Source organism: Actinoplanes sandaracinus (genome assembly GCF_030009775.1).
Taxonomy (GTDB): Bacteria; Actinomycetota; Actinomycetes; order Mycobacteriales; family Micromonosporaceae; genus Actinoplanes; species Actinoplanes sandaracinus.
This window is the reverse complement of sequence record NZ_JASCTH010000033.1, coordinates 70,723-115,417: the sequence shown is the minus strand read 5'-3', so window position 1 is coordinate 115,417 and position 44,695 is coordinate 70,723. Positions and strand designations below refer to the sequence as shown.

Below are 44,695 nucleotides of genomic sequence, written 5' to 3'. Positions count from 1 at the left end.
GGGGTCGGCCCTCGACTGCGTTTATGGGCAGATCCCCTAGTAACTTTGTGTATCGAGAACAGCGTGTGTCGGAGCAAGGCCACCCGGGCCGAAGTAGCCCGCCGCCGTACTGGAAGGAATGATCCGTGACTACAGGACCGCAAGACGGCGGCTCCAGCAACCGCGACGGCGAGAGCCGTTCCGGAGGCGGTCGCGACGGAGGTGGCGACGCGCGTCGGACCGATCGTGGCAGTGACCGCGGCGGCTTCCGTGGCGGAAACCGCGACAGCGGCGGCGACCGTGGTGGCTTCCGTGGCGGCGACCGTGACCGTGGTGGCTCCCAGGGCGGCGGCGCCCGTGGTGGGTTCCGTGGCGGCGACCGTCCGGGTTACCAGGGTGGTGGCGACCGTCGGCCCAGTGGCGACCGTCCGGGCTACCAGGGTGGCGGGGATCGTGGCGGCTTCCGCGGCGACGACCGTGGCCGGGCCGGCGGCGATCGTGGGGGCTACCAGGGCGGCGGCGACCGCGGTGGCTTCCGTGGCGGCGACCGTCCGGGTTACCAGGGCGGTGGCGACCGTCGTCCCAGTGGCGACCGTCCGGGCTACCAGGGTGGCGGCGACCGCGGCGGGTTCCGTGGCGGAGACCGCGACCGTGGTGGCTATCAGGGTGGCGGCGACCGTGACCGTGGCGGTTACCAGGGTGGCGGCGACCGTCGGCCCAGTGGCGACCGTCCGGGCTATCAGGGTGGCGGGGACCGTCGGCCGAGCGGTGACCGTCCGGGCTACCAGGGTGGCGGCGACCGCGGCGGGTTCCGTGGTGGAGACCGTCCCGGTTACCAAGGTGGCGGGGACCGTCGTCCGAGCGGTGACCGTCCGGGCTACCAGGGTGGCGGCGACCGCGGCGGGTTCCGTGGTGGAGACCGTCCCGGTTACCAAGGTGGCGGGGACCGTCGGCCCAGTGGCGACCGTCCGGGCTACCAGGGTGGCGGCGACCGCGGTGGTGCTCGTGAGGGCTACCAGGGTGGCTCTGGCGGCTTCCGTGGTGGAGACCGTGACCGCGGTGGCTATCAGGGTGGCGGGGACCGTCGTCCGAGTGGCGACCGTCCGGGTTACCAGGGTGGCGGGGACCGTCGTCCGAGTGGCGACCGTCCGGGTTACCAGGGTGGCGGGGACCGTCGTCCGAGTGGCGACCGTCCGGGTTACCAGGGCGGCGGGGACCGTCGTCCGAGTGGCGACCGTCCGGGCTACCAGGGTGGCGGCGACCGCGGTGGGTTCCGTGGGGGAGACCGCGACCGTGGTGGCTACCAGGGTGGCGGCGACCGTGACCGCGGCGGCTTCCGGGGCGACCAGGACCGGCGTCCGCAGGATGAGCAGGAGATGGTCGGTCAGCCCGGGTTCGAGGCTCCGGAGATCCCCGAGGACATCGCCGCGACCGACCTCGACGAGGAGGTGCGCGCCGAGCTGGTGAGCCTGGCCCGGGACGTCGCCGACAAGGTCGCCCGGCACCTGGTGGCGGCCGGCCAGATCATCGACGAGGACTCCGAGCTGGCGCTGCGGCACGCGATCGCGGCACGGCGGCTGGCCTCGCGCATCGCTGTGGTGCGGGAAGCGGTCGGCCTGGCGGGCTACGCGGCCGGCGACTGGACGACGGCGATCGCCGAACTGCGGACCTACCACCGGATGACCGGGCGGCAGACGCACCTGGCCGAACTGGCCGACTGTGAGCGGGCGCTGGGCCGGCCGGAGCGGGCGATCGACCTGTTCCGTGGCGCGGACATCGCCAAGCTGGAGAAGGCCGGCGCGATCGAGCTGCTGATCGTGGCGGCCGGCGCCCGGGGCGATCTGGGCCAGCACGACGCGGCGGTGGCGATGCTGCAGGTACGCGAGCTGACCGGCGACGAGGACGCCGAGTGGGCCGCGCGACTGCGGTACGCGTACGCCGATGCGCTGTTGGCGGCGGGCCGCCGCGATGAGGCGCGGGAGTGGTTCGCCCGGGCTGCCGCGGCTGACGAGGAGCAGGTCACCGACGCGGCCGAGCGGCTGCTCGAGCTCGACGGCGTCACCATCGAGGGTGACGACGCCGACGAGGACGAGGACGAGCCGACCGAGGCGACCGCCTCTGACCTCGACCGCCCGGCAGGCGACGACGCCGAGGCCGACCTCGATGACGACGAAGACGACGAAGACGACGACCTCGAAGACGAGGACGAGGACGACGACCTCGATGAGGACGACGACCTCGAAGACGAGGACGACGTTGAGGACGACGAGGACGAGTCGGTCGACGTCGCGGAGACCGACGTGAACACGGACGGGCTCGACGGCGGCGTGGACGAGGAGAAGGGCGCGCCGGTGGTCACCGGTGCGGCCACCGACTCGGTGGAGAAGCCGGCCGCGAAGACGGAGACGGACGAGTCCGCCGGCCAGGCTGACGACGAGGAGAAGCCGAAGGCATGAGTGATCACCTCGCCAGCTCGTACGACCTGGTCATCTTTGACCTTGACGGGGTCGTCTTCCTGATCGACAAGCCGATCACGGGCGCTGCCGAGGCGGTCGAACGGCTGCGTGCGGACGCGACGCCGATCGCGTACGCGACGAACAACGCGTCACGGCGGGCCGCCGACGTGGCCGCGCTGTTGAATGGCATGGGTGTCAGCGCGGAACCGGCCGAGGTCCTCACCTCGGCCGGGGCCTCCGCGGCGCTGCTCGCCGAACGGCTGCCGGCCGGTGCGCCGGTGCTGGTGGTGGGCGCGGAGGCGCTACGCGCCGAGGTCCGCGACGCGGGCCTCACGCCGGTCGACTCCCTGGAGGACGAGCCGGTCGCGGTGGTCCAGGGGTACGGCCCGGAGGTCGGCTGGAAGATCCTGGCCGAGGCAGCGCTGGCGGTGCGGGCCGGGGCGACCTGGTTCGCGACCAACACCGACCGGACCCTGCCCAGCCCGCGCGGCCCGCTGCCGGGCAACGGCTCGCTGGTCGCGGTGTTGCGGACGGCCCTCGACCGGGAACCGGACGTGGTGGTCGGCAAGCCACAGCCCGGCCTGTTCCGGACGGCGGCGACGCTGTTCAAGTCGCAGCGCCCGCTGTCGATCGGTGACCGGCTGGACACCGACATCCAGGGTGCGGTCACCGCGGAGATGGACAGCCTGCTCGTGCTGACCGGAGTCAGCGGGCCCGCCGATCTGCTGGCGGCGCCGGAGGACCGGCGGCCCACCTACGTGGCCGCCGACCTGTCGGGGCTGTTCCGCCCGGCCGACGACGCCCGGCTGCCCGGACCCGGCGGTGAGTCCGGCGGCTGGCGGGTCACCCGTGACGGCGACCGCGCGGCTCTCGACGGTTCCGGTGACCCGGTCGTCGCGCTGCGCCTGCTCTGTGCGGTCACCTGGGACGGCGTGCCGGTGTCGGCGATCACCGCCACCTCGCCCGAGGCGGAGGAACTGCTGCGCTCCTGGGGAGTGCTGGACAGTTAGCGGTTCGGCTTAGCCCTCGTACCACCGGCTGGCCCTGGTTGTTGTCTCCCCCTGGGAAGACATCAACCAGGGTCAGCCGCATTTCCACACCACCGCCCCACCGGCCGTAGCCGTGTCATCCGCACGCTACGCGGTGCTCGCGCTACGGCCGGGCGCTGAAGCCCGCGCCCAGCTGTAGTCCAGGCGTGTCTCGGGGTGCGCGGAGCGTCTGGGCTACGGCTGGGCGGGGGCGTCGGTCGGCTGGCACGGGACTGGTGGTGCGGTTGGAGGGCGGCTTACGGCGTACCGGAGAAGGGGTTGTGGAAACGCGGGCCTGGGGGTCAGCGATGGATTCGGGTTATGTCGGCCATGAGGTGGGTTGCGCTCTGTGCGGCCTCGTCGACGGATGCGGGAGCGGCAGGGCGTAGGACGGGCCGATAGCGGCGGCGGGGCGGCGGGGGCGCGTCCGGGTCGATGTGCAGGAAGGCGTCGACGACGGCTACCACCGGGGTGCTCATCCAGTCGAAGTTGGGCACGGCCACCTGTTCGGCGCGCTCGTGCACGTTCGCGGTGGTCACCGTGTCGTCGAAGCGTGGGAGGCCGGGACGGCTGGGGTTCATGGTCCCTCCCTGATCGGGGGGCCGGCACGGCCGCCGGCCGATGAGTTCCCACCCTCATCGTGGCACCGTTCGTAGTGGAAAAGGTAAGCCTTCCTCCTTTTGCCCATGAGGGTCAAAGGGGTCTTCTCGCGGTCGATCATGAGTGAGTTCTCTGGCTCTGCCGCGTGGGGCCTGGCACGCCGAGACTTCGTCAGGCCCGGCATCGGATCTTGGGCCGGCTGTCCGGCGGCAAGGACGCGGCGGTGTCAGCTGGGGCGAAGATCGGCCAGATGGTCAGCCTGGTGCGGGTCGGCCAGGTGCGGCGGCTGAAGACGTCGGTGAGCGAGATCGTCAACGTGATCATCGCGTCGCTGGCCGAGCAGGCCAACCCGCTCGCTCTCGGCGCCACGATCGAGGCGGTCTCAACATCACGATCGAGGCGCCTCAACGCCATCACCTAAGCGGCTTCAGCGCCACGATAGGCGGCCCCGGCCGGTGAACCGGGCAGGGTGTTCGCGGTCGTGAGCGGCGAGGTGAAAGAACTCGCCCGGGAGACGGCGACGTCAGTGGAACGGGTGAATCAGGTGATCACCGCGAGCATGGCGGAGACCGGCGACGTGGCGCACTCCCGGGCCTCCACCATCCGGGGTGGTCGGCGACGTCCACGAATGGCAGCACCGCAGTGCGTCCTCAATGGAGGAACAAGCGGCCGTGCCGGCTGGGGTGACACCCAGCTGTCGGCGGCGACCGTGTCGGCCGACCAAGTACGGGCCGGGCTGCGAACGCGGTCGGTGGATGCCAGAGGCTGATCTTCTCGGCGGAAGCCGACTCGTTGAACCGGACGGCCGGTGAAGCCCGTATCCCCGGGCATAGACGGGTGCGGTGGGTTTCTAGAGGAGTTTGCGGAGCTTGAGCAGGTCGAACGGGTTCGCCTTGATGGAGATCTGCCGGGCGGTGATCGCGCGCGTCACATCGAGCTCGCCGGCCACCAGAGCCAGCAGATGTTCGCTCGTGGTGACCAGGGCGATCTTTGCTTTCGGGTCGTCGCCGTCGGTGATGTCGACCAGTCGGCCGCCGGTGATCCGGCCGTGGAAGGCGGCGCCGAGGTCGGTCACCCGGCAGGCGAGAGTGCGGTCGAGGTCGAGCCGGCCCCGTGCGTCGGCGTCGGCGTCGAGCCGCGCGGCCAGGTCGTACAGCGCCTGGCGGCAGTCGTCCACGGTGGCCATGTCGGCATCCTCCCTCACGACACCAGCACGGTACCTCAGGAGATTCCCGGAGGTGCCCGGTAGCGTGGCACCCGACGCGGCGAGAGGAGGCTCGACATGCCGGACGCATGGCGTGCATATCTGGACCTGGCACTCGGCTTGACGGAGGCCCCCCGGAAAAAGGCTCAGCAGGTCGCGGGGGAACTGCTCCACCGAGGCGGGGCCACGGCGGTGCAGGTGCAGGGCCTCGTGGAGGACCTGCTGTCGGCGGGCATCGCGAACCGCGAGGCGCTGACGAACATCGTCCGGTACGAGGTCGATCGAGCCCTCGGGCGGGTCGGCCTGGCCACCGCCGACGAGGTGTCGGACCTGACCTCGCGAGTGCACGATCTTGAACGGCGGCTGCGGGAGGCGCAAGCCCGGGCCGGTGCGGCCGGCGCCGTGGGCGGGGCACGACTGGAGAAGCCGGCGCCGGTTCCGGGGGCGGTGACGCGCGGTCGCTCGGGTCGCTCGACTCCGTCAGCTTCCTCTGGGTCGCCGGTCTCGCCGGTTTCGCCGCCTGCGCCGGTCTCGCCGGCCAAGAAGGCGGTGGCGAAGAAAGCGATCGCGAAGAAGGCGGTCAAGGCCAAGCCGAACGCGATGCCGGCGGCGGGGATCGAACCGGCCGGGGTGCCGGGGAACGCCGCGGCTGCTTCGGCTCCCGCGATCGAACCGGAGGCTTCGGTGGCGCCGGTGAAGCAGGCCCCGGCGAAGCGGTCACCGGTGAAGCGAGCGCCGGCCAGGAGCGCGTCGGCTAAACGTGCGCCGGTAGAGGACGTCACAACCGAGAGCGCAGCGGCTGACAGCGCGGTGGCCAAGAGCGCGCCGGCTAAACGGGCGCCGGCGAAGAGCGCGCCGGCCAAGCGCGCGCCGCGGAAGGCTGCGGCCGGGCCGGCGGCCGAGGTCGCCGAGTTGCCAGGAGCTGTCGCCCCGGTGTTCGTCGAACCGGCGGCGGCCGACCCGGTGGCTGCTGAACCAGTGGTGATCAGCGCTGGTGGTACCCCGGCGACGGCCACATCCCCGGAAGGCGCGCCCGCGTCTGATCCGGCCGTGGCCGGCGCGGCTGCGGGTGGCGCTGCTAGCAGCGGCGCGGCTGCGGGTGACGCGCCTGGCGGCGCTGAGGCAGCGGGCGACGCGGCTGCGGCTGGCGGCGGTGCGGCCGCGGGTGGCGAAGCGGGTGGCGGCGAGGCTGCGGGTGGGCCGGTCAATGCGGCCGGGGCCAAGCGGACAGCCGGTAAGCGGGCCCCGTCGAAACAGGCTTCCAGCAGGCGGACGCCGGTGAAACAGGCTCTCGCCGAGCAGGCTTCCGCTGGGCGGACCGTGGCGAAGCAGGCTACGCCCCAGCGGAGCAAACCGGCCACGAGCGGGGATCCGCAGACCGGGACGCGGAAGAGCACGGCCCGCAAGGCCGCGCCGCGGAAGGCGGCCGGTACCGGGGCGCCGGCGGCCAAGGCAACGAAGGCCACGAAGGTGGCACAGGTGCCCGCGCAGCCGAACCCGGCGGCGGAGACCGTCACCCGGACCGAGAGCTCGGAGGCGTGAGGCCGTGACCTATCCCAACTCCGCGCAGGCGGATGCCCCGCGTCCGGGCCCGCCGCCTGGCGGGTTCCGGCCGACGCCGCCGCCCGCTGGGCCACGTCCGCAGCCGGGCGCGCTGTCCGGACCCGGGACTCCGGGGTACGGGTTCGGAGTGAGGCCGGGAGGTTCGCCGGCGACTCCAGGTGGGCATGGTTCGCAGCCCGGTTCCTCAGGTACTCCCGGCTCCCCGGACGCAGCCGATCCCTCCGAGGGCGCTCGGCGTTCGGAGTCCGCCGGTTCGGCGGAGTCGGCTGGCTCAGGGGAGTCGGCCGGTTCGGCGGAGGGGCACGGTTCCGGGGAGTCCGCTGGTTCGGTGGGGGCTGCTGGGTTCCCGCGGGCGACCGGGCCATCGGGTGTGGCCGGCACCGCGGGAGCGGACCGTCACCCGGGCGCCGGTGGAAATGGGGAGGACACCGGGCACCCCGCAGTCGACGCGGTGTTACGGTCGCTCGCCAACGCCGCGCGGCTGGCCCCGGCCGAGCAGATCGCCGAGTTCGAGGCCGCGCACCAGGTGCTCCAGGAAACCCTGGCCAGCATCGACCGCTGAGCGGTCAGCCGCCCCGGGTGATGGTGTACAGCATCACCCGTACCGATAAAGGATCTTGATGGCCCGCCGTGCGCGTCTCGACGCCGAGCTCGTCCGTCGTAAACTTGCCCGCTCCCGGCCACAGGCCGCCGCGCTCGTCGCGGCCGGCCGGGTGCGGGTGCGCGGCACCGTCGCGCAGAAGGTGGCGGCCATGGTCGACCCGGCCGACCCGATCGTGGTCAGCGGGGAGGATCCGCAGATCGAGTACGTGTCGCGGGGTGGCCACAAGCTGGCCGGCGCCCTGGCGGCGTTCGGGGCGGGCGGCCTGACCGTGACCGGCCGTCGCTGCCTGGACGCGGGCGCCTCCACCGGCGGGTTCACCGATGTGCTGCTGCGCGCCGGGGCCCGGCAGGTGGTGGCGGTGGACGTCGGGTACGGGCAGTTGGCCTGGCCGATCCGCACCGACGAGCGGGTGGTGGTGCAGGAGCGCACCAACGTGCGGTCGATCACCGCCGAGTCGATCGGTGGCGTCGTCGACCTGACCGTGGCGGATCTGTCGTTCATCTCGCTGCGGCTGGTGCTGCCCGCGCTGGCCGGGTGCACCGCGCCGGACGGCGATCTGGCGCTGATGGTGAAGCCGCAGTTCGAGGTCGGCAAGGAGCGGGTCGGCGCGGGCGGCGTGGTGCGGGACTGGCGGCTGCGCGCCGAGGCGGTTCTGGACGTGGCGGCGGTGGCCGCCGAGCTCGGTCTGGGGGTGGCGGATGTGACGGCCAGCCCGCTGCCGGGCCCGAGTGGCAATGTGGAGTTCTTCGTGTGGTTCCGGCGGGACGCGCCACCGGCGGACCCGGCGCGGGTCGAGGCCGTGGTGGAGGCCGGCCCGGCCGGCGAGATGGCCGATCCGGGCGGCGAGACGGCCGGCGTGAGCGGTGTGATGGCGGGTGAGCCGGCGCCGGCCGGCGCCGAAGAAGCTCTCTTGGAGGAGAAATGACGCGCTCGGCCCTGCTGGTGACGCACACCGGGCGCCGGCAGAGTACGCAGCACGCCCGAGCGGTGGCGCTGGACCTGATCGCCGCGGGCTTCGAGGTGCGGGTGATCGCCGAGGAGGTCGCCGACCTGGAACTGCCGGACGAGGTGAAGCCGGTCGACGGCCCGGAGGCGGCCGAGGGTGTCGAGATCGTGATGGCGCTCGGCGGTGACGGCACGTTCCTGCGGGCGGCGGAGCTGGCCCGCCCGTCGAAGACGCCGCTGCTCGGCATCAACCTGGGCAAGGTGGGCTTCCTCGCCGAGGCCGAGATCGATCACATCGACGAGGCGGTCGCCGAGGTGGTGGCCGGTGACTACTCGGTGGACGAGCGGCTCACCCTGGACGTGCGAGCCGAGTACGAGGGCCGCCTGATCGCCGAGTCCTGGGCGCTCAACGAGGTGACCGTGGAGAAGGGGCAGCGGGCGCAGATGCTCGAACTGCTCGTGGACGTGGACGGGCGGCCGTTGTCCCGGTACGGCTGCGACGGTGTGGTGTGCGCCACCCCGACCGGGTCGACGGCGTACGCGTTCTCGGCCGGCGGGCCGGTGGTCTGGCCCGAGGTGGAGGCGCTGGTGCTGGTTCCGATCAGCGCGCACGCGCTGTTCAGCAGGCCGATCGTGACGGCGCCGACGTCGACGTTCGTGCTGACCGTCGACCCGTACACGTCATTTGCGGTGTTGTGCTGTGACGGACGACGCACTTGGGACCTGCCGCCGGGCTCGAAGGTGACGGTCGAAAGGGGTCAGTTGCCGGTGCGGCTGGTGCGCCTGGCGCCGCGGCCGTTCACTGACACGCTGGTCGCGAAGTTCGAACTGCCGGTCGTCGGCTGGCGAGGGAATCGACGCTGATCAGGCCATCACAGTTGGGCAATTGTCGGTGGGTCCCGATACTGTCTGGCTGTGCTGGAGGAACTGCGCATCACCGGGCTCGGCGTCATCGACGACACCACGCTGCGCCTCACGTCGGGAATGAATGTGATCACCGGCGAGACCGGCGCTGGTAAGACCATGGTGGTGACCGGCCTGGGGTTGCTGTTCGGCGGCCGGGCCGACGCCGGGCGGGTTCGGGCCGACCCGGGCCGGGCCGTGGTCGAGGGCCGGCTGAAACTGCGCGGCACCCTGGGCGACGCGGTGCGGACCCGGATCACCGACGCCGGCGGTGAGGCCGATGACGACGGGTCGATCCTGCTCAGCCGCACGGTGACGGCCGAGGGCCGCTCGCGGGCGCACGTCGGCGGCCGGAGCATGCCGGTGTCGACGCTGAGCGAGTTGGGTGAGCAGATCCTGGCGGTGCACGGCCAGTCCGATCAGCTGCGTCTGCTACGCCCGTCGGAGCAGCGGTCCGCGCTCGACCGGTTCGCCGGCCCGGGGCACGAGAAACTGATCGACTCCTATCGTGAGGCGTTCGGCAGGTGGCGTGCGGTGGTCGACGACCTGGCCGACCGCCGGCGCAACGCACGGCAGCGCTCGCAGGAGGCCGACCTGCTCAAGCTCGGCCTCGACGAGATCACCCGGGTCGATCCGCAGCCCGGCGAGGACGATGATCTGCGCAACGAGGTGCAGCGGCTGGAGCACGCCGAGGGTCTGCGTGTCGCGGCGGCTCTCGCGGCGCAGGCGCTGGCCGGTGGGGTGGAGCTCGCCGACGACACTCCCGACGCGACACAGCTGCTCGGGCTGGCCCGGCGGACCCTGGAGGGCCAGGCCGGGGTGGACCCCTCGCTGGGCGACCTGGCCGCGCGGATCGAGGAGGCGGCCACCCTGGTCGGCGACGTCTCCTCGGAGCTGTCGGCCTATCTGGGGTCGCTCGACGCGGACCCGGCCCGGCTGGAGGCGATCTATGAGCGGCGGGCCGCGCTGCGGGCACTGACCCGGAAGTACGCGGACGACGTCGACGGTGTGATCCTCTGGGCGGAGAACGCCCGCACCAAGCTGAACCTGCTGGACAGCTCCGACGAGCTGCTGGACGAGCTCGACAAGGAGCGGCAGCGGCTGGAGGCGACGGTCGCCGAGCTGGCCGGGCGGCTGACCGCGGCCCGGCGGGAGGCGGCCGGCCGGTTCTCCGAGGCGGTCAGCGTGGAGCTGGCGGGACTGGCGATGCCACACGCGCGGGTCGAGGTGGCGGTGCTGACCCGGGCGCCGTCGCGGGACGAGCCGGCCGTGACGGTCGACGGCGAGACTCTCGCCGCCGGGCCGGACGGGGCCGACGAGGTGGAGCTGCGGCTGCACGCGCACCCGGGCGCGCCGTCGCTGCCGCTGCAGAAAGGCGCCTCCGGCGGTGAGCTGTCCCGGGTGATGCTGGCCATCGAGGTGGTGTTCGCCGGTGCGGGTGGCCCGCCGACCCTGGTGTTCGACGAGGTCGACTCGGGTGTGGGCGGCACTGCCGCGGTGGAGATCGGGCGGCGGCTGGCGCGGCTGGCGCGTACCCATCAGGTGTTGGTCGTGACGCACCTGCCGCAGGTCGCGGCGTTCGCCGATCGCCATCTGGTCGTCGCGAAGGACACCGGTGGGGCGATCACCACGAGTGGTGTCCGAATCGTCGAGGAGACCGAGCGGGCTCGGGAATTGTCCCGGATGCTCGCGGGTCTGCCCGATTCCGACTTGGGGATCGCGCATGCCGAGGAGCTACTCTCCGTGGCGGCGCGGGAGAAACGCGCCTGAGAAAGGTGAGCTGGCGCATGTCGCGGGGGACTCGGGTGCGGGGGCGTGTCAGGATGGCCAGGATGCGACTTCCCATTCCCACCCTCCGCCGGAGCAGGGCCACCGAGCCCGGCCCGGTCTCCGGCGTGGCCCGGTTGGACCGGCGGACCAAGCGCCTGACCGGCCGGCTGCGGCCCGGTGAGATCGCGGTGATCGATCACGTCGACCTGGACCGGGTCGCCGCCGACTCGCTGGTCGCGTCCGGCGTCATGGCCGTGCTCAACGCCAAGCCGTCGATCTCCGGCCGCTATCCGAACCTCGGTCCCGAGGTGCTGATCCAGGGTGGCGTGATCCTCGTCGACGACCTCGGCGAGGATGTGTTCGCGGGCCTGAGCGAGGGCAAGGTCGTCAGCATCGAGGGCGACACCGTGCTGCTCGACGGCAAGGCGGTCGCCACCGGGGTCCGGCAGGACGCGGAGACCGTCGCCAAGTCGATGGCCGACGCCCGCGAGGGCCTGTCGGTGCAGCTCGAGGCGTTCGCGGCGAACACCATGGATTATCTGAAGCAGGAGCGCGATCTGCTGCTCGACGGTGTCGGCGTGCCTGACGTGGAGACCCGCATCGCCGGCCGGCACGTGCTGATCGTGGTGCGCGGTTACGACTACAAGGAGGACCTGGAGGTTCTCCGGCCATACATCCGTGAGTACAAGCCGGTGCTGATCGGGGTGGACGGCGGCGCCGACGCGCTGGTCGAGAACGGCTACAGCCCCGACCTGATCATCGGGGACATGGACTCGGTCACCGACGACGTGCTGCGCTGCGGCGCCGAGATCGTCGTCCACGCGTACCCGGACGGTCGCGCCCCCGGCCTGAAGCGGGTCGAGAACCTGGGCGTCGACGCGCTGACCTTCCCGGCCGCGGCGACCAGTGAGGACCTGGCCATGCTTCTCGCCGACGAGCGGGGCGCGTCGCTGATCGTGGCCGTCGGCACCCACGCCAACCTGGTCGAGTTCCTCGACAAGGGCCGGGGCGGCATGGCGTCGACGTTCCTCACCAGGCTCAAGGTCGGCGGCAAGCTGGTCGACGCGAAAGGTGTGAGCCGGCTCTACCGGCAGAGCATCTCCGGCTCGGCGGTGCTGCTGCTGGTGCTGTCCGCGGTGGCCGCGATGGCCTCGGCGGTGGCGGTCTCCACCGTGGGGAAGGCATACCTCACCGTCGTGTCCGAGTGGTGGGACAATCTTCTCTTCCAGCTCGGCAATCTTTTCTGAGGGCGTCGTGATCAACTTCCGGTACCACGTGGTGTCGCTCACCGCGGTCTTCCTCGCGCTGGCGATCGGCCTGGTGGCCGGCACCGCCGCGCTCAACGGCCCGGTCTCCGAGAACCTCCAGAACAAGCTGGAGGAGCTCAACAAGGACAACAACGTCCGCCGCGAGCAGGTCACCCAGCTCAACGAGGCGGTCAACCGCAACCAGGACTTCGCCACCCAGATCGCGCCGATGCTGCTCAGTGGCAAGCTGGCGGGCCGCAAACTGGCCGTGGTGGTGCTGCCCGGCAACGAGGAGCCGGCCGAGGCCGTGGCGAAGATGCTGACCGTGGCCGGCGCGACGATCACCGCACGGGTGGAGGTCGAGGAGAAGTTCTTCGACGCCAGCTTCGTCAACGAGCTGCTCTATCTGGCCGACGAGTCGGTGCAGGACAGCATTCCGGCGGCCGGCCTGCCCCGCAACAGCGACGGCATCGAGACGGCCAGCGCGTTGCTCGCGCTGACCCTGCTGCAGGGGCCGACCACGCCTACCCCCGGCGATGTGACCGCGGTGCTGGCCGCTTTCGCCCAGCCCGGTTACGTCACCGTTCAGGAGGGCGCGACCGGTGGCGCCGAGGCGATCGTGCTGGTGGCCGGCACTCCGGCGACCGACAAGACGGCCGAGCGCAAGAGCGCGGCCGCCGTCACGGTGGCCACCGAGTTCCGCAGGAACCAGCCACTGATCGTGGTCGGCGATGTCGCGGGTGACGGAAACCTGGTCGCCAGCATCCGCAACGACCCGAGCCTGGCCAAGGACATCTCCACGGTGGACAACCTGAGCACCGTGCAGGGCCAGGTCGTGACCGCGCTGGTCACGGCCGACCGGCTGGTGACGAACCGGGTCGGGCAGTACGGCACGTCCGCGGGCGCCACCGCCATCGTGCCGTCGGCCGCGCCCTGACCTCGCCCGTCTAGACTCTGCGGCCATGTCCTACCTCCGTTCGTCCGTCGTCGGCGCGCTGGCCGCCCGGGCCGCGCTCGCCTGGGTGCGGCGCGACCCGAAGGCCGTTCACCTGCAGCGGACCAACTTCCACGGGCGCACCGTGACGCTCGCCGGCGGCCCGGCTCTCGCCGCCGGCGCCACGTTCGGCGCTGCCTCCGGAGCGCCGAACGGCCGTCTGGCCGCCGCCGCGGTGGCCGCCGGTGCGGTCAGCGGCGCGGTCGGCTTCTATGACGACGTGGTCGGCAACCGGCCGGAGCAGAAAGCGGCCAAGGGTTTCGCCGGTCATCTGGGCGCGCTGCGCGAGGGCCGGGTCACCAGCGGCCTCGTCAAGATCGCCGGGGTGGGCGCGGCCGGTCTGGTGGCGTCCGCGCTGATCGGCAGCGGGCGGCGGTCCCGCTTCGGCCGAGGCGCCGACGTGCTGCTCGGCGCCGGCGTGATCGCCGGCGCCGCGAACCTGCTCAACCTGCTCGATCTGCGGCCGGGGCGGGCGCTCAAGGCGGGCGCGGTCCTCGGCGCGCCGCTCGCGGTGGGGCGGAACGCCTCGATGGCCGCGGGGACGCTCGGCGCCGGGGCGGCGCTGCTGCCCGACGACCTGAACGAGGAGATCATGCTCGGCGACGCCGGGGCGAACGCGCTCGGGGCGCTGCTCGGGGTGGCGTTCGTGGCCCGCGCCGGGACGGCCGGGCGGGCGTCCGCGCTGGCGGCGTTGGCCGCGCTGACGGCGGCCAGTGAGAAGGTCAGCTTCACCAAGGTCATCCAGGACACCCCGTGGTTGCGGCGCCTCGACGAACTCGGCCGCCGGCCACCTCAGGCGTGACGATCCCCGGCGAGAACGGCGCGCCGCCCTCTTCCGGTCATCCCTCCAAAAGCCGAGGCCAAGGCCTGCGTGGTACGGCCGGCCGGCTCGCCGGCGCCGCCGCCCTGATCTCGATCCTGACGGTCGTGGCCCGGCTCGCCGGGTTCGGCCGCACGACGGTGTTCTTCTACATGGTTGGCGACGACGGCCTGGCCAGCCTCTATCTGGCCGCCAACCTGGTCCCGAACATCGTGTTCGAACTGGTCGCCGGCGGCGCCCTGGCCAGCCTGGTGGTGCCGCTGCTGGCCGGTGCGGTGGCCGCGGGCGACGCCGAGCGCGTCGGCCGGGTCACCTCGGCGCTGCTGACCTGGGTGCTGGCGCTGATGATTCCGCTCGCCGTGGTGGTGTTCCTCGCGGCCGGCCCGATCACCGGGCTGCTCAGCGACGTGCCGCCGGAGCATCAGGAGGTCGCCGCCCGGATGCTGCGGGTCTTCGCGCCGCAACTGCCGCTCTACGGCGTCGGGATCGTGCTGACCGGCGTGCTCCAGGCCCATCACCGGTTCGCCTGGCCGGTGGTCGCGCCGCTGCTGTCCAGCGTGACCGTGATGACGGCATACCTGGCCTACGCGGCGGTCGACGGGGCCCGGACCGGGTTCGCCGGCTTGAGCCGTGCCGGGGAGCTGACGCTGTCGGGCGGCACCACCCTCGGCGTGGTGGTGCTCAGCCTGTGCCTGCTGATCCCGGTCGCGCGTCTGCGCCTGCGGATCCGGCCGACGTGGAGATTCCCCGGGGACGAGGGCCGGCTGGCGGTCCGCCTGGGCTGGGCGGGCGCGGTGACGGTGGGCGCGCAGCAGGTGGTGGCCGCCCTGATCGTCATTCTCGCGGCCCGGCAGATGGCTGCCTACACCGGCGCCCAGACCGTCTTCCTGCTGCCGTGGGCGGTGCTCGCGGTGCCGCTGGCGACCGCCGTCTACCCGCGGCTCGCGGCCTCGGCTTCGGCCGGTGACGAGACGGGGTACGCCTCCGCGCTCGCCGGCACGGCCCGGTCGGTCGTGCTGCTCGCCGGGCTCGGCACCGCCGCACTGGCCGGGCTGGCGATCCCGCTGACCCTCCTGATGAACGTGCGTGGCGCGGCCGCCGGTGTCGTCGGGTTCGCGCCCGGGCTGATCGGCTACGCGTTGTTCGCGCTGTTGTCGCGGGCGCTGTACGCGCGAGGCGCCACGGCGGCGGCCGCGGCCGCCTCGGCCGTGGGATGGCTCACCGCCGGTGTCGCCGTGACGGTCGTCACGACCGTCGCCGGGGACGGCCGGGTGGTGTTCGGGCTCGGCCTGGCCAACGCGATCGGCATGTCGGTGACCGGCCTGCTGCTGGTCCTGGCGGTGCGCCGGCACGCGGGCCCGGTGGCCCTCGCCGGCCTGGGCCGGGCGCTGCTGGCCGCGGTGGCGGCGGCGGTCGTGGCCGGGGCGGCCGGGTGGGGTGTGGTGGCGGGTGTGGGGTCGGCGTTCTGGCCCACCCCGGGCGTGCTCGGCAGCCTCGTTGCGGGCATGCTGGGCGGTGTCGTGGTCGCCGTGGTGTTCATCGGGGTGGCCTTCGTGCTGGACCGGCGGGACCTCGGCCCGCTGGTCGCCACGCTGCGGAGACGACTCGGCAGGTGAGCGCCCGTCGGGTGCCCGGCCGGAACCCCGGCCCGGATGCGAGATCCCGGCCGGGCCGGAAGCGAGAACATGCCAGAGAGGGGTAGTCGGGTCGTGAGCAGCGACGGAGGGTGGCGCGGCTCGGTCGTGCTGGTGGTGGCGTCCAGTACCGGCGGGATCGGCCAGCACGTCGCCTCACTGGCCCGGGGCCTGGTCGCCGGGGGCTGCCGGGTGCTGGTGTGCGGGCCGTCCGCGGTCGACCAGCACTTCGGATTCTCGGCGAGCGGCCTCGAGTTCGCGGTGGTGGAGATCCCGGCCGACCCGGGGCCGCAGGACTCCGGCGCGATCCGCCAGCTACGCAAGGCGATCGCCGGGCGCGACGCCGAGGTGATCCACGCGCACGGGTTGCGGGCCGCTTTCGTGGCCGCGGTCGCGCGGACCGGCGTACCCCTGGTGGTGACCTGGCACAACGCCGTCCTCGCGCGTGGTCTGCGCGGTCAGGCCGGCGCCCTGCTGGAGCGGATCGTGGCGCGCAACGCCGCGCTGACCCTGGGCGCCTCGGACGATCTGGTGCAGCGGGCGGTGGCGCTCGGCGCCCGTAACGCGCGGCTGGGGCCGGTGGCCACGCCGCAGCTGGCGCCGCCGAAGCGGACCCGGTCGGCGGTCCGTGCCGAGTTCCGGCTGCGCGGCGAGACCCCGCTGATCCTCTCGGTCGGCCGCCTGCACCCGCAGAAACACCACGATCTGCTGATCGACGCCGCCGCCCGGTGGCGCGACCTGAACCCGGCTCCGGTGGTGGTGATCGCGGGCTCCGGGCCCAGCTACATGCCGCTGGCGCAGCGCGCGTCCCGGCTGCACGCCCCGGTCCACCTGCTCGGGCACCGCACCGACGTGCCCGAGCTGCTGCTCGGCGCCGACGTGGCGGTGATCACCAGCGACTGGGAGGCGAGGCAGTTGTTCGCGCAGGAGGCGCTGCACGCCGGGGTGCCGTTGGTCACGACGGCGGTCGGCGGGCTGCCGGCCCTGGTCGGCGACGCGGCCGTCCAGATTCCGCCGAACGACCTGGACGCGCTCGACGAGGCGGTCCGGCGGCTGCTGGCCGATCCGGGGCTGCGCGCGGACTACGCGGCCCGGGGGCCGCGGCAGGCCGCCACCTGGCCCGGTGAGGCCGATGTGGTCGCCGATGTGCGGTCGGGCTACGCGGAAGTCGCGGCGGTTCGCCGGTGACCGCCAAACCGGGTCAGCTCGACCGTCTGCGACGGGTCCGCCCGCCCGGCACCCCGCGGGGGCCGCTGGCCGCCGTCTGGGTGCCCTATCTGCTGCTCATGCTGGTCGCCGCGGCGACGCTGGCCGGGCTGGCGATCCGCCCGGCCGAGCAGCCGCGCGGCGGTGACGCCGACTACGTGGTGGTGGCCGCGGCCGCCGGGCTGCGCTGGGAGGACCTCGACCCGCAGCGCACTCCCGCGCTGTGGCAGGAGGCGGCCCGCGGGTCGGTGGGCTGGCTGTCGGTGCGTTCGGCGCATGCGGTGACCTGCCCGTCGGACGGCTGGCTGACGCTGGGCGCCGGGAACTACGCGGCCTGGGACACCCGAGCGGTGCCGGGTCGCTGCCCGGCGGCCGAACCCCGGCTGACCCAGCCGGACGGGATCGGCGCCAACCTCGCCGAGCAGCCCGCGGTGGTCCGCAACAATCAGGACCGGCTGCCGTACGGGACGACGCCGGGCGCCCTGGCCGAGTCGGTGCGGTGCACGGTCGCGGTGGGTCCGGGCGCCGCGATCGCCGCGGCCCGTCCGTTCGGCCGTGTCGACCGTTACGTGCCCGAGCTTCCCGAGGACCCGGCCGCGCTGCTCGGTGACTGTGTGCTGAGCATCGTCGACCTGGGCACGGTCGCGGGCGAGGGCGCGGAGCGCCGGGCCGCGGTGGAGGCCGCCGACCGTGTCCTGGCGAAGGTGCTGGCCGCCCGGCCGCAGCGTTCGCTGATGCTGATCGCCGGCCTCGCCGACACCGACCCCACGTCGCGTCTGCACGTGGCCATCGCTGAGGGCCCCGGCTGGGGGACCGGCTGGCTCACTTCGGCCGGCACCGGCCGGGAGGGCTATCTGCAACTGGTCGACCTGGCGCCGACCGTGCTGTCGGCGCTCGACAGGCCGATCCCGGAGAAGCTGTTCACCGGTTACGCCGCGACGGTCATGCCGGGCCGCCCGGAGGACCCGGCGGCGGCCATGCAGGGCCCGCGGGACGCCGACCGCCGGGCGATCGCCCAGCGCGGGGTGGGCGAGATCTTCTTCGCGGTGCTGGCGGGCCTGCAGTTCGTGCTCTTCGTGGCGGTGATCCCGGTGCTGGTCCGGGCCCGCCGGCACGCCGGCCCGCTGGGCCCGCCGCTGCCGCCGCGCCGCCTGGTCGAGCTGGCCGAGCTGGCGCTGATCGCGGCCGGCCTGGCGATCCCGGCGGCCCTGCTGGCCGACGTGGTGCCGTGGTGGAGCAGCGCCCATCCGGCGTGGATATTCGGGTCGGCGACGGCGGCGCTGATGGCCGCCGGAACCCTGCTGATCCGGCTGGCGCCGCGGTACCAGCGGACGCTGTGGCCGATGGCGGCGACGTCCGCGGTCGGCGTGCTGGTGGTGACATTGGACCTGGCGACCGGGGCGCGGCTGCAGCTCAACGGCGTGGCCGGTTATTCGGCGGTCCACGGGATCCGGTACGCCGGACTGGGCAGCGTCGGCCTGGGCGTCTTCGTGGCCGGGTTGTTCCTGCTGGCCGGTTCGCTGGCCCAGTGGGTGACCCGGCGCTGGCGGGCGCTGGTCGTGGTGACGTTCGGCGGGCTGGGCGTGGTCATGATCGGCAGCCCTTACCTGGGCGCGGACCCGGTCGGTGCGATCGCGCTGACGGCCGGCGTCTGTGTGGCGGCGGCGATCAGCACCGGTGGCTGGCTGACCTTCCCCCGGGTCGCCTGGGCGGCGGTGGCCGGCGTCGTGGTGACTATCACGTTCGCGGTGCTGGACCTGCGGCGGCTGCCCCTGGAACAGGGCACGCTGGGCCGGTTCCTGACCGCTCTCGGCGACGGGACGGCCGGACCGGCGATGCAGCGGGCCGCGGCCGGCAACGGGCAGGCCCTGCTGGACAGCCCGCTCACGCTGCTCGCCCTGTGCGGCGCGGCGATGCTGGCGTTCTGCCAGTTCTCCCCATGGGGTGGTCTGAACCGGCTGTACGGCCTGAATCCGGCGGTCCGGGCCGGGGTGGCCGGGACCGCGGTGGCGACGCTGATCGCGGGCGTGCTGGGCGGCACGGCGCTGGGCACGGCCGGCGCCGCGGCCGCCGCGGCGGTGCCGATCGCGGTGCTCACGGCCCTGCGGGTGCTGCTGCACGCGGCCGACCGCACCCCGCCTCCGGGCGAGACCGACGGCCCGGGCGGCCCGCTTCTCCGTAAATCCGACGAAGATCCATTAACTGTGCCATGACACGCACGTCACCAGCCCGAACGTGGAGGTGGCGGCAATCAGTGTTACGGTGAACTCCCGTGGATGGGGCTTGCCCCCGGCCGCAAGAACCGGAAATTCGGCGACCACGGGAGCGGGCCTTGGCCACTACAGTGCGCGATTCATCAGGGCGCGATTCATCGAAGCGCGACACGCGGCACATCTTCGTCACCGGGGGCGTCGCCTCCTCGCTGGGCAAAGGCCTCACCGCCTCGAGCCTCGGCAATCTGCTCACCGCCCGCGGCCTTCGCGTCGTGATGCAGAAGCTCGACCCCTACCTGAACGTCGACCCGGGAACGATGAACCCGTTCCAGCACGGTGAGGTGTTCGTCACTGAGGACGGGGCGGAGACCGACCTCGACGTCGGCCACTACGAGCGCTTCCTCGACCGGGACCTCTCCGGCAAGGCGAACGTGACGACCGGCCAGGTCTATTCGGCGGTCATCGCGCGGGAGCGGCGCGGCGAGTACCTGGGCGACACCGTGCAGGTCATCCCGCACATCACGAACGAGATCAAGAGCCGGATCTTCGCCATGGCGGACCCGGACGAGAACGGCAACGTCCCGGACGTGGTGATCACGGAGGTCGGCGGCACGGTCGGCGACATGGAGTCGCTGCCGTTCCTGGAGGCGATCCGCCAGGTCCGCCACGAGGTCGGCCGTGATCACGTCTTCTACCTGCACGTGTCGCTGGTCCCCTACCTCGCCCCCTCGGGTGAGTTGAAGACCAAGCCGACGCAGCACTCGGTGGCGGCGCTGCGCAACATCGGCATCCAGCCGGACGCGCTGATCTGCCGCAGCGACCGGGAGATCCCGGAGAAGATGAAGCACAAGCTCGCGCTCTACTGCGACGTCGACGCCGAAGCCGTCATCGCCTGCCCGGACGCGCCGAGCATCTACGACATCCCGAAGGTGCTGCACGACGAGGGCCTCGACGCGTACGTGGTGCGCCGTCTCGGCCTGTCGTTCCGGGACGTCAACTGGAAGACCTGGAACGATCTGCTGGAGCGGGTCCACCACCCGAAGCGGACGATCACCATCGGCCTGGTCGGCAAGTACGTCGACCTGCCGGACGCGTACCTGTCGGTCAGCGAGGCGATCCGCGCGGCCGGGTTCGGCAACACCGTGAAGATCCAGATCCGGTGGGTGCCGAGCGACGACTGCGTGACTCCGGCCGGCGCGGCCGCCGCCCTGAAGGGCGTCGACGGCATCGTCATCCCCGGCGGGTTCGGCGTCCGCGGCATCGAGGGCAAGGTCAACACTTCGCGGTACGCGCGGGAGAACGGGATCCCGATCCTCGGCCTCTGCCTCGGACTGCAGTGCATGACCATCGACGCGGCCCGCAACCTGGCCGGCCTGGCCGGGGCCAACTCGGTCGAGTTCGACGAGAAGGCGACCTACCCGGTCATCTCGACGATGGCCGACCAGGAGGAGATCGTCGCGGGCAAGGGCGACCTGGGTGGCACCATGCGGCTCGGCGCGTACCCGGCGAAGCTCAAGGACGGCTCGATCGTCGCCGAGGTCTACGGTGCCACGGAGATCTCCGAGCGGCACCGCCACCGCTACGAGGTGAACAACGACTTCCGCGACAAGCTGTCGCAGTCCGGCCTGATCTTCTCCGGCACGTCGCCGGACGGCCGGCTGGTCGAGTTCATCGAGCTGGACCGTGCGGTGCACCCGTACTTCGTGGCCACCCAGGCGCACCCGGAGCTGAAGAGCCGGCCGACACGGCCGCACCCGCTCTTCGACGGCCTCGTCAAGGCCGCCATCACGTACGCCGCCGCCGACGAGCTGCCGGTCGAGATCGACCCGGTCGAGGGCGCCTGACATGGGGTTCGCCCACGAGACGGTGTCCCGGGCCGAGCGCTATCACGGCGCGATCTTCTCGGTCTACACCGACCAGGTGACCATGTCCGACGGCAGCACCGCCGCCCGGGACGTGGTCGAGAACCGGGGCGCCGTCGTGGTGGTCGCGCTCGACGAGCAGGACCGGGTCGTGCTGATCAAGCAGTACCGCCACCCGGTCGGCGAGCACCTGTGGGAGCTGCCGGCCGGGTTGCGGGACGTGGCCGGCGAGGACGAGGCGCTCACCGCGGCCCGGGAACTGGCCGAGGAGACCGACCTGACGGCCGGCCGCATCGAGCCGCTGATCGACCTGCACACCTCGCCCGGCTTCGCCGACGAGCGGGTGCGGGTGTTCCTGGCCCGTGATCTGGCGCCGGTGCCCGAGGTGGACCGGCACGTGCGGACCGCCGAGGAGGCCGATCTGGAGGTGCGCCGCGTCGACCTGGACGAGGCCGTCGCCATGGTGTTCCGCGGTGAGATCACCAATGCGGCCGCGGTCGGTGGCGTCCTGGCCGCCGCCCGGGCCCGCGACACCGGCTGGACGGTGCTGCGGGCCTCCTGACGTCATCCGCGGCGCTCATCGGGGCAGTTCGGCTTCGATGAGCGCCGCGGCGTATCCGGCGCCGCTCTGCTCCTGCAGTTCCCGGCTGATGCGGGCGCTCGTACGGCGGACCTCCGGGTCGTTGATCAGGCCGAGGAGAGCGGCCCGCAGCTCCGCGGCGGTGATCTCGGTGTCGATCCGGCGGGCCACGCCGAGCTCGGTCAGCCGGTCGGCGTTGCCGAACTGGTCGGCCGCCTGCGGGGCGACCAGCATCGGGGTGCCGCAGTACAGGCCCTCCACCGAACCGCCCATGCCGCCGTGGGTGAGGAACGCGTCGGCCTGGCGCAGGATCCGCAGTTGCGGGACCCACTGGTGCGCCTCCACGCCGGGCGGCAGGTCGCCGAGCACGGCCGGGTCCACGTGCCGGCCGATCTGCAGCACGGTGTGCCATCCGGGGAGGCCGCCGAACGCCTCCGCGCAGCGCCGGTAGAACTCCGGATGCTCGGTGAACGTGGAGCCCAGCGACACCAGGAGCACGTTCTCGGCGTCCGCCGGCCGGGTCCAGTCGCCCTGGTCGTGGCGGTCGCCCAGGATCGGGCCCACGAACCGGAAGACACCGTCGTCGACACGGTCGGCGTTCGGCTGCATGTGCCGGGGGATCAGAACCAGTCCCCGGTCGGGGCGGCCCTGGAACGCCATGCTGTCGGTGGTCGAGGACTTGTTGCCGGCGAGCCACCGCTCGAACCGGCGGTAGTAGTCGGCGCCGCGCGGATCGGCGCGCATCTGCTCGATCATCGGGGCCATCTCCCGCTCGAAGCCCTCCCAAGCCACGAAGGTGGGGGAGAGCTGCATCGACGGGATGCCCCATTCCTCGGCGAGCAGCCGGGCCGGGGCGCCGGCGATGTCGTACAGGAACAGGTCGGGGCGGTCCTGGTCGTACGCCTCGCGCAGTTGCGGGAGCATCGCGACCGCGTCGTCGAGGAAGACCGTGAGGTGGTCGATCGTGTCGCCGGCCCAGTCGTCGTCGCCGGACGGCAGCGACGACCGGTAGGGCTTGAGCTCGGCGCCGATGGCCTCGACGGCCTCGGCCCAGGACGGGTCGTTGGCGTAGGTCACCCGATGCCCGCGAGCGGCCAGTTCCCGGATGACCTCGATGCTCGGGTTGACGTGGCCGGGGAACGGGATGCTGACCATGGCGATGTGTGCACGAGGCATGGTGGCTCTTCCGATCGGTTCAACAAGACGAGACGTAGCGTCTCGCTTCTGCCCGGAGTTGTCAAGGCGAGACGTCTCGTCTCGTTTCCGGTAGTGTTCCGATCATGCCCAACGCCGCCCGCCGCAGTGAACGCTCCCGCACGGCGATCCTCGACGCCGTGCTGGCCCTGCTGCGCGAGTCCGGATACGCCGACCTCACCATCGAGGCGATCGCGAGCCGGGCCGGTGTCGGCAAACAGACCATCTACCGCTGGTGGCCCGGGCGGGGCGCGGTCGTCCTCGACGCGCTCGTCGAGCAGGCCGCCGCAGCCGGTCCGCAGGCCCTGCCCGACACCGGCGACCTGGAAGCCGACCTGCGCGTCGTCGTCCGCGCGATCGTCGCCGAACTCGCCGACCCCCGGCTCTCCGCGACCACCCGCGCCCTCACCATCGAGACCCTGTCCAGTGAGGCGTTCGCCGACCAGATGCGCGACCGGATGCTCCGGCCCCAGCTCGACACCGTCAAGGACCGGCTGCGGTCCGCCCGCGAGGCGGGAGACCTGCGCCCCGAGGTGGATCTCGACCAGGCCGTCGAGCTGCTCATCGGGCCGATGTACCACCGCTGGATGATGCGCACCGGCCCGCTCACCGAGGAGTACGCGGACGGCATCGTCGACCTCGCGATGGCGGCGCTGCGACCCGGAACGGCTGGAAAGCCGCGACCCGGAACGGCTTGAAATCAGATCTCGGACATGTCCGGAAACGGTCTGATCGCGGGCGGTGCCGGGCGCCCCGACAGTCCATGATGGCCGGATGCGCACGTGGATGCCCACCGCCGCCGGACTGACGGTCCTTGCCGGGGCCCCGATCCTGTTGCTGGCCACCGGGCACACCAGGATCATCACGTCGGCGGACGAGGAAGCGGCTGCGGTGCCGCTGGCGGCGGTCGTCGTCCCGTGCCTCGTGGGTCTGATTCTGATCCGTCTCGTCCCACCCTCGCTGCCGGTGATGGCGATCGCCGGCGACGACGTGACGCGCCGGCAGGCGCGCGGGCTCGCCGGGGTGGCGCTGCTGTTCACGGCGCTGGCGATCGCGGTGCGGGCGCTGCCCGGCGGCAGTGACCTCTATCCGCTGGTCAAGGTGCTGGTGCTGCTCGGCGGCGGATGGCTGGTGCTGAGGTCGGCCCGGGGGCGATCGCCGGCGCGCGCCCACCGCGAGCGAGTGCCCCGGCTGTGGTACCGGCTGGGGCCTGTGCCGGCCGTCCTCGCCTGGGGCTACCTGTACTTCTACAGTCCTCTCGCGGGCGGCGGCGAGGACGTCTCGGGGTACGCGGACTGGGACCGTGTCGAGCTGGCCCTGACGATGCTGTTCGTGTTCTTCACCGCCAGTGTGCTGGAGGAGTGGTTCTACCGGGTGGCGTTGCAGACCCGGCTGGAAGCGTTGTGGGGCCGGTGGCCGGCGATCACCGCCGCGGCACTGCTCTTCGTGCTGATGCACGCCTACCGGCTGGTCGACGAGCCGAGCGTCGTGGTGGCGCTGGGGACGATCACGTCGACCGGCGCGCTCGCTCTGATGGCCGGGTACCTGTGGTCGCGGTACCGCAACATGTGGGCGATCTTCGTGGTGCACGGCGCCGCGAACGCTCTGGCCCTGATCCCGCTCTTCGTCTGACCCCGGGGAAATGATCTTATGTACGGCGATGGCTGAGCTACGGGGAACAATCGGAAAGATCCTGCCACCGCCCGGACTGCCGCGCACGCTCGCGATCCAGTCCCTGATCTACGCAGTCGGCAACGGCGCCTTCCTCACCGGAAGCGTGGTGTTCTTCAGCCTGTACGTGGGGCTGACACCGATACAGATCGGCATCGGGCTCTCCGCGGCCGGGTTCGTCGGCCTGGTCGGATCGATGCCGTTCGGGCACCTCGCCGACCGGATCGGCGGGCAGCGGGCCTGGGTGATCGGCGCGCTCGCCGAGGCGGCGGCGTTCGCGGCCTACCCGCTGGCCGACGGCTTCCTGCTGTTCCTGCTGGTGATCTGCGCGCAGACCACAGCGGAGGCGCTGGCCAACGCGGGGCGGGTGGTCTACACGGCCGCGGTCGTGCCCAAGGAGGGCCGGGTCCGGGTGATGGCGTTCAACCGCGCCTACCTGAACGTCGGCTTCACCCTCGGATCCGGGATCGGCGCCGCCGCCCTCGCCCTCGACAGCCGGCCGGGACTGCTGATCCTGGTGCTGACCGCGGCCGTGGGCATCGCCCTCAACGCGTTCTTCGTGGCCCGGATGCCGAAAGCGGAGACCCCGGCCCGGGCCGACGGGCCGCGGCCCAGCCCGTGGGGCGTGCTGCGCGACCACCCGTACACGACGTCGGCGGTGCTCATCGGCGTCCTCTGGCTGCACGGCACCATCTGGGCCGAAGTCCTCCCACTGTGGGCGATCACCATGACCGACGCGCCGAAACCGGTGCTCGGCGCCCTGGTCGCGCTGAACACGGTGATGGCGGTGCTGCTGCAGGTGCGGGCCGCGCGAGGCGCCGACACCCTGCACGGCGCCACCCGGCTGCTGCGCTGGGCGGCGATCGCGGCCGCGATCGCCTGCCCGATCGTGGCGCTCAGCGGCCGCACCCAGGGATGGGTCACGGTCGCCGTGCTCGCCGCGGCCGTGGCACTGCTCACCGGCACCGAACTGTGGCTGTCGTCGGCGCAGTGGTACCTGAACACCGAGGTGCCACCCGCCGACCAGCGCGGCGCCTACGTCGGCCTGGGCAAGTCGGTGGGCGGGCTGGCCAAGATGGTCGGCCCGGCCGGCTTCACCATCCTCGCCATCGAGACCGGCGGCTGGGGCTGGTGGGTGATCGGGGCGATCTTCGTGGTCTGCGCGGTCGCCTGCCGGCCGGTGGTGCGCTGGATCGCGCGCACGCCCCGCAACGAGCCGGTGCCGGTGGCCTGAACCGGACCCCACCCCGCCCGGGCGGCGCGGCGCATCAAGTCGTCCCGGGCGGGTATGCCGAGGACCTGGCCCCGTTCCGTCGATCTCGCCAGGAGGCGCCATGGCCGTTCCGAAGCTCCGGTCGTTCGTGCTGGACACCACCGACGCGTACGGGCTCGCCGAGTTCTACCGGCAGTTGCTCGGCCTTTCGTACCGCAAGGGCGACGAACCGGCGGCCGGAAGCGACTGGCTGGTCCTGGAGCCCGCGGACGGTTCCTGGCAGCTGGCCTTCCAGCAGACCGACGGGGTCCGCCCGACGACCTGGCCCGGCGACGAGGTGCCGCAGCAGATGCACCTGGACACGGCGGTCGACTCGGTCGAGGAACTGGACCGGCAACACGAACGCGCGCTCAGCCTGGGCGCCACGCTGCGGTTCGACCGCAGCGACGACCCCGAAGAACCCCTGCGGGTGTACGCCGACCCAGCCGGCCACACCTTCTGTGTCTTCGTCGGCTGACCGGAGCACTTGACCTCAACCCATGTTGAGGTCGGAGGCTGGGCGCATGTCTGTCATCGCGCCTTTCACCGCCACCGAACTCGAATATCTGGCCGTCCAGCGGCTGGGCCGGCTCGCCACGGTCCAGCCGGACGGGACGCTGCAGGTCAGCCCGGTCGGCTACCGCTACAACGCGGAGACCGGCACGATCGACATCACCGGCTACAACATGGCGGCGAGCCGCAAGTTCCGCAACGTGGCGGACAACGGCCGGGTGGCGTTCGTGGTCGACGACGTGCCGTCGGTGAACCCGTGGCGGGTGCGCTGCGTGGAGATCCGCGGCCACGGCGAGGCCCTGGAGACCCCCGACCCGATCATCCGGATCCACCCGCGGCGCGTGATCTCCTTCGGTCTCGACGAGCCGGACGGCGACGCCCACCAGCTCACCGTCAACAAGCGCGACATCCCCGCTGCCTGACGACCGGTCTTCGGTGAACGGAATCGGTCAGCGGAGGTCGACGTCGACGCCGGAGTCGGCGAGGTATCCGAGCAGGTCGTCCATCGTGACGGCAGGCGTCCACCAGCGCCGGTCGTAACCGTCCGTCAAGTGGGTGCGGGCCACCTCGGAGTCGTGCCAGACCAGGCTGAACCCGGGGGCCGCGCCCCAGCCGCCGTTGGCGCAGTCGTGCAGCGCGCCCAGGTTCCAGCCGAAATAGCCGCCGGGGCCGTTGACCGCCTCGCCGATGGCGCAGAAGAAGCCTTCCACGTCGGTGATGTGCCGGCCGGCCATGTGGTAACGGGTGCCGGCCGGCCGGTCCGGCCGCTGCTCGTGGTGGGCGAGGGCGACCCCGGCCCATTCGTGGCGCAGGTCGGCGTCGTACTCGGCCCATTCGCCGTGGACGTCGGGGCGGCCGGCCCGCCAGCGCTGCCAGACGGTGCGGGCCCCGGCCGGGCGGGGACCGCCGATGGCGTCGCCGTAGGTGGGTTCGAGGGTGACGTCCACCAGGCCGGCGCCGAGACGCGACGGCCGTACCGTGGCGACTTCGGCCCCGAGGCCCGCGCCGACCATGCCGACGGCGGTGCCGTCCCGGTCCACGCTGAAGATCGAGCCCTGCACCCAGCGCCGTCGCCGGGCCGCGCCGCGGGCCAGAGCGTCGAGGGCACGTTGCAGCGGCGGTTCGGGCCGGCAGCCGATCAGCGCCGCGCCGCGCGGTGACGGAGCCGGCCGGGACCGGAACACCCCGGCCACCTCCCGGCAGATCCCGAAGTCCTCGTCACCGTGCCCGGTGACGCCGACCAGCAGGAATCCGTCCGCGTCGGGCGCCCGGTCGGCGCCGCGGGCGAACCGGGCCATCTCCTCGATCCGCAGCCGCCCCTCCAGCGTCACGTCGAGCAGCCCCGGCCCGAGCACCGACGGCCGCGCCCCGAGGACGGTGATGTCCAGCAACTCCTCGGCGCAGTGCCAGCAGTGCTCCGGGTGTTTCGAGTGCGGCGGGTGCACCGCGTCGAGGCCGATGTTTCCCAGCCAGGCGGGCCCGGTGCCGGCGCAGGCGGCGGCCAGCCGGCCGGCCGGCTCGCAGCCGAGGAGGCTGTATCGCTCGACCGGTGGTTCGGGCTCCACCACGAACAGACCGTCGATCTCGGAGCAGGCGGCGATCACGAGTTCACCGTCGTCGGTGTTCTGGTCCACCAGAAGCCAGGGAAAGCCGCTCATCGGGTGGAACCGTACAGCCCGGACCGCCGACCGGGGGATGCCGGTGCGCGAATCGGGAAAGATCAGCAGGTCAGGGGTAACGTCCGGCCCATGAAGGTCGGCATTCCCACCGAGGTCAAGAACAACGAGTTCCGGGTGGCCATCACCCCGGCAGGCGTCTACGAGTTCGTCCGCAACGGCCACCAGGTGGTCGTGCAGTCCGGGGCGGGTACCGGATCTTCGATCACCGACGGCGACTATCAGGACGCCGGGGCGGTGATCCTGCCGGACGCCGACGATGTGTGGGGCGCCGGCGACCTGATCCTCAAGGTCAAGGAGCCGGTGCCGGAGGAGTACCACCGGATGCGGCCCGGCCAGGTGCTCTTCACCTACCTGCACCTGGCCGCGTCCAAGTCCTGCACGGACGCGCTCCTGGAACGCAAGGTCACCGGCATCGCGTACGAGACGGTCGAACTCGCGGACCGTTCGCTGCCGCTGCTCGCCCCCATGTCCGAGGTGGCCGGGCGGCTGGCCCCGCAGGTCGGCGCGTACCACCTGATGCGGCAGGGCGGGGGCCGCGGCGTGCTGATGGGCGGCGTCCCGGGGGTGTACGCGGCCAAGGTCGTGGTGATCGGCGCCGGCGTCTCCGGGCTGAACGCCGCCGCGATCGCTCTCGGCATGCAGGCCGAGGTGCTGCTGCTGGACAAGAACGTGGCCCGGCTGCGGGCGGTGGACGCCGACTATCGCGGGCACATCCAGACGATCGCGTCGAACGCGTACGAGATCGAGAAGGCCGTGCTCGACGCGGATCTGGTGGTGGGGGCGGTGCTGGTGCCGGGCGCGAAGGCGCCGACGCTGATCTCCAACGACCTGGTGGCGCGGATGAAACCGGGCAGCGTGCTGGTCGACATCTCGATCGACCAGGGCGGCTGCTTCGAGGATTCGCATGCGACCACGCACGACTCCCCGACCTACCCGGTGCACCGGTCGATGTTCTACTGCGTCGCGAACATGCCGGGGGCGGTGCCGCACACCAGCACGTACGCTCTCACGAACGTGACCTTGCCGTACGCTCTCGAACTGGCCAACCGCGGCTGGCGCGGCGCCCTGCGCGCCGACCCGGCGCTCGCGGCGGGCCTGAACACGTTCGACGGTGACGTGGTCTGCGGACCGGTCGCCGAGGCGCACGGCATGCGTTCGATATCGCTGACGGAGGTGCTCCGCTGAGTTTGGAGCGTGCGATCAGGGCCTACCTCGACCACCTGAGCGTCGAGCGTGGCCTGTCGCGCAACACGCTCGCGTCCTACCGGCGTGACCTGGAGCGGTACGCCGAAGGACTGGCCGCCGAGGGCGTCGAGGATCTCGGCGGCGTGCGGTCGGCCCACGTCGCCGGGCACCTGGCCCGACTGCGCGAGGAGGGCTTGGCCTCGGCGTCCGCGGCGCGGGCCATCTCCGCGGTGCGCGGCTTCCACCGGTTCGCGGTCCGGGAGAGGCTGGCGCCGCACGACGTGGCGGCGGACGTACGGCCACCGGCCCCACCGAAGCGCCTGCCCAAGGCTCTGGACCCCGACCAGGTGGGCCGGCTGCTCGCGGTTCCGGACGGCGACTCCCCGCTCGGCCTGCGGGACCGGGCGCTGCTGGAGTTCCTCTACGGCACGGGAGCGCGGATCTCCGAGGCGGTCGGCGCCGACATCGACGACCTCTCCCTCGACACCGAGCCCGCCGTGATCCTGCGGGGCAAGGGCGGGCGCACCCGGGTGGTTCCGGTCGGCGGTTACGCCCGGGCCGCTCTGCAGGCCTATCTGGTACGGGCCAGGCCCTCGCTCGTCGAGGGTGGACGCGGGACTCCCGCGGTCTTTCTGAACGCCCGCGGCGGCCGTCTCTCCCGGCAGAGCGCGTGGACGGTCCTGCACCGGTGTGCCGTCGCGGCGGGGCTTCCGGTGGACGGCCCGTACGCGGTCAGTCCACATACGCTGCGTCACTCCTACGCGACGCATCTGCTCGACGGCGGGGCGGACGTTCGCGTGGTGCAAGAACTGCTGGGACACGCCTCGGTCACTACGACGCAGGTGTATACCCTGGTGACCGTCGAACGCCTCCGGGAGGTGTACGCGACCGCACACCCGCGGGCTCGTTAGAGGCTACGGATGCGTGGGCGCGACACGCCGAACGACTGACCCCGGGAGGACGGCACGTGTGGCGTACAGTCGGGCATCGACTGAGCCCGCCCCGCAGCGGAAAACTGAATGCAAACCGGGGTTGATGGCTGCGAGTCGAAGGGGGGCGAGGTTCATGTCAGGGAACGGCGAGCGTGCGGAGGCCTGGACCTCCACGCTGCGCGAACAGCAGAACTCCCTGGACCTGGGCGCCGATCTCGGTCCCGCCGACCCCACGGCGTACACGATGCGCCGCCCGATCCCCGAGCCGATGCCGAAGGACAAGCACGGCCCGGCCCGCATCATCGCGCTGGCGAACCAGAAAGGTGGCGTCGGCAAGACGACCACCACGATCAACCTGGGCGCCGCCCTGGCCGAGTACGGGCGCAAGGTACTCCTCGTCGACTTCGACCCGCAGGGCGCCTGCTCGGTCGGCCTCGGGGTGAACCCGCACAACCTCGACCTGAGCATCTACAACCTGCTCATGCAGGACGACGTCGCCACCGAGGACGTCATCATCAAGACCGACGTGGCCGGCCTGCATCTGCTGCCCGCCAACATCGACCTGTCCGCGGCCGAGATCCAGCTGGTCAACGAGGTCGCCCGGGAGATGGCCCTGGCCCGGGCGCTGCGCTCGGTCCGCAAGGAGTACGACTTCATCCTGATCGACTGCCAGCCCTCCCTGGGCCTGCTGGCGATCAACGCGCTGACCATCGCGCACGGCGTGCTCATCCCTCTGGAGTGTGAGTTCTTCTCCCTCCGTGGGGTGGCTCTGCTTCTCGACACCATCGACAAGGTGCGGGAACGGCTCAACTTCGACCTCGAACTCGAGGGCATCCTCGCCACCATGTACGACTCCCGCACCACCCACTGCCGCCAGGTGCTGCAGCGGGTGGTCGAGGCGTTCGGCGACAAGGTGTACCAGACGGTCATCACCAAGACGGTCAAGTTCCCGGAGTCGACCGTGGCCGGCGCGCCGATCACTACGCTGGATCCGGCGTCGTCCGGCGCCCGTAACTACCGTCAGCTGGCACGCGAGGTCATCGCCGCTCAGACAGATCGAGGCTAGGTTCCGCATCCGTGCTGTTCGCGCTCGGCGAACCGGTGGCGTTCGTCGCCCTGGTCGTCGCCTTCCTGCTCGGCCTCGTGCTGCGTGCCGTGGCCATGCGGTTCACCGCGCGCGTGGTCGGTCTCGGTGACGGCCGCCGGCTGCTGCGCCTGAGCCCCCGCGAGGACATCGACCCGTTCGGCGCGGTCGCGGCCGCGATCGGCGGCATGGGCTGGGGACGGCAGCTGCCGGTCGACGAGGTGCCCCGCTGGCGCGGCCGGGGACGGGCCGCCGCGGTGTTCGCCGCCGGCCCGGTGGCCTGCATCCTCGCCGGCGAGCTGATCATCGCCGGGTTCGCCCTGGTCTTCCCGGCCGAATATCTGGCCGAGCTGAACCCGGGCTGGATCCTGCGGGGTCTTCCGCTGCCGATGGGCGCGCAGGTGATGCTGTCGCTCGGCACCGGGCTGCTCACCTTCGGCCTGCTGGCGCTCATCCCGATTCCGCCTCTGGACGGTTTCGGCTTGCTGTGGAACGCGCTGCGCCGGCCCGGGGCGAGCATGAACTGGATGCGGCTCTGGTTCGAGGACAAGAACATCGGCGCGCTGGTCCTGCTGGTCTGTGCCTTCTTCCCGACCAGCTACCCGTTCCTGCTCATGATCATCGACTTCCTGGGCATCCTCTTCCTGCGCATCTGGGCCTGATTTCGCCGCTGTGGTTCCTGCTCATCGCAGTTATCGTGGTGAGCGATGTCGATATCACTGGCTGTGGCTGTGTTGCTGCTCGGCGTCGCTGATTCGATGGTCGGCTCCTATTTCGTCCTCTTCGTCACCGATGTCGCCGGTCTCAGCGCGTGGCAGACCGGGCTGTTCGTCTCCGTCCACGGCGCCGGCGGCATCATGCTGGCCTGGCTGGCGGGGAGGAGCTTCGACCGGCGTCCCTCCCGGGGATACGCCGCCGCCGCGATGCTCTCCGGCGGGGTCGCGCTGTGCCTGATGACGGTGATCCGGTCGTACCCGCTGCTTCTCCTTCTCGCCGTCACCCTGCTCGGCGCCCTGGCAGCGGCCTTCCCGCAGCTGTTCTCGCTGGCCCGGCACGTCCTCGGCGGCGGCCCGGCCGCCGCATGGTCGGTGCCGCTGCTGCGGTCGGTGTGGTCGCTCGCCTGGGCGGCCGGTCCTCTGCTCGGCACCGCCGTGCTCACCACCGCCGGGTTGGCCGCCATCCTCCGGTCGGCGGCCGGGGTCCTCGTCGTCGCCGCCCTCTGGGTGCTCGTCGCCGTGCCCCGGCCCGGCCCGCCCCGGCCGCACGACCCGCTCGCCGACGATCCCGGCCCGCGGCTCCCGAGAGCCGGTGCCGTCCTCCTGACCGCCAGCATCACCCTCTTCTTCACCGCGATGTTCGCCGGTTCGGTGGCCATGCCGCTGTTCGTCACCCGGGAACTCGGCCAGGACGACTCGGCGGTCGGCGTCCTGTTCAGCGTCTGCGCCGCCGTCGAGGTGGTGGCCGCGCTGCTGCTCGCCGCCGTGCCGTCACACGTCAGCCAGCGCCTGGTCATCCTCACCGGGATGGGCTGCTTCGTGTTCTTCTTCGCGCTGACCGTGACGGCCCGTGGCATGGCCCTGCTGATCGCCGGCCAGGTCGTCCGCGGCATCGCGATCGCCGTGGTCGGGGCCGCCGGCATCCGCTGGTTCCAGGACGCGATGGCGCCCGCCACCGGCATGGCGACGACGCTGTTCTCCAACGCCACCACGGCCGGCATGGTGGTCGCGGGCATCGTCGCCGGCGGCGCGGTCGAGATCCTCGGCTACGCCGGCACCATGGTGCTGTGCGGCGTGGTCGCGGTCGCCGCCGCGGTCGCGTTCGCGCTCGGCACCGCGGCCCGGCCCGGCAGGCCGCCACCACCGCGGGCCCGCGGCCACCGGCGGGCCGCCCGGCGGGCCACCCGCATCATCCGCTGACCGAAAATCGGCAGCGAGGGCCGAACCTGCCGAACCTGTGCGACCGTTGCCGCTCGCTAATCTAGCGGCATGTACATCAAGGAGATCGGGATCGCGGACGTCCGGGGGTTTCACGGCGCCCGTACGTTCGTGCTGGATCTCGGTCGGCCGGACGGTTCCCTGGCTGGATGGACGGTCATCGCCGGCCGGAACGGTTCAGGCAAGACCTCGTTGCTGCGGGCTGTGGCACTCGCGCTCGGCGGACAGGGCGTTGCCCACAATCTGGTAGCCGACTTCGCGTCCTGGATCTCTGCCGATGCACAGGCCGCCCATTCGTTCGTGCGTCTGGAGCTCGACCCGGAGGCCGACCGTTTCGACGGTGACTTCCAGCCCGACTCCGACACCTTCCGTGCCGGATTGGCCTGGTTCGGCAAACAGGCTGAGGCTGTGCACCGGCCGGACGACCAGCCGTTGCTCGTGCCGCTGCGGTTCGGAGCCGAGCGGGGCCAGCATGACCTCGAATCGCAGACAGCCAAGCATGGACCTTGGAGCAACAATCCTGTCGGCTGGTTCTGCGCGGCCTACGGCCCATTTCGGCGGCTCGCAGGCGGCTCGCCGGATGCTCACCGGCTCATGACGAGCCGGGCTCCCGCTGCTCGGATGGCCAGCCTCTTCCATGAGGACGCCTCGCTCGCCGAGGGCGTGAGCTGGCTGATCGAACAGCACCTTCGTGCGCTGGAGGGGCGTCCGGGTGCAGAGGATCTCAAGCGTGTCGCATTGGCGGTTCTCGGAAACGGGCTCCTGCCAGACGGTTACCAGGTGGAGAGGGTCGACTCCGAAGGGCTCTGGGTCGCGCGGGGCGAGCACAGGTTCGCACTGCGGGAGATGAGCGACGGATACCGTGTGGTCGTTGCGCTGGTGGTCGACCTTTTGAAACAGATCCACGATGCCTACGGAGGCCTCCGAGCCGAAGAGCGGGGTGGGTCGGTCATGATCAACGCGCCGGGTGTGGTTCTCATCGACGAGGTGGACGCGCACCTGCATGTGTCCTGGCAGAAGCGGATCGGGGGCTGGCTGAAGGAGCACTTCCCGCGAATCCAGTTCATCGTGACCACCCACAGCCCTTACATCTGCCAGGCCGCCGATGCGAACGGACTGATTCGCCTGCCGGGCCCTGACGAGGACGTGCCGCCTCGCATCGTGGACCGTGACCTCTACGAAAGAGTGGTCTACGGCAGTGGGGACGATGCCGTGATGTCGGAGTTGTTCGGGCTCGACACGCCGTACTCGGACGAGGCCGTGCGTCTACGCCGACAACTCGTTGCGTTGGAGACCGATGTACTCACGGGGCGAGCGAACGATGAAACGGTACGTCGCTACGAGGAGCTACGGGGGCGGCTGACCAGTTCGCCGACCGCGAGGGTTGAAGAACTCGCGGCACGGCTCGCTTCGGACGCGGAGTAGCCCAGCGGTGATCCCGATCGTCCGGAGAACATTGTCGTCCGAGGTCGCTGCCCGCATGACGGTGCTGACCGGAGAGGTTCAGCGGGAGCAACCGGGTAAACGGGCTGCGGCGGCCCGGGACATCTGGCATCGGAGAAGTACCAGAACCTACGTCATCACCCCGGTCCGCGCCGTCCTGAAAGAGATGGCGCCGGGCGCCGAGCGCTGCATGTACTGCGGTGACAACCAAGGTACCGACATCGACCACCATGAGCCGCTGGCGCGCAACCCGCTACGCACGTTCGACTGGTTGAATCACTTGCTGGCTTGTTCGCACTGCAACAGTCACCACAAGAGGGATCGCTATCCCGTCGACGAGCACGGCCTGCCGCTGCTGATCGACCCGTCAGCTGAGGACCCGTTCGAACATCTGATGTTGTCGCTGTCGGCGGGAGAATACGTGCCACTCACCGGTAAGGGCGGGCGGAGCATCGAGGTCTTCGGTCTGAACCGCCCGATCTTGGCTCGTGGCCGGGTGCAGGCGTACCAGGTGGTGGTGATGTGCCTTCGGCTGTGGCCGGACGCCGCAGCGGGCAAAGGCGCTTATCATCCTGAATCGCTGATAGGAATCATCCGTGAGCAGCCGTGCGCCGACGTCTGTCAGGCGATGTTGCGGCAGGTCGGCCTGCCCGGCGCGGCCGTGATCTTCAAGGACATTCCCGAGGTTGCCGAGATGCTCCGTGACGAGCGGGTGCGCGGGGAGTTGTTGATCTGACAGTGCTCCGGCGTGCGGGAGGCACGCCGGAGCGGCGGGCGTTGGTCAGGCGGCGGAGGCCAACGGGACTGCGGTCGGGACGCCGCGGAGGGTGGCGTCGGCGGTCTCGTCGTCGGGCTGTTCCTGGGCCGCCAGTTCGGCGATGATCCGGGACTCGTAGGCGTCGGCCTCGTGTTCCGCCTCGGCGCCGGTCCAGCCGAGGGCCGGAGCGATGAGTGCGGCGGCCGCGCGGGCGGCGGCGACACCGCGGTCGGCGGTCTCGAAGGCGATCCGGGTCCGGCGGGACAGCACGTCGTCGAGGTGCCGGGCGCCCTCGTGGGTGACCGAGTAGACGATCTCGGCCCGCAGGTGGCCGGGAGCGCCGTCGAGCGGGAGGCCCAGTGACGGGTCCGCGTCGATCAGGGCGAGCACCTCTTCGGCGAGGGTGCCGTACCTCTGGAGCAGGTGTTCGATGTGGGCGACGTGCAGGCCGGACCGGCGGGCCAGGGCGCCGCGGCGGTTCCAGGTGGCCCGGTAGCCTTCGGCGCCGAGCAGCGGCACCTGGTCGGTGCAGGACTGCGGCACCCGGGCGGCGAGTTCGCGGACGGCGGCGTCGACGGCGTCCTTGGCCATCACGCGGTAGGTGGTGTACTTGCCGCCGGCGACCACGATCATGCCGGGGACCGGGTTGCCGACCGCGTGCTCGCGGGACAGTTTCGCGGTGCTGGACGCCTCGGCCGACAGCAGCGGACGCAGGCCGGCATAGACGCCCTGCACGTCGTCCCTGGTCAGCGGGGTGGCGAGGGCCTTGTTGACCTCCTCGAGCAGGTAGTCGACGTCCCTGCCGCTCGCCGCCGGGTCGGACTTGTCGAGGTTCCATGGCGTGTCGGTGGTTCCGATGATCCAGTGCTGGTCCCAGGGGATCACGAAGAGCACGCTGGTAGCCGTACGCAGGATGATGCCGGTGTGGCCGGCGATCCGCATCCGCGGGACGACGATGTGGATTCCCTTGCTTGCGGTGATCTTGAATTCGCCGCGAACGCCTTCGAGCATGGCCTGGCTGTCGCCGGTCCACACGCCGGTCGCGTTGATCACCGTGCGGGCGCGGATCTCCATCTCGGCGCCGGTCTCGAGGTCGCGGGCCCGGACGCCGACGACCCGGTGGCCCTCACGCAGGAACCCGACGACCTCGGTACGGGAGGCGACGTGCGCGCCGTGCGCCATCGCCGTGCGTACCAGGAACATGGTGTGCCGGGCGTCGTCGACCTGGGCGTCGTAGTAGCGGATCGCGCCGACCAGGGTCTCCGGGCGCAGCGACGGGAACGCCTTGAGCGCCTCGACCCGGCTCAGGTGCCGGTGCACGGGCACCGCGGCCCCGCCGCCGGAGAGGGCGAGGATGTCGTAGAGGGCGACGCCGGCGCCGACATAGAGCCGTTCCCAGGCCCGGCGCTGCAGCGGGTAGAGGAACGGCACCGGGCGGACCAGGTGCGGGGCGAGTTTCTGGATCAGCAGGCCCCGTTCCCGCAGCGCCTCCCGGACCAGGCTGAAGTCGAGCATCTCCAGGTAGCGCAGGCCGCCGTGGATCAGCTTGCTGGACCGGCTGGAGGTGCCGCTGGCGAAGTCACGTGCTTCGAGCAGGCCGACGGAGAGCCCGCGGGTGGCGGCGTCGAGGGCCGAGCCGGCGCCCACCACTCCGGCGCCGATGACCAGCACGTCCAGTTCTTCGGCGGACGACATGGCTTCGAGAGCCTTCGTCCGGGACTGTGGCGAGATCACTCCGGTGTTCATGTTGGTCCTTCTCTCCAGAGAAAGTGTCAGCCGACGCTGACCCAGTCGAGGGTGCGGTCGATGGCCGCTCTCCAGCGGGTGATGCCTTCGGTGCGCCGGGCGGCCGTCCAGGACGGTTGCCAGCGCCGGTCCTCCTGCCGGTTGGCGCGCAGCTCGTCGAGCGACTTCCAGAAGCCGACCGCGAGCCCGGCCGCGTAGGCGGCGCCCAGCGCGGTGGTCTCGGCGACGGCGGGCCGGCTGACCGGCACGCCGAGGATGTCGGCCTGCAGCTGCATGCAGAGCGCGTTCGCGGTGACGCCGCCGTCGACCTGGAGGCAGTCGAGCGCGGTGCCGGAGTCCTGGGCCATCGCCTCGACCACGTCGCGGGTCTGATAGCAGATGGCCTCCAGCGCGGCCCGGGTGATGTGGGCCGCGGTGTGGAACCGGGAGAGCCCGACGATGGCGGCGCGGGCGTCCGGTCGCCAGTGCGGGGCAAACAGGCCGGAGAACGCGGGTACGAAGCAGACGCCGGCGCTGTCCTCCACCTGCCCGGCGAGGGTCTCGCTGTCGCCGGCGGTCTCCAGGACGCCGAGCTGGTCGCGCAGCCACTGGATGGCGGCGCCGCACGCGGCGATCGACCCTTCCAGGGCGAAGACCGGCGGCTCGTCGCCGAAGCGGTAGCCGACCGTGGTGATCAGGCCGTGGCTTGAGCGGACCGGGGTGGTGCCGGTGTTCATGAGCAGGAATCCGCCGGTGCCGTAGGTGCACTTGGCCTCGCCGGGTTCGAAGCAGGTCTGTCCGAAGAGTGCGGCCTGCTGGTCGCCGATGGCGGCGGCGATGGGCACGCCGGGCAGGACGGCTTCGGCGGTGCCGTAGACCTCGGCCGAGGACCGGATCTCCGGCAGCATGGCTCGCGGGATGCCGAAGACGGCCAGCAGTTCGTCGTCCCAGTCCAGGGTGGACAGGTTCATCAGCATGGTCCGGCTGGCGTTGGTCACGTCGGTCAGGTGCCGGCCACCGGTGAGATTCCAGATCAGCCAGGAGTCGATCGTCCCGAAGGCGATGTCGCCACGCTCGGCGCGGGAGCGGAGCCCGTCGACGTTGTCGAGCAGCCACTGGATCTTCGTGGCCGAGAAGTACGTGGCCGGCGGGAGCCCGGTCCGGTCCCTGATGAACTCCTCGTCGAGGGCGGCCACCAGATAGTCGGTGCGGGTGTCCTGCCAGACAATCGCCGGCGCTACCGGGACTCCGGTCGCCCGGTCCCACAGCACCACCGTCTCGCGCTGGTTGGTGATGCCGATCGCGGCCAGGTCGGACGGCGCGAGGCCGGTGTCGGCGAGCGCCACCGCGATGCTCTTGAGGGTGTTCTCCCAGATCTCCACGGGGTCGTGCTCGACCCAACCGGACCGCGGCTGGATCTGCCGGTGTTCCCGCTGGTGCCGGCCGATCTCGCGCCCCGAGCGGTCGAAGATCATGAACCGCGTGCTGGTGGTGCCTTGATCGAGAGCGCCGATGTAGTGCGCCACCTGACCTCCTTCAACCCCGGCTGGCCGTCACTGCTGTCGCGGGCTCCGGTGCAGCTGTGGTGAGAGCCGGCCGGGATGCCGAGCGGGACGTTAGGGATCAGAGCGGGGGTGCGGCAACGCGGTGCGTGCGACAATGTCGCACGTGCCCGGTCTGATTCAGTCCATCGAGCGGTCCTCGGCCGTGTTACGGCTGCTCGCGGGCGGGCCCGACCGGCTCCGCGTCAAGGAGATCGCGGACGCTCTGGGGCTGCCAAAATCGACCGCGCACAGCATCCTGCGCACCCTCGAACACGTCGGCTTCGTCGAGCAGGACCCGCGAACCGCCCGGTACGGGCTCGGCCGCGGGCTGCTCGACCTCTCCTCGGCCGGCATCGACGCCAACGAACTGCGCGGGCGGGCGCTCAACTGGGCCGACACGCTCGCCGGCCGCAGCGGCGAGGAGGTGCGGCTGGGCGTGCTCTCCGACGGCGAGGTCCTCGTCGTGCACCACGTCTTCCGGCCGGACGACTCCCTGCAGAACCTCGACACGGGGGTACGGCTGCCGCCGCACGCGACGGCGCTGGGTAAGGTCCTGCTCGCCTACCACGCGACGGCTGCCGAGTCGCTGGTGGCGGGCGGGCTCGACCCGTACACCAGAAGGACCGTGACCGACCGGCGCGAGCTCGCCCGGGCGCTCGCCGAGACCCGCGCCCGCGGCTGGGCTCTTTCGGTCGAGGAGTGGCGACCCGGCCTCGCCGCGATCGCCGCCCCGGTGCGCACCTCCGGTGGCCTGGTGGTCGGCGCGGTCGGGATAGCCGGGCCGGTGGAGCGGCTCACCGACACCCGCCGGCAGGCCCGGCCCGCCCTGGTCGATCAGGTGGTGGCGGTGGCTCGTTCGATCTCCCGGGAGGTTCAGGCATGAGTTACGTGCCGGCTGTCGACCAGGTACATCCTGTTCGACCGGCGGGCGACCGTGGTGTCGGTGGCGCGGGCCGAGCACCCGCGGTCCTATCCGCGGCGGATCCAGGATGGACACTCGGCGCCGGCCGCGGCGCGTTCTGGCGGCAGTAGTCGCCATTGCGCTGGTCACCCGGCTTTCCCGAGATAGGGATCACTGCCCGGCATCCACCGGAAAACGTCATGGTGAACGTCTCACTTCGGTCTCGCCAACGCCAGATTTCGCGCAAGCGTCTACAGTCGCCGTCATCACGCGCGCCTGCCCGGCTGCGCGGGAACACGACGAAGGGAGGGCTGTCATGGCGAAGACCAAGGAAGCCGTCAAGGTCAAGGACGCCAAGAAGGCCGTGAAGGTCGAAGTGGCCCCGGCCAAGGCGAAGAAGACCAAGAAGGCCGTCGCCGCGCCCGTCGTGGTCGAGGCCCCGAAGGCCACCAAGGTGAAGAAGGCCGACAAGACCGCGAAGGTCGAGAAGGCTGCCAAGGCCGTCAAGACCAAGGCCGTCAAGGCGGTCAAGGCCACCAAGAAGAAGTGATTCTCCCGGGCCGTCGCGCGAGAGCGCGGCGGCCCGGTCTTCAGGTCGCGTTCGTGAACAGTTCGCAGGTCATGTTGTAGTAGCGGTCAGTCTGTCCGAGATGGCGCATCCCGAGCCGCCGGCAGACCGCCTGGGAGGCCATGTTCTCCGGCCACGTCACCGCCAGCACCGGCGAGATCCCGGAGCGGGCGGCGTAAGCCATCACCGCGTTGGCCGCCTCGGTGGCATACCCCTTGCCCCAGGCGTCCGGGTGCAGATGCCAGCCGATCTCGGTCTCGCCGCTGGGGGCCAGTTGCTCGCCGGAGGCGAGCAGCGGAACCAGCAGCGCCGTGCCGAGCAGATGGCCGGTCGCGCGGTCCTGGATCGCCCAGATCGTGTGCACGTCGTCCTGCCGTGCCCGCCAGCGGCTGAGGGTGGCGACGGCGTCGTCGTGGCTGGTCAGCACGCGCGGCGCCGAGCCGAGAAAACGCGCCACTTCCCACCGCGAGTACATGTCGAAGAGGAAGTCGATGTCCTTCTCCTCCCACTCGCGCAGTAGGAGGCGGGGCGAGATCAATGACCGCATCGCCGCAGCGTAACCGGCGACACGAAAGAACGTAACTGGCCGTTAACAAGATCGCGGAGCAACCCGGAACCGATTGTGACGTTGGAAGAGCGTGCGCTTGGAGGAACTCGTCACAGGCATGGTCTACGGTCGGCACGTGCTTGAAGAGCCCGCCCCGTCGCCGCCGGAAGCCGATGACGCCGCCGCGGTCGTCGCGGCCGAGGCCGAGACCACCGGATTCACCGTCCGGCTGGACAATTTCACCGGCCCGTTCGACCTGCTGCTGCAGCTCATCGGCAAGCACAAGCTGGATGTCACCGAGATCGCGCTGCACCAGGTCACCGACGACTTCATCGCCTACATCCGGGCCATGGGCGACGACTGGGACCTCGGCGAGACGAGCGAGTTCCTGCTGGTCGCGGCCACCCTGCTGGACCTCAAGGCGGCCCGCCTGCTGCCCGCGGCCGAGGTCGAGGACGAGGAGGACCTCGCCCTGCTGGAGGCGCGCGACCTGCTCTTCACCCGCCTCCTGCAGTACAAGGCCTTCAAGGAGGCCGCCGCGCACATCGCCGACCTCGAGGGTGCCGGCGCGCGCCGCTGGCCGCGGCTGGTCTCCCTCGAGCCGCGGTATGCGGAGGCCCTCCCCGAACTCGTCCTCGGCATCGGCCCGGAACGGCTGCTGAAACTGGCGCTCCGGAGCTTCCTGCCCAAACCCGGTCCGCCGCAGGTCTCCATCGCCCACATCCACCAGGTCCGGGTCAGTGTCCGCGAGCACGCCACCCTGCTGCGCGACCGGTTGCGCCGGGCCGGCTCCGCCACCTTCAGCCTGCTCGTCGCCGACTGCGAGAACACCCTGGAAGTGGTGGCTCGCTTCCTGGCGCTGCTGGAGCTCTACCGCGAAGGGCTGATCGAGTTCGAGCAGCCGGTCTCACTGGACGAGCTGACCGTGCGGTGGATCGGCGGTGACGGCGACGTCGAACTGGACGTCGACGACTACGAGGGCAACAAACCGGCGGACGACGATGCCGGTTCGGACGATCCCGCGGCGCAGCGGCTTGACTCGCCGGGCCCAGATGGCGATCTTGGCACGGAGGACGACGAGGCCCCGGCCGGTGAGCCGGTGGCTGTGGAGGAGACATCGTGAGCAGCGAGGAGCGTCCCGAGTCGCTGGCCGCGCAGGCGGCCGCGTGGGTGCCGCCGTGGGACCGGCGCCGGGAACCGGACCGCGAGTTCCAGGCCTCGGCCGAGGACTCTGAGCCGCCGGTCGAGGAGTCTGAGCCGCTGGTCGAGGAACCAGAATCGCCGGTCGAGGAGCCCGAGTCGGCCGTTGAGCCGCCGGAGGCGCCGGTCGAGGAAGCTGAGCCGGCTCCGGTGGATGCGCCTGTCGAGCCGCCGGTGGAGGTCGCGCCCACCGAGGTCGAGCCCGAGCCTGAGCCCGAGATCACGCTGCCCGAGCCGGTCGAGGAGGCGATGGAGACGGAGCCCGGCCCGGCGCCGGCGTCCGACGCGCGGACCACGGTGCCGTCACAGCCCCGGCGGCCACGTGACAGCGTGGCGGCGGTTGTGGAGAGCGTCACCCGTACCCCCGCTCCGGTTCTGATGGACGACGCCGAGCTTGCCGCCGCCCTCGAATCGATCATGCTGGTGGTCGACGAACCGGTCGGCGAGTTGCAGTTGGCACAGGTCCTGGAGCAGCCGGCGGAGCGGGTCGCGCGGGCGCTGGAGGACGTCTCGGCGCGGTACACCGCGGCCGGGCACGGCATCGACCTGCGGCGGGTCGCCGGTGGGTGGCGGCTCTACACCCGCCCGGAGTACGCGGCGTACGTCGAACGGTTCGTCCTGGACGGCCAGTCGGTGCGGCTCACCCAGGCCGCACTGGAGACACTCGCCGTGGTCGCCTACAAGCAGCCGGTCACCAGATCCCGCATCTCGGCCATCCGCGGTGTGAACTGTGACGGAGTCATGCGTACGCTGGTCACTCGCGGCCTTATCGAGGAGTGCGGCACCGAGCCGGAAACCGGGGCATACCTGTACCGGACCACGCCGTTGTTCCTCGAGAAGCTCGGCCTCAACACGGTCGACCAGCTGCCGCCGCTAGCTCCGTTTTTGCCCGACGACGTGGAAGAAGTGCTCGATGCCTCAGGCTGACACCGCCGAACGCCTCCAGAAAGTCCTGGCGGCGGCCGGTGTTGGATCCCGGCGCGCCTGCGAAGATCTGATCTTCCGGCAGCGCGTCACCGTCAACGGCCGGATCGCCAAACTCGGCGACAAGGTCGACCCCGCCTCGGCGGAGATCCACGTCGACGGGCAGCGGGTGATCACCAACACCAAGCTCGTCTACGTGGCGCTGAACAAGCCACGTGGCGTCGTCTCCAGCCTCGACGACGACAAGGGCCGCACCGAGCTGGCCGACTTCCTCGGCGCCAACTTCGAGCAGCGGCTCTTCCACGTGGGCCGGCTCGACGCCGAGTCGGAGGGCCTGCTGCTGTTCACCAACGACGGCGGGCTGGCGCACAAGCTGATGCACCCGTCGTACGAGATCTCCAAGACCTACCTGGCCGAGGTGGTCGGGCCACTGCCGCGTACGGTGGGCCGGGCCCTGCAGGCCGGTGTCGAGCTGGAGGACGGCCCGGCGAAGGTCGACTCCTTCCGGCTGGTCGACGCGATCGGCAAGACCGCGCAGGTGGAGATCGTCCTGCACGAGGGCCGCAAGCACATCGTCCGCCGGATGATGGACGCGGTGGGGCACCCGGTGACCCGGCTGATCCGCACGGCGGTGGGCCCGATCCGTCTCGGCGACCTGCGGCCCGGCGGGTTCCGCCACCTGTCGGCGGCCGAGATCGCGGCGCTCTTCAAGGCCGTCGGCGACTGAGACGACCCCGGCCGCGCCGGGTGGCACGGCCTTTGGCCGCCCGGCCGCGTCAGTACTTGCGGTCGGGCAGGGCCTCGGCGGCGCTCTCGGCGTCGAAGACCGCTTTCTCGGACTCGATGCGCTTCTTCACACGGCCGCCGTGGAAAAGGTCGACGACGACCGTCATCAGTTGCTCGCCGATCTCCGGGCTGCACTCCACGACGTAGCTGAGTTTTCCGGCGAGCAGAGCCTCCAGGCCGTCTCTGGTGGCATCGACGGTGACGATCTTCGGGTCCGAGCCGGGTTTCCGGTTCGCTGCCTCGAGTGCCGTGACGGCGCCCAGTCCCATGTCGTCGTTCTGCGCGAAAACAGCGTCGATCTTCTTGTTCCGCTTCAGCAGTTTCCTCATGGCGTCCTCGCCGCCGTCGCGGGACCAGTTGCCGGTCTCCTCGTCGATGACCTTGAGGAGGCTGGTCTTGGACGCCGTGGCGGCGAAACCCTCGGCCCGCTGCTTGGTCGGCGTGGACCCGGTCGTGCCGAGGATCTCCACGACGTTCACCGGCCCGGCCGTCCCGGAGAAGGCGTTCGCCAGGTAGAGGGCGGCCAGATTGCCCTCGGAGGCGAACTCGGCGCCGATCGAGCTGGTCCAGAGCGAGGTGTCCTTCTCGTCGATGAGGCGGTCGGTCAGCACGACCGGGATCCGCGCGTCGCGGGCGCGCCGCAGCACCTCGCCCCAGCCGCTCTCGACGACGGGGGCGAACGAGATGACGTTCACCTTGGCGTCGATGAACGCGTGAACATCAGCGATCTGCTGTTCCGGTTTTCCGTCGGCGTTCTTGAAATTGAGGGTGATGCGGTTGCGCTCCGCCGACTTCTTGATCGACTCGGTGTTGGCGACGCGCCATCCGCTCTCCGCGCCGGCCTGGGAGAAGCCAAGGACGATCGGGCCTCGGGGGGCGTTGTCCAGATCGAAGCCCTCCACCTCGTCCTTCGCGCAGCCGGCCAGCACCGAGCCCACGCCCGCTGCGCCCAGTGTCACGAAAGAACGTCTGCGCATGGTGGAACTCCCCGCCGTCGGCTTGGATCATAATGATCAATTCCGGAACGGATGTTGACGATAACAATGCGGAGATCGTCAATCTACCCCGCGCATTGAATTGTCGGCCTTCACGGTGCGAGAGAGTTAAGTGCCGATTTATCGGTTGATCCGGGTATCGAGAGTGATTGCTATCCGCGTTCGGTGAACGAGAAACGCGGGGGGGGGGGGGGGGCCCCCCCCCCCCCCCCCCGCCGCCCAGTTGAAGCGAGCAAGGACACCCCGCCGGGGG

General features: G+C 71.5%; 41 protein-coding genes and 2 pseudogenes. 35 read left to right on the top strand and 8 right to left on the bottom strand.

Translation table 11 applies throughout. The annotated features are described in order from the left end of the window. Positions 1 to 225: 225 nt before the first annotated feature. The 3 genes from QLQ12_RS38380 to QLQ12_RS38370 are packed head-to-tail and all read left to right on the top strand — an operon-like array spanning position 226 to position 3,445. Positions 226 to 1,446 carry a hypothetical protein gene (locus QLQ12_RS38380; protein ID WP_282765856.1) on the top strand — a complete coding sequence of 407 codons (1,221 nt, stop codon included), beginning with the start codon at positions 226 to 228 and terminating at the stop codon, positions 1,444 to 1,446. Continuing rightward, positions 1,356 to 2,435 (top strand): Replicase polyprotein 1ab, encoded by a 1,080-nt coding sequence (locus tag QLQ12_RS38375; protein ID WP_282765855.1) that lies wholly within the window; start codon positions 1,356 to 1,358, stop codon positions 2,433 to 2,435. The genes QLQ12_RS38380 and QLQ12_RS38375 overlap by 91 nt, the downstream gene beginning before the upstream one ends. After that, on the top strand, positions 2,432 to 3,445 hold the full coding sequence (locus tag QLQ12_RS38370; RefSeq protein WP_282765854.1) for an HAD-IIA family hydrolase: 1,014 nt from the start codon (positions 2,432 to 2,434) through the stop codon (positions 3,443 to 3,445). The genes QLQ12_RS38375 and QLQ12_RS38370 overlap by 4 nt, the downstream gene beginning before the upstream one ends. Positions 3,446 to 3,765: 320 nt before the next feature. On the opposite strand, the gene QLQ12_RS38365 is transcribed toward QLQ12_RS38370, so the two are convergent. Next, positions 3,766 to 4,044: a hypothetical protein gene (locus tag QLQ12_RS38365; RefSeq protein WP_282765853.1), complete on the bottom strand. Its 279-nt coding sequence runs from the start codon at positions 4,042 to 4,044 to the stop codon at positions 3,766 to 3,768. Positions 4,045 to 4,286: 242 nt separating this feature from the next. Between QLQ12_RS38365 and QLQ12_RS38360 the strand changes: the two genes are divergently transcribed. Next, entirely contained in the window at positions 4,287 to 4,484 is a 198-nt protein-coding gene (locus QLQ12_RS38360) for a hypothetical protein (RefSeq protein ID WP_282765852.1), read from the top strand. Positions 4,485 to 4,517: 33 nt separating this feature from the next. Next, positions 4,518 to 4,832: pseudogene (locus tag QLQ12_RS46935) on the top strand (methyl-accepting chemotaxis protein); the annotation flags it as partial. A gap of 81 nt (positions 4,833 to 4,913) precedes the next feature. On the opposite strand, the gene QLQ12_RS38355 reads toward QLQ12_RS46935, so the two are convergent. Next, positions 4,914 to 5,249 (bottom strand): alkyl sulfatase C-terminal domain-containing protein, encoded by a 336-nt coding sequence (locus QLQ12_RS38355; protein WP_282765851.1) that lies wholly within the window; start codon positions 5,247 to 5,249, stop codon positions 4,914 to 4,916. 96 nt (positions 5,250 to 5,345) lie between these two features. Between QLQ12_RS38355 and QLQ12_RS47230 the strand changes: the two are divergent. From QLQ12_RS47230 to QLQ12_RS38290, 13 genes and pseudogenes are all read left to right on the top strand, one after another. Next, positions 5,346 to 6,017: pseudogene (locus QLQ12_RS47230) on the top strand (phasin family protein); the annotation flags it as partial. A 1,141-nt stretch (positions 6,018 to 7,158) separates the two neighbouring features. Then, entirely contained in the window at positions 7,159 to 7,392 is a 234-nt protein-coding gene (locus tag QLQ12_RS38345; protein ID WP_282765849.1) for a hypothetical protein, read from the top strand. 58 nt (positions 7,393 to 7,450) lie between these two features. Next, positions 7,451 to 8,359, top strand: coding sequence for a TlyA family RNA methyltransferase (locus QLQ12_RS38340; RefSeq protein WP_282765848.1), 909 nt, complete (start codon positions 7,451 to 7,453; stop codon positions 8,357 to 8,359). Next, positions 8,356 to 9,243, top strand: a complete 888-nt coding sequence (locus QLQ12_RS38335) for an NAD kinase (RefSeq protein WP_282765847.1) — start codon at positions 8,356 to 8,358, stop codon at positions 9,241 to 9,243. The genes QLQ12_RS38340 and QLQ12_RS38335 overlap by 4 nt, the downstream gene beginning before the upstream one ends. A gap of 51 nt (positions 9,244 to 9,294) precedes the next feature. Continuing rightward, a complete protein-coding gene (recN, locus tag QLQ12_RS38330) occupies positions 9,295 to 11,052 on the top strand; it encodes a DNA repair protein RecN (protein WP_282765846.1) in 1,758 nt (585 codons plus the stop codon). A 53-nt stretch (positions 11,053 to 11,105) separates the two neighbouring features. Continuing rightward, the gene (steA, locus tag QLQ12_RS38325) at positions 11,106 to 12,299 is read left to right on the top strand and encodes a putative cytokinetic ring protein SteA (protein ID WP_282765845.1); all 1,194 of its coding nucleotides are present in this window, start codon (positions 11,106 to 11,108) and stop codon (positions 12,297 to 12,299) included. Positions 12,300 to 12,306: 7 nt separating this feature from the next. Further along, positions 12,307 to 13,236: a copper transporter gene (locus tag QLQ12_RS38320; RefSeq protein ID WP_282765843.1), complete on the top strand. Its 930-nt coding sequence runs from the start codon at positions 12,307 to 12,309 to the stop codon at positions 13,234 to 13,236. 25 nt (positions 13,237 to 13,261) lie between these two features. Further along, positions 13,262 to 14,095, top strand: a complete 834-nt coding sequence (locus QLQ12_RS38315; RefSeq protein WP_282765842.1) for a hypothetical protein — start codon at positions 13,262 to 13,264, stop codon at positions 14,093 to 14,095. 65 nt (positions 14,096 to 14,160) lie between these two features. Beyond that, complete coding sequence (gene murJ / locus QLQ12_RS38310) at positions 14,161 to 15,729, top strand: murein biosynthesis integral membrane protein MurJ (RefSeq protein WP_407651681.1); 1,569 nt, start codon at positions 14,161 to 14,163, stop codon at positions 15,727 to 15,729. Between the two features lie 69 nt (positions 15,730 to 15,798). Continuing rightward, a complete protein-coding gene (locus QLQ12_RS38305; protein ID WP_282765840.1) occupies positions 15,799 to 16,935 on the top strand; it encodes a glycosyltransferase family 4 protein in 1,137 nt (378 codons plus the stop codon). 98 nt (positions 16,936 to 17,033) lie between these two features. Then, on the top strand, positions 17,034 to 19,166 hold the full coding sequence (locus QLQ12_RS38300) for a hypothetical protein (protein ID WP_282765863.1): 2,133 nt from the start codon (positions 17,034 to 17,036) through the stop codon (positions 19,164 to 19,166). 119 nt (positions 19,167 to 19,285) lie between these two features. After that, positions 19,286 to 21,010 carry a CTP synthase gene (locus QLQ12_RS38295; protein ID WP_282765839.1) on the top strand — a complete coding sequence of 575 codons (1,725 nt, stop codon included), beginning with the start codon at positions 19,286 to 19,288 and terminating at the stop codon, positions 21,008 to 21,010. Between the two features lies 1 nt (position 21,011). Beyond that, a complete protein-coding gene (locus QLQ12_RS38290) occupies positions 21,012 to 21,590 on the top strand; it encodes an NUDIX domain-containing protein (RefSeq protein WP_282765838.1) in 579 nt (192 codons plus the stop codon). Positions 21,591 to 21,605: 15 nt separating this feature from the next. On the opposite strand, the gene QLQ12_RS38285 is transcribed toward QLQ12_RS38290, so the two are convergent. Continuing rightward, positions 21,606 to 22,784: a macrolide family glycosyltransferase gene (locus tag QLQ12_RS38285; protein ID WP_282765837.1), complete on the bottom strand. Its 1,179-nt coding sequence runs from the start codon at positions 22,782 to 22,784 to the stop codon at positions 21,606 to 21,608. Positions 22,785 to 22,885: 101 nt separating this feature from the next. On the opposite strand from QLQ12_RS38285, the gene QLQ12_RS38280 reads away from it, so the two are divergent. The 5 genes from QLQ12_RS38280 (at position 22,886) to QLQ12_RS38260 (ending at position 26,660) form a co-directional block, all read left to right on the top strand. Continuing rightward, positions 22,886 to 23,500 carry a TetR/AcrR family transcriptional regulator gene (locus QLQ12_RS38280; protein WP_282765861.1) on the top strand — a complete coding sequence of 205 codons (615 nt, stop codon included), beginning with the start codon at positions 22,886 to 22,888 and terminating at the stop codon, positions 23,498 to 23,500. Positions 23,501 to 23,576: 76 nt separating this feature from the next. Further along, positions 23,577 to 24,434, top strand: coding sequence for a CPBP family intramembrane glutamic endopeptidase (locus QLQ12_RS38275; protein ID WP_282765836.1), 858 nt, complete (start codon positions 23,577 to 23,579; stop codon positions 24,432 to 24,434). A gap of 28 nt (positions 24,435 to 24,462) precedes the next feature. Beyond that, the gene (locus tag QLQ12_RS38270) at positions 24,463 to 25,707 is read left to right on the top strand and encodes an MFS transporter (RefSeq protein WP_282765835.1); all 1,245 of its coding nucleotides are present in this window, start codon (positions 24,463 to 24,465) and stop codon (positions 25,705 to 25,707) included. Positions 25,708 to 25,807: 100 nt separating this feature from the next. Then, positions 25,808 to 26,203 (top strand): VOC family protein, encoded by a 396-nt coding sequence (locus QLQ12_RS38265; protein ID WP_282765834.1) that lies wholly within the window; start codon positions 25,808 to 25,810, stop codon positions 26,201 to 26,203. Between the two features lie 46 nt (positions 26,204 to 26,249). Next, a complete protein-coding gene (locus QLQ12_RS38260) occupies positions 26,250 to 26,660 on the top strand; it encodes a PPOX class F420-dependent oxidoreductase (RefSeq protein ID WP_282765833.1) in 411 nt (136 codons plus the stop codon). 27 nt (positions 26,661 to 26,687) lie between these two features. On the opposite strand, the gene QLQ12_RS38255 is transcribed toward QLQ12_RS38260, so the two are convergent. Next, positions 26,688 to 27,896: a barstar family protein gene (locus QLQ12_RS38255; RefSeq protein WP_282765832.1), complete on the bottom strand. Its 1,209-nt coding sequence runs from the start codon at positions 27,894 to 27,896 to the stop codon at positions 26,688 to 26,690. Between the two features lie 90 nt (positions 27,897 to 27,986). Between QLQ12_RS38255 and ald the strand changes: the two genes are divergently transcribed. The 7 genes from ald (at position 27,987) to QLQ12_RS38220 (ending at position 35,231) form a co-directional block, all read left to right on the top strand. Further along, positions 27,987 to 29,102: an alanine dehydrogenase gene (gene ald, locus QLQ12_RS38250; protein WP_282765830.1), complete on the top strand. Its 1,116-nt coding sequence runs from the start codon at positions 27,987 to 27,989 to the stop codon at positions 29,100 to 29,102. Continuing rightward, positions 29,099 to 30,013: a site-specific tyrosine recombinase XerD gene (xerD, locus tag QLQ12_RS38245; protein WP_282765859.1), complete on the top strand. Its 915-nt coding sequence runs from the start codon at positions 29,099 to 29,101 to the stop codon at positions 30,011 to 30,013. The genes ald and xerD overlap by 4 nt, the downstream gene beginning before the upstream one ends. 154 nt (positions 30,014 to 30,167) lie before the next feature. Continuing rightward, a complete protein-coding gene (locus QLQ12_RS38240; protein ID WP_282765829.1) occupies positions 30,168 to 31,100 on the top strand; it encodes a ParA family protein in 933 nt (310 codons plus the stop codon). A gap of 11 nt (positions 31,101 to 31,111) precedes the next feature. Next, entirely contained in the window at positions 31,112 to 31,780 is a 669-nt protein-coding gene (locus tag QLQ12_RS38235; protein WP_282765828.1) for a zinc metalloprotease, read from the top strand. 45 nt (positions 31,781 to 31,825) lie between these two features. After that, positions 31,826 to 33,034: an MFS transporter gene (locus tag QLQ12_RS38230; protein WP_282765827.1), complete on the top strand. Its 1,209-nt coding sequence runs from the start codon at positions 31,826 to 31,828 to the stop codon at positions 33,032 to 33,034. Positions 33,035 to 33,103: 69 nt separating this feature from the next. Continuing rightward, positions 33,104 to 34,477: an AAA family ATPase gene (locus tag QLQ12_RS38225; protein WP_282765826.1), complete on the top strand. Its 1,374-nt coding sequence runs from the start codon at positions 33,104 to 33,106 to the stop codon at positions 34,475 to 34,477. 55 nt (positions 34,478 to 34,532) lie between these two features. Continuing rightward, on the top strand, positions 34,533 to 35,231 hold the full coding sequence (locus tag QLQ12_RS38220) for an HNH endonuclease family protein (protein ID WP_282765825.1): 699 nt from the start codon (positions 34,533 to 34,535) through the stop codon (positions 35,229 to 35,231). A gap of 45 nt (positions 35,232 to 35,276) precedes the next feature. On the opposite strand, the gene QLQ12_RS38215 is transcribed toward QLQ12_RS38220, so the two are convergent. Next, complete coding sequence (locus QLQ12_RS38215) at positions 35,277 to 36,998, bottom strand: glycerol-3-phosphate dehydrogenase/oxidase (RefSeq protein WP_282765824.1); 1,722 nt, start codon at positions 36,996 to 36,998, stop codon at positions 35,277 to 35,279. Between the two features lie 26 nt (positions 36,999 to 37,024). After that, positions 37,025 to 38,503 (bottom strand): glycerol kinase GlpK, encoded by a 1,479-nt coding sequence (glpK, locus tag QLQ12_RS38210; protein ID WP_282765823.1) that lies wholly within the window; start codon positions 38,501 to 38,503, stop codon positions 37,025 to 37,027. 142 nt (positions 38,504 to 38,645) lie between these two features. On the opposite strand from glpK, the gene QLQ12_RS38205 reads away from it, so the two are divergent. Together QLQ12_RS38205 and QLQ12_RS38200 are read left to right on the top strand one after the other, a co-directional pair. Then, positions 38,646 to 39,404, top strand: coding sequence for an IclR family transcriptional regulator (locus tag QLQ12_RS38205; protein WP_282765821.1), 759 nt, complete (start codon positions 38,646 to 38,648; stop codon positions 39,402 to 39,404). 334 nt (positions 39,405 to 39,738) lie between these two features. Further along, positions 39,739 to 39,972 carry a hypothetical protein gene (locus QLQ12_RS38200; protein WP_282765820.1) on the top strand — a complete coding sequence of 78 codons (234 nt, stop codon included), beginning with the start codon at positions 39,739 to 39,741 and terminating at the stop codon, positions 39,970 to 39,972. Positions 39,973 to 40,012: 40 nt separating this feature from the next. Here QLQ12_RS38200 and QLQ12_RS38195 read toward each other — a convergent pair whose 3' ends face one another. Next, a complete protein-coding gene (locus QLQ12_RS38195) occupies positions 40,013 to 40,537 on the bottom strand; it encodes a GNAT family N-acetyltransferase (protein ID WP_282765819.1) in 525 nt (174 codons plus the stop codon). A 118-nt stretch (positions 40,538 to 40,655) separates the two neighbouring features. On the opposite strand from QLQ12_RS38195, the gene QLQ12_RS38190 reads away from it, so the two are divergent. From QLQ12_RS38190 to QLQ12_RS38180, 3 genes are read left to right on the top strand one after another with little or no spacing between them, the layout of a single operon-like run. Further along, the gene (locus QLQ12_RS38190) at positions 40,656 to 41,660 is read left to right on the top strand and encodes a segregation and condensation protein A (RefSeq protein WP_282765858.1); all 1,005 of its coding nucleotides are present in this window, start codon (positions 40,656 to 40,658) and stop codon (positions 41,658 to 41,660) included. Then, complete coding sequence (gene scpB / locus QLQ12_RS38185; RefSeq protein WP_282765818.1) at positions 41,657 to 42,664, top strand: SMC-Scp complex subunit ScpB; 1,008 nt, start codon at positions 41,657 to 41,659, stop codon at positions 42,662 to 42,664. The genes QLQ12_RS38190 and scpB overlap by 4 nt, the downstream gene beginning before the upstream one ends. Then, positions 42,651 to 43,388, top strand: a complete 738-nt coding sequence (locus QLQ12_RS38180) for a pseudouridine synthase (RefSeq protein ID WP_282765816.1) — start codon at positions 42,651 to 42,653, stop codon at positions 43,386 to 43,388. The genes scpB and QLQ12_RS38180 overlap by 14 nt, the downstream gene beginning before the upstream one ends. Positions 43,389 to 43,437: 49 nt before the next feature. Here QLQ12_RS38180 and QLQ12_RS38175 read toward each other — a convergent pair whose 3' ends face one another. After that, positions 43,438 to 44,424, bottom strand: a complete 987-nt coding sequence (locus QLQ12_RS38175; protein WP_282765815.1) for an ABC transporter substrate-binding protein — start codon at positions 44,422 to 44,424, stop codon at positions 43,438 to 43,440. Positions 44,425 to 44,695 lie beyond the last annotated feature (271 nt).

What these genes read in the sequence shown, in the direction of transcription:
- QLQ12_RS38375 (WP_282765855.1), top strand. Translation starts at nt 1,356, where the DNA reads ATGGTCGGTCAGCCCGGGTTCGAGGCTCCGGAGATCCCCGAGGACATC.
- QLQ12_RS38370 (WP_282765854.1), top strand. Translation starts at nt 2,432, where the DNA reads ATGAGTGATCACCTCGCCAGCTCGTACGACCTGGTCATCTTTGACCTT.
- QLQ12_RS38365 (WP_282765853.1), bottom strand. Translation starts at nt 4,044, where the DNA reads ATGAACCCCAGCCGTCCCGGCCTCCCACGCTTCGACGACACGGTGACC.
- QLQ12_RS38355 (WP_282765851.1), bottom strand. Translation starts at nt 5,249, where the DNA reads ATGGCCACCGTGGACGACTGCCGCCAGGCGCTGTACGACCTGGCCGCG.
- QLQ12_RS38340 (WP_282765848.1), top strand. Translation starts at nt 7,451, where the DNA reads ATGGCCCGCCGTGCGCGTCTCGACGCCGAGCTCGTCCGTCGTAAACTT.
- QLQ12_RS38335 (WP_282765847.1), top strand. Translation starts at nt 8,356, where the DNA reads ATGACGCGCTCGGCCCTGCTGGTGACGCACACCGGGCGCCGGCAGAGT.
- steA (WP_282765845.1), top strand. Translation starts at nt 11,106, where the DNA reads ATGGCCAGGATGCGACTTCCCATTCCCACCCTCCGCCGGAGCAGGGCC.
- QLQ12_RS38315 (WP_282765842.1), top strand. Translation starts at nt 13,262, where the DNA reads ATGTCCTACCTCCGTTCGTCCGTCGTCGGCGCGCTGGCCGCCCGGGCC.
- QLQ12_RS38305 (WP_282765840.1), top strand. Translation starts at nt 15,799, where the DNA reads ATGCCAGAGAGGGGTAGTCGGGTCGTGAGCAGCGACGGAGGGTGGCGC.
- QLQ12_RS38300 (WP_282765863.1), top strand. Translation starts at nt 17,034, where the DNA reads ATGCTGGTCGCCGCGGCGACGCTGGCCGGGCTGGCGATCCGCCCGGCC.
- QLQ12_RS38290 (WP_282765838.1), top strand. Translation starts at nt 21,012, where the DNA reads ATGGGGTTCGCCCACGAGACGGTGTCCCGGGCCGAGCGCTATCACGGC.
- QLQ12_RS38285 (WP_282765837.1), bottom strand. Translation starts at nt 22,784, where the DNA reads ATGCCTCGTGCACACATCGCCATGGTCAGCATCCCGTTCCCCGGCCAC.
- QLQ12_RS38275 (WP_282765836.1), top strand. Translation starts at nt 23,577, where the DNA reads ATGCGCACGTGGATGCCCACCGCCGCCGGACTGACGGTCCTTGCCGGG.
- QLQ12_RS38270 (WP_282765835.1), top strand. Translation starts at nt 24,463, where the DNA reads ATGGCTGAGCTACGGGGAACAATCGGAAAGATCCTGCCACCGCCCGGA.
- QLQ12_RS38265 (WP_282765834.1), top strand. Translation starts at nt 25,808, where the DNA reads ATGGCCGTTCCGAAGCTCCGGTCGTTCGTGCTGGACACCACCGACGCG.
- QLQ12_RS38260 (WP_282765833.1), top strand. Translation starts at nt 26,250, where the DNA reads ATGTCTGTCATCGCGCCTTTCACCGCCACCGAACTCGAATATCTGGCC.
- QLQ12_RS38255 (WP_282765832.1), bottom strand. Translation starts at nt 27,896, where the DNA reads ATGAGCGGCTTTCCCTGGCTTCTGGTGGACCAGAACACCGACGACGGT.
- ald (WP_282765830.1), top strand. Translation starts at nt 27,987, where the DNA reads ATGAAGGTCGGCATTCCCACCGAGGTCAAGAACAACGAGTTCCGGGTG.
- QLQ12_RS38240 (WP_282765829.1), top strand. Translation starts at nt 30,168, where the DNA reads ATGTCAGGGAACGGCGAGCGTGCGGAGGCCTGGACCTCCACGCTGCGC.
- QLQ12_RS38230 (WP_282765827.1), top strand. Translation starts at nt 31,826, where the DNA reads ATGTCGATATCACTGGCTGTGGCTGTGTTGCTGCTCGGCGTCGCTGAT.
- QLQ12_RS38225 (WP_282765826.1), top strand. Translation starts at nt 33,104, where the DNA reads ATGTACATCAAGGAGATCGGGATCGCGGACGTCCGGGGGTTTCACGGC.
- QLQ12_RS38220 (WP_282765825.1), top strand. Translation starts at nt 34,533, where the DNA reads ATGACGGTGCTGACCGGAGAGGTTCAGCGGGAGCAACCGGGTAAACGG.
- QLQ12_RS38215 (WP_282765824.1), bottom strand. Translation starts at nt 36,998, where the DNA reads ATGAACACCGGAGTGATCTCGCCACAGTCCCGGACGAAGGCTCTCGAA.
- QLQ12_RS38200 (WP_282765820.1), top strand. Translation starts at nt 39,739, where the DNA reads ATGGCGAAGACCAAGGAAGCCGTCAAGGTCAAGGACGCCAAGAAGGCC.
- QLQ12_RS38195 (WP_282765819.1), bottom strand. Translation starts at nt 40,537, where the DNA reads ATGCGGTCATTGATCTCGCCCCGCCTCCTACTGCGCGAGTGGGAGGAG.
- QLQ12_RS38190 (WP_282765858.1), top strand. Translation starts at nt 40,656, where the DNA reads ATGGTCTACGGTCGGCACGTGCTTGAAGAGCCCGCCCCGTCGCCGCCG.
- QLQ12_RS38180 (WP_282765816.1), top strand. Translation starts at nt 42,651, where the DNA reads ATGCCTCAGGCTGACACCGCCGAACGCCTCCAGAAAGTCCTGGCGGCG.
- QLQ12_RS38175 (WP_282765815.1), bottom strand. Translation starts at nt 44,424, where the DNA reads ATGCGCAGACGTTCTTTCGTGACACTGGGCGCAGCGGGCGTGGGCTCG.